Annotated in this window: 45 protein-coding genes and 2 pseudogenes (2 of these 47 cut by a window edge); 24 read left to right on the top strand and 23 right to left on the bottom strand. The window is 59.5% G+C overall.

The window, feature by feature from the left end; all coding sequences use genetic code 11:
- Nucleotides 1-209, bottom strand: the beginning of a protein-coding gene (locus SB719_RS03875; RefSeq protein ID WP_293005798.1) for a GT-D fold domain-containing glycosyltransferase. The gene continues 760 nt to the left of window position 1, outside the view; the window shows 209 of its 969 coding nt (coding positions 1-209); its start codon is at nt 207-209; its stop codon lies beyond the left edge, outside the window.
- A gap of 615 nt (nt 210-824) precedes the next feature.
- Here SB719_RS03875 and SB719_RS03870 point away from each other — a divergent pair.
- Nucleotides 825-3,179 (top strand): membrane-bound PQQ-dependent dehydrogenase, glucose/quinate/shikimate family, encoded by a 2,355-nt coding sequence (locus tag SB719_RS03870; RefSeq protein ID WP_304231956.1) that lies wholly within the window; start codon nt 825-827, stop codon nt 3,177-3,179.
- 64 nt (nt 3,180-3,243) lie between these two features.
- On the opposite strand, the gene SB719_RS03865 is transcribed toward SB719_RS03870, so the two are convergent.
- Both SB719_RS03865 and SB719_RS03860 read right to left on the bottom strand, forming a co-directional pair.
- Entirely contained in the window at nt 3,244-4,710 is a 1,467-nt protein-coding gene (locus SB719_RS03865) for a catalase (protein ID WP_065649392.1), read from the bottom strand.
- 139 nt (nt 4,711-4,849) lie between these two features.
- Nucleotides 4,850-5,305 (bottom strand): RpiB/LacA/LacB family sugar-phosphate isomerase, encoded by a 456-nt coding sequence (locus SB719_RS03860; RefSeq protein WP_065649391.1) that lies wholly within the window; start codon nt 5,303-5,305, stop codon nt 4,850-4,852.
- 282 nt (nt 5,306-5,587) lie between these two features.
- Between SB719_RS03860 and SB719_RS03855 the strand changes: the two genes are divergently transcribed.
- Both SB719_RS03855 and SB719_RS03850 read left to right on the top strand, forming a co-directional pair.
- Nucleotides 5,588-6,355: a triose-phosphate isomerase family protein gene (locus tag SB719_RS03855; RefSeq protein WP_293005802.1), complete on the top strand. Its 768-nt coding sequence runs from the start codon at nt 5,588-5,590 to the stop codon at nt 6,353-6,355.
- A 74-nt stretch (nt 6,356-6,429) separates the two neighbouring features.
- On the top strand, nt 6,430-7,401 hold the full coding sequence (locus SB719_RS03850; RefSeq protein WP_039384324.1) for a sugar-binding transcriptional regulator: 972 nt from the start codon (nt 6,430-6,432) through the stop codon (nt 7,399-7,401).
- An 8-nt stretch (nt 7,402-7,409) separates the two neighbouring features.
- On the opposite strand, the gene SB719_RS03845 is transcribed toward SB719_RS03850, so the two are convergent.
- Nucleotides 7,410-8,135 carry an HPP family protein gene (locus tag SB719_RS03845; RefSeq protein WP_292971520.1) on the bottom strand — a complete coding sequence of 242 codons (726 nt, stop codon included), beginning with the start codon at nt 8,133-8,135 and terminating at the stop codon, nt 7,410-7,412.
- 165 nt (nt 8,136-8,300) lie between these two features.
- On the opposite strand from SB719_RS03845, the gene rluF reads away from it, so the two are divergent.
- Nucleotides 8,301-9,182, top strand: a complete 882-nt coding sequence (gene rluF / locus SB719_RS03840) for a 23S rRNA pseudouridine(2604) synthase RluF (RefSeq protein ID WP_292971517.1) — start codon at nt 8,301-8,303, stop codon at nt 9,180-9,182.
- A 40-nt stretch (nt 9,183-9,222) separates the two neighbouring features.
- Here the strand turns inward: rluF and SB719_RS03835 are convergent, their stop codons facing one another.
- Entirely contained in the window at nt 9,223-9,963 is a 741-nt protein-coding gene (locus SB719_RS03835) for a nitroreductase family protein (RefSeq protein WP_304231946.1), read from the bottom strand.
- A gap of 126 nt (nt 9,964-10,089) precedes the next feature.
- A complete protein-coding gene (locus SB719_RS03830) occupies nt 10,090-11,115 on the bottom strand; it encodes an NADP-dependent oxidoreductase (protein WP_314687929.1) in 1,026 nt (341 codons plus the stop codon).
- A gap of 201 nt (nt 11,116-11,316) precedes the next feature.
- On the opposite strand from SB719_RS03830, the gene SB719_RS03825 reads away from it, so the two are divergent.
- Both SB719_RS03825 and SB719_RS03820 read left to right on the top strand, forming a co-directional pair.
- Nucleotides 11,317-12,429, top strand: a complete 1,113-nt coding sequence (locus SB719_RS03825; RefSeq protein WP_412158904.1) for a lactonase family protein — start codon at nt 11,317-11,319, stop codon at nt 12,427-12,429.
- A gap of 302 nt (nt 12,430-12,731) precedes the next feature.
- Nucleotides 12,732-14,843 carry an FUSC family protein gene (locus SB719_RS03820; RefSeq protein ID WP_314687940.1) on the top strand — a complete coding sequence of 704 codons (2,112 nt, stop codon included), beginning with the start codon at nt 12,732-12,734 and terminating at the stop codon, nt 14,841-14,843.
- On the opposite strand, the gene SB719_RS03815 is transcribed toward SB719_RS03820, so the two are convergent.
- On the bottom strand, nt 14,825-19,213 hold the full coding sequence (locus SB719_RS03815) for an ATP-dependent helicase (RefSeq protein ID WP_412158903.1): 4,389 nt from the start codon (nt 19,211-19,213) through the stop codon (nt 14,825-14,827). The two genes, SB719_RS03820 and SB719_RS03815, sit on opposite strands and share 19 nt — an antisense overlap.
- 106 nt (nt 19,214-19,319) lie before the next feature.
- Here SB719_RS03815 and SB719_RS03810 point away from each other — a divergent pair, with 106 nt between their 5' ends.
- Entirely contained in the window at nt 19,320-19,871 is a 552-nt protein-coding gene (locus SB719_RS03810; protein ID WP_065649382.1) for a YbhB/YbcL family Raf kinase inhibitor-like protein, read from the top strand.
- A 33-nt stretch (nt 19,872-19,904) separates the two neighbouring features.
- Here the strand turns inward: SB719_RS03810 and SB719_RS03805 are convergent, their stop codons facing one another.
- The 6 genes and pseudogenes from SB719_RS03805 to SB719_RS03780 form a co-directional block, all read right to left on the bottom strand.
- On the bottom strand, nt 19,905-22,109 hold the full coding sequence (locus tag SB719_RS03805; protein WP_412158902.1) for a glycosyl hydrolase 2 galactose-binding domain-containing protein: 2,205 nt from the start codon (nt 22,107-22,109) through the stop codon (nt 19,905-19,907).
- A complete protein-coding gene (locus SB719_RS03800; protein WP_412158901.1) occupies nt 22,109-24,805 on the bottom strand; it encodes a response regulator in 2,697 nt (898 codons plus the stop codon). The genes SB719_RS03805 and SB719_RS03800 overlap by 1 nt, the downstream gene beginning before the upstream one ends.
- 10 nt (nt 24,806-24,815) lie before the next feature.
- A complete protein-coding gene (locus SB719_RS03795; protein ID WP_313065970.1) occupies nt 24,816-26,213 on the bottom strand; it encodes a DUF3131 domain-containing protein in 1,398 nt (465 codons plus the stop codon).
- Nucleotides 26,198-27,685 carry a DUF3131 domain-containing protein gene (locus SB719_RS03790; protein ID WP_292972438.1) on the bottom strand — a complete coding sequence of 496 codons (1,488 nt, stop codon included), beginning with the start codon at nt 27,683-27,685 and terminating at the stop codon, nt 26,198-26,200. The genes SB719_RS03795 and SB719_RS03790 overlap by 16 nt, the downstream gene beginning before the upstream one ends.
- A 59-nt stretch (nt 27,686-27,744) precedes the next feature.
- Nucleotides 27,745-29,088: pseudogene (locus SB719_RS03785) on the bottom strand (DUF3131 domain-containing protein).
- The gene (locus tag SB719_RS03780) at nt 29,078-30,901 is read right to left on the bottom strand and encodes a glycosyltransferase (protein ID WP_304231924.1); all 1,824 of its coding nucleotides are present in this window, start codon (nt 30,899-30,901) and stop codon (nt 29,078-29,080) included. Before SB719_RS03780 ends, SB719_RS03785 begins: the two are co-directional and overlap by 11 nt.
- A gap of 313 nt (nt 30,902-31,214) precedes the next feature.
- Between SB719_RS03780 and opgC the strand changes: the two genes are divergently transcribed.
- Genes opgC through SB719_RS03755 form a run of 5 tightly spaced genes read left to right on the top strand, consistent with a single transcriptional unit; the run spans nt 31,215 to nt 35,373 of the window.
- On the top strand, nt 31,215-32,429 hold the full coding sequence (gene opgC / locus SB719_RS03775) for an OpgC domain-containing protein (protein WP_314688876.1): 1,215 nt from the start codon (nt 31,215-31,217) through the stop codon (nt 32,427-32,429).
- A gap of 55 nt (nt 32,430-32,484) precedes the next feature.
- Nucleotides 32,485-33,357 (top strand): hypothetical protein, encoded by an 873-nt coding sequence (locus SB719_RS03770; RefSeq protein ID WP_065649374.1) that lies wholly within the window; start codon nt 32,485-32,487, stop codon nt 33,355-33,357.
- A gap of 10 nt (nt 33,358-33,367) precedes the next feature.
- Nucleotides 33,368-34,606, top strand: a complete 1,239-nt coding sequence (locus SB719_RS03765; RefSeq protein ID WP_065649373.1) for a PP2C family protein-serine/threonine phosphatase — start codon at nt 33,368-33,370, stop codon at nt 34,604-34,606.
- The gene (locus tag SB719_RS03760) at nt 34,596-34,928 is read left to right on the top strand and encodes an STAS domain-containing protein (protein WP_304231917.1); all 333 of its coding nucleotides are present in this window, start codon (nt 34,596-34,598) and stop codon (nt 34,926-34,928) included. The genes SB719_RS03765 and SB719_RS03760 overlap by 11 nt, the downstream gene beginning before the upstream one ends.
- A 10-nt stretch (nt 34,929-34,938) precedes the next feature.
- A complete protein-coding gene (locus SB719_RS03755) occupies nt 34,939-35,373 on the top strand; it encodes an ATP-binding protein (protein WP_412158900.1) in 435 nt (144 codons plus the stop codon).
- Here SB719_RS03755 and SB719_RS03750 read toward each other — a convergent pair.
- Nucleotides 35,359-36,537, bottom strand: a complete 1,179-nt coding sequence (locus SB719_RS03750) for an alpha/beta hydrolase (protein ID WP_314688877.1) — start codon at nt 36,535-36,537, stop codon at nt 35,359-35,361. The genes SB719_RS03755 and SB719_RS03750 overlap by 15 nt on opposite strands.
- A 275-nt stretch (nt 36,538-36,812) precedes the next feature.
- On the opposite strand from SB719_RS03750, the gene SB719_RS03745 reads away from it, so the two are divergent.
- From SB719_RS03745 to SB719_RS03720, 6 genes are all read left to right on the top strand, one after another.
- Nucleotides 36,813-37,259 carry a hypothetical protein gene (locus SB719_RS03745; protein WP_412158899.1) on the top strand — a complete coding sequence of 149 codons (447 nt, stop codon included), beginning with the start codon at nt 36,813-36,815 and terminating at the stop codon, nt 37,257-37,259.
- Nucleotides 37,260-37,334: 75 nt separating this feature from the next.
- Nucleotides 37,335-37,490 carry a hypothetical protein gene (locus SB719_RS03740; RefSeq protein ID WP_167350677.1) on the top strand — a complete coding sequence of 52 codons (156 nt, stop codon included), beginning with the start codon at nt 37,335-37,337 and terminating at the stop codon, nt 37,488-37,490.
- 47 nt (nt 37,491-37,537) lie between these two features.
- On the top strand, nt 37,538-38,503 hold the full coding sequence (locus tag SB719_RS03735) for a hypothetical protein (RefSeq protein WP_292971485.1): 966 nt from the start codon (nt 37,538-37,540) through the stop codon (nt 38,501-38,503).
- 208 nt (nt 38,504-38,711) lie between these two features.
- Complete coding sequence (locus SB719_RS03730; RefSeq protein WP_304231910.1) at nt 38,712-39,785, top strand: acyltransferase family protein; 1,074 nt, start codon at nt 38,712-38,714, stop codon at nt 39,783-39,785.
- Nucleotides 39,786-39,885: 100 nt separating this feature from the next.
- Nucleotides 39,886-40,566, top strand: coding sequence for a DUF2384 domain-containing protein (locus SB719_RS03725; RefSeq protein ID WP_304231908.1), 681 nt, complete (start codon nt 39,886-39,888; stop codon nt 40,564-40,566).
- A complete protein-coding gene (locus SB719_RS03720) occupies nt 40,559-41,209 on the top strand; it encodes an RES family NAD+ phosphorylase (protein WP_065649365.1) in 651 nt (216 codons plus the stop codon). Before SB719_RS03725 ends, SB719_RS03720 begins: the two co-directional genes overlap by 8 nt.
- An 11-nt stretch (nt 41,210-41,220) precedes the next feature.
- On the opposite strand, the gene SB719_RS03715 is transcribed toward SB719_RS03720, so the two are convergent.
- The 5 genes from SB719_RS03715 to SB719_RS03695 form a co-directional block, all read right to left on the bottom strand.
- On the bottom strand, nt 41,221-42,081 hold the full coding sequence (locus tag SB719_RS03715) for a DeoR/GlpR family DNA-binding transcription regulator (protein WP_314688695.1): 861 nt from the start codon (nt 42,079-42,081) through the stop codon (nt 41,221-41,223).
- A gap of 120 nt (nt 42,082-42,201) precedes the next feature.
- A complete protein-coding gene (locus SB719_RS03710) occupies nt 42,202-43,146 on the bottom strand; it encodes a D-ribose ABC transporter substrate-binding protein (protein WP_065649363.1) in 945 nt (314 codons plus the stop codon).
- 69 nt (nt 43,147-43,215) lie between these two features.
- The gene (locus SB719_RS03705; RefSeq protein ID WP_304231903.1) at nt 43,216-44,271 is read right to left on the bottom strand and encodes an ABC transporter permease; all 1,056 of its coding nucleotides are present in this window, start codon (nt 44,269-44,271) and stop codon (nt 43,216-43,218) included.
- Nucleotides 44,272-44,293: 22 nt separating this feature from the next.
- Complete coding sequence (locus SB719_RS03700; protein ID WP_412158898.1) at nt 44,294-45,832, bottom strand: sugar ABC transporter ATP-binding protein; 1,539 nt, start codon at nt 45,830-45,832, stop codon at nt 44,294-44,296.
- Complete coding sequence (locus SB719_RS03695) at nt 45,829-46,479, bottom strand: DUF2291 family protein (RefSeq protein WP_065649361.1); 651 nt, start codon at nt 46,477-46,479, stop codon at nt 45,829-45,831. The genes SB719_RS03700 and SB719_RS03695 overlap by 4 nt, the downstream gene beginning before the upstream one ends.
- A gap of 421 nt (nt 46,480-46,900) precedes the next feature.
- Between SB719_RS03695 and SB719_RS03690 the strand changes: the two genes are divergently transcribed.
- Genes SB719_RS03690 through SB719_RS03675 form a run of 4 tightly spaced genes read left to right on the top strand, consistent with a single transcriptional unit; the run spans nt 46,901 to nt 51,964 of the window.
- Entirely contained in the window at nt 46,901-48,469 is a 1,569-nt protein-coding gene (locus SB719_RS03690) for an FGGY-family carbohydrate kinase (RefSeq protein WP_304231895.1), read from the top strand.
- On the top strand, nt 48,462-50,000 hold the full coding sequence (locus tag SB719_RS03685) for a glycerol-3-phosphate dehydrogenase (protein WP_292971465.1): 1,539 nt from the start codon (nt 48,462-48,464) through the stop codon (nt 49,998-50,000). The genes SB719_RS03690 and SB719_RS03685 overlap by 8 nt, the downstream gene beginning before the upstream one ends.
- A 1-nt stretch (nt 50,001) precedes the next feature.
- Nucleotides 50,002-50,964, top strand: a complete 963-nt coding sequence (locus tag SB719_RS03680) for a sugar phosphate isomerase/epimerase family protein (RefSeq protein WP_065649358.1) — start codon at nt 50,002-50,004, stop codon at nt 50,962-50,964.
- 49 nt (nt 50,965-51,013) lie between these two features.
- Nucleotides 51,014-51,964: a sugar-binding transcriptional regulator gene (locus SB719_RS03675; RefSeq protein WP_065650473.1), complete on the top strand. Its 951-nt coding sequence runs from the start codon at nt 51,014-51,016 to the stop codon at nt 51,962-51,964.
- A 40-nt stretch (nt 51,965-52,004) separates the two neighbouring features.
- On the opposite strand, the gene SB719_RS03670 is transcribed toward SB719_RS03675, so the two are convergent.
- Both SB719_RS03670 and SB719_RS03665 read right to left on the bottom strand, forming a co-directional pair.
- On the bottom strand, nt 52,005-52,745 hold the full coding sequence (locus SB719_RS03670) for a DNA-binding transcriptional regulator YciT (protein ID WP_304231886.1): 741 nt from the start codon (nt 52,743-52,745) through the stop codon (nt 52,005-52,007).
- Nucleotides 52,746-52,769: 24 nt separating this feature from the next.
- A pseudogene (locus SB719_RS03665) lies at nt 52,770-52,999 on the bottom strand (Tn3 family transposase); the annotation flags it as partial.
- Nucleotides 53,000-53,228: 229 nt separating this feature from the next.
- Here SB719_RS03665 and SB719_RS03660 point away from each other — a divergent pair.
- A complete protein-coding gene (locus SB719_RS03660; protein ID WP_412158897.1) occupies nt 53,229-55,088 on the top strand; it encodes a phospholipase effector Tle1 domain-containing protein in 1,860 nt (619 codons plus the stop codon).
- Nucleotides 55,085-55,759: a DUF2931 family protein gene (locus SB719_RS03655; protein WP_412158896.1), complete on the top strand. Its 675-nt coding sequence runs from the start codon at nt 55,085-55,087 to the stop codon at nt 55,757-55,759. The genes SB719_RS03660 and SB719_RS03655 overlap by 4 nt, the downstream gene beginning before the upstream one ends.
- 552 nt (nt 55,760-56,311) lie before the next feature.
- On the opposite strand, the gene SB719_RS03650 is transcribed toward SB719_RS03655, so the two are convergent.
- Nucleotides 56,312-56,755: an N-acetyltransferase family protein gene (locus SB719_RS03650; protein WP_412158895.1), complete on the bottom strand. Its 444-nt coding sequence runs from the start codon at nt 56,753-56,755 to the stop codon at nt 56,312-56,314.
- A gap of 9 nt (nt 56,756-56,764) precedes the next feature.
- Nucleotides 56,765-57,671, bottom strand: partial view of a class C beta-lactamase gene (ampC, locus tag SB719_RS03645; protein WP_412158894.1) — the 3' portion only. It continues 209 nt past the right edge of the window; only the last 907 of its 1,116 coding nucleotides appear in the window; the start codon falls outside the window, past its right edge — the gene reads right to left on this strand; it ends in the stop codon at nt 56,765-56,767.

Raw genomic sequence — 57,671 nt, 5'->3', positions numbered from 1 at the left:
ATATTTTTAAACAGTGTCATTTCCAGTTCTCCATCCCCATACCGGCATACGGATAACCTGTCGTTACTGAGCAGTAAATCGATTGTCTGTTCAGGCGACATAACCTGATATTGCCGTGCATGTGCATGGGCAATCGGGAATTTTAATGCTGCGTGAGTAAATTTAAACGGAAACCGTATTTTCCGATAAAGGGAATCTGCGCTGATCATAATAACCTTCTTTTTATCTGCGGATCTGCTACAGAGCAGTCAGGTGATTTATATCACTCTTCCTGAAAAAACAGAGGCTGAGGAAATTCCCAAACTGAAATTACGCTGCGATATTTAATCATTAAACTGCAGCTCAACATAAAGATTATGGCCGGAATTGTCAGGCGTAGCGGCAAATTAAATGACTCCGGACGCTTTGCACCAGGATAATTCTCACACAGGCTATGCTGACCCGTTAATCTATTTCATCAAAGCGTGGGACGGGCACTGATGCACGTTATTTTCGCCATGCGATGTACCTGACAGTAATCTTTTTTATGACGCTGAATCGGCTGCCGCACGAGCGTTCGCGCCATCTGTTACGCCAGTGACTTAGCAAAAGGTGCGCAATCGCTGTGGCAATGATTAATTAAATCCATCAAAATTAAACGTGATTTCAGTCACATGATGAGCCTGAGGCTGGGGGAGAGTCTTAAGCTGCGCTTGATTCATTAGCGGATCTGACAACACATAAACTCACGGGTTTTTACATAGCGCTTACATAAGTTAATATTTTGTTGGAATTGCTGCAATGTCGTAACGGCATAAATTAATGAACAAAACTGAGGGATTGGCATGATAACAAAACTCACCAGTATCGTGATGGCGATTCTGGCGATAGCGCTGCTCTATATGGGTGGTCAGCTGTTACTCAATGGCGGCAGCGCATTTTACGCCGCAATGGGCGCGGGATTGCTGCTGACGGCTGTTTTACTGTTCCGCAAACAGCGCAGTGCGCTGACGCTCTATGCGGTACTGATGTGGATCACGCTGGCGTGGATCATTTGGGAAGCAGGACTGGATAAGTGGCAGTGGATCCCGCGGGGCGATCTGTTTGGCGTGATTGGCCTGTGGCTGGCGATGCCGTGGATTGTCAAACCACTTAGCCGCGGCGAACGCCGTTTTCATCCGCTGCTGGGCGGCACCGTGATTATTATGGTGCTGATGGTGATTGGCCTCTGCTTTTACGATCCGCTGCCGCAGGCAGGCACCATCACTAACTCGCGCGAGCCGGTGAGCCAGCCAGGTGCAGAAAACGACTGGGTCGCCTATGGCGGTACGCCAGCGGGCCAGCGCTTCTCAGCGCTGAAGCAAATCAGCAACGCGAACGTCAGTAACCTTGAAGTCGCCTGGGAGTATCATACCGGCGATATGCGTCAGGATAGCGATGCCACCGAGTATACGTTTGAGGCGACGCCGCTGAAAGCCAACGATATGCTCTATCTCTGCACGCCGCACAATGAGGTACACGCGCTCGATCCTGAAAGCGGGGCGGTGAAATGGAAATATACCCCGGAGAAAAACCGCTCTTATCTTCAGCAGCATCAGACCTGCCGCGGCGTCAGCTACTATGCCGCACCGGCTGCGCCAGCCAGCAGCGATGCGCCTGCGCTTTGCCGTAAGCGTATCTTCAACGCTACCACTGACGCGCGTCTGATCGCGCTGGATGCCGACACCGGCAAACGCTGCCCTGATTTTGGCCGGGATGGCGTGGTGGATCTGCACGCAAACATGGGTGAGGTTCGCCCGCACGCGCTGATGCAGACCTCTGCTCCGCTGGTGGCCGGTAATCTGGTGATCGTGGGCGGATCGGTCATGGATAATGGTTTTGAGAAAGGCAATCCTTCCGGCGTCATCCGTGCTTATGACGCGCAGAGCGGCCGTCTGGTGTGGAATTTCGACCCGGCCACGCCGGATGCGACCACGCCGATTGCCGCCGATAAGCGCTATCCGCAGGATACGCCGGTCGCCTGGGCCACGCTGAGTGCCGATGTTAAAAATGGTCTGGTCTACGTACCGTTTGGCAACGCGTCACCTGATGAAGTGGGAATTGAACGCGACGCTAACAGCAACACTGAGAAGTTCCGCGACACGCTGGTGGCGCTGGATCTGCAGACCGGTGCGTTTAAGTGGCGCTATCAGAGTTCGCATCACGACCTGTGGGATCGCGATAACCCGTCACAGCCTTCGCTGCTGGATATCGATTATCAGGGCCAGAAGCAGCCGGTGGTGATCCTGCCGACCAAAACCGGCAACCTGTTTGTGCTGAATCGTCTGACCGGCCAGCCGGTTTACCCGGTTAACGAGGTGAAGGTCTCTACTGAAGGCGGCGTTCCCGGCGAAAAATTTGCCGCCACGCAGCCCGTCTCCAGCCTGAACTTTATTCCGCAGGCGCTGACGGAAAAGTCGATGTGGGGCATTACGCCGTTTGACCAGATTGCCTGCCGGATCGATTTCCATCGTCTGCGCTATGATGGTAATCCGTGGACGCCGGCCACCGAGGCGGGCACGCTGGTGTTCCCGGGCAATATTGGCGTCTTTAACTGGGGCTCAGTCGCTGTTGATCCGGAGCGTCAGATGCTGATCGCCGCGCCGGTACGCCTGGCGTATAAATATAATCTGATCAAGCGCACGCCGCAGACGGCAACCGAACGTCTGTTCACCAAAGATGGCCAGCCTTACTGGAATGAAAACTTTCACGGTGACTATGCTATCCACATCCAGCAGCTTGCGTCCGGTCTGGGCATTCCCTGCATTGCGCCGCCGTGGGGCCGCCTGGTGGGGGTTGATCTGAAAACCGGAAAAACGCAATGGCTGCGCCGCATCGGCACCACGAAGAACCTGAAAACCACTTTCCTGCCAGGCCGTTTCCCGCTGGGATTCCCGATGGGAATGGTGGCACACGGCGGGCCGCTGCTGACCGCAGGCGATCTGGTGTTCCACGGTGCGACGGCAGACAACTTTTTCCGCGCCTACGACAGCACTACCGGTGAGCTGTTATGGCAGACCGAACTCAGCGCTGGCGCACAGGCTACGCCGTCAACCTATATGGGCAAAGATGGCAAACAGTATGTCGTCATTGCGGCGGGGGGGCACGGATCGCTCGGCACCAAAGCGGGTGACAGCGTGGTGGCGTTCCGTCTGAAGTAAAGAGAGGCTTATTACAACATAGTTCAGCAGCGTCCCGCCGCCCGGCGGGACGCTGCATCAGGCATTACGCTTTCGCGCGTTCGCTCTGCACTTTCTGTGCAATACGGTCGCCGATAGTTTTGTCGATATTACGCCAGTAGGTGAAAGCACGAGAGAGCACCGGCTCTTCCACACCGTTAAGCAGGTGACCGGCCACGTTGTTTACCAGGCGATCGCGTGCAGCATCATCCATCACTTTATTGATCAGCTGATTCGCCTGACCGAAATCGTCATCATCTTTGCGCAGCGTATAAGGTGAACGCACCATATCGCCCTGCGACTGCCAGGTGGAATCAGTAGGATAGCGCTCGCCATCTGCCACCGGACCCCCTTTGGAGTTAGGTGCATAGACCGGATCGGAAACCGGATTCATACGCATTGCACCATCTTTACTGTAGCTGTTGACCGGCGCCTGCGGAGCGTTTACCGGGATCTGCTTGTAGTTAACGCCAAGGCGCGCACGGTGCGCATCCGCATAGGCGAAAATACGGCCCATCAGCATCTTATCCGGGCTCAGACCGATACCGGGGACCAGGTTATTCGGCTCAAATGCCGCCTGTTCAATCTGGGCATGGTTATCGGTAGGGTTGCGATCCAGCGTCAGCTTTCCGACTTTAATCAGCGGATAGTCGTCGTGCGGCCAGACTTTGGTCAGATCAAACGGGTTGTAGCGATAGCTGTCCGCTTCGGCGAACGGCATGATCTGCATATAGAGCGTCCAGCTCGGAAAATGGCCTTCTTTAATCGCGTTAAACAGATCGCGCGTGTGGTAGTCGCCATCCTGACCGGCCAGCGTGTCGGCGTTTTCCTGTGTCAGAAACTCAATGCCCTGATCGGTTTTAAAGTGATATTTCACCCAGAATTTTTCACCGTCGGCGTTGACCCACATATAGGTATGGCTGGAGTAGCCATTCATGTGGCGCCAGCTCCTGGGAATACCGCGATCGCCCATCAGCCAGGTGACCTGGTGCGCCGATTCCGGTGACAGCGTCCAGAAATCCCACTGCATATCATTATCGCGCAGGTTATTATCCGCACGACGCTTCTGCGAGCGAATAAAGTGCTGGAATTTCATCGGGTCGCGGATAAAAAACACCGGCGTGTTATTGCCCACCATGTCGTAGTTGCCTTCGGTGGTATAAAACTTGATGGAGAAGCCGCGCGGATCGCGCCAGGTGTCCGGGCTGCCGCGCTCGCCGGCGACGGTTGAGAAGCGCATCACCACATCAGTACGGGTACCGGGCTGGAAAACAGCGGCTTTGGTATAGCGGCTGACATCTTCTGTCACTTCAAAATGGCCAAACGCGCCGCTGCCTTTTGCATGCGGCTGGCGCTCCGGAATACGCTCGCGGTTAAAGTTGGCCATCTGTTCAATCAGATAGTGATCGTGCAGCACCAGCGGACCATCAGGCCCGACTGACAGGGAGTGTTCATCGCTGGCTACCGGAATGCCCGCATCCGTGGTGGTCGGTTTGCGATTGTCACTGCTCATAATATCTCCAGATTTTGTAAGGATAATCTCAGCCTTTAAGCGTAGCAGCACGCGCTGCGCTTGCCTGATTAGTTACACAATCTGTGGCGATCCGCTGCCAGCCTCTCCGGAGCAGCTGCCTGCCGGGCAGAAGGGGCGATCAGCGCTGTGCCGCATGCTCGTAAAAATCTATCTTTTCAACTTTTGCCAGAGAACCGCCACCCTCAAACTCCGCTGCCAGCCAGGCGTTAACGATATTTTTAGCCAGCTCCGGGCCCACCACGCGCGCGCCCAGCGTCATGATCTGGGCGTTATTGCTTTTACGCGCCCGCTCAGCAGAAAAGGTGTCGTGGCACTGCGCTGCCCGCACGCCGGGTACTTTATTCGCCACAATAGCCACGCCAATACCGGTTCCGCATAGCAGAATGCCGCGTTCGAATTCCTGACGCTGAATGGCGGTGGCCAGCGCCCAGGCGACATCCGGATACATAGGGCGGGCGTTACCGGCATCATTGGTAAAATCTGTCACGGCATAGCCCTGCGTTTCCAGCAGCGTTTTGATGATATTTTTCAGATCAACAGCCGCATCATCAGCACCGATTGCAATCGTTTTCATAAAGGTTCTCCGGTAAAGAAAAAGGGCCTGCACACAGGCGTGAGACACAGCGTGCCATAACGACAAACATTTGTTCAATGCATGTTCATTTGTAATGTGGTGATTATGTGAGCGGGATCGCTATGAACAGCTAAAATAACCTGTTTTTCTGCGAAACAGGGTGTTGCGCTGCGTCACAGATTTATCAGTGGCGCATTGAAACAGGTGCATTAATTCATTTACTGTTCATATGAACAAGCGACCATTACGGTCAGAGCGCGGTATAACCCCGGGAGCTGCATTATGTCTCAGCCACAACGCTGGCTTGGTGTCAGTCTGAAAATGTACTTTGGCTATCAGCAAACGCTGGCGTGGTGTCGCGAGGTGGCCAGACTGGCCGATCATCCGGCTATCAGAAGCGGCAGCGTCGGCCTGTTTATCCTGCCAGCCTATCCGGCGATCCCCGCGGTGACGGAGATCTTCGCGGGAACGCCGGTACGCGTTGGCGCGCAGGATGTTTGCCAGGCGGAAAACGGTGCCTGGACCGGTGAGGTCAGCGCCAGCATGCTGCAGGAGCTGGGCTGTTCGCTGGCAGAAATCGGTCATGCGGAGCGGCGGCGTCACTTTCATGAGGATGCGGCGCAGATTGCCGCCAAAGTGGCGATGGCGCTACAGCATGAACTGACACCGGTGCTCTGTATTGGCGAGTCGGAGCAGAGCACGCCAGAGGCGGCGATTGCGCTCTGTGCCGCACAGCTTAACGACGCGCTGGCGCAGGCGGCGGCACGGGGCCTGCGGGGCGAGATTCTGTTTGCCTATGAACCACAATGGGCAATCGGTGCACCGCAGCCGGCCCCTGACCGCTATATTCGTGCCGTCTGCGCCGGGCTGCGGACGCTGACGCTGCCCGCCGGTATTACGCTGAAAGTCATTTATGGCGGCAGCGCCGGGCCGGGTCTGATCCAGCGGCTGGATCGGGATGTGGATGGCCTGTTTCTTGGCCGCTTTGCTCACGACCCGCAGGCGCTGGCGCAGATTATTGAAGAAGCCAGCGCGCTTGCCGGCCGCTGATCATAGCGGGGCGGGCGCGTTCAGTGCTATAACTTGCAGCTGCTTACGACCGCGTTACACAGGACAGATAACAGATGGAGAATACCACGCCGGGTCAGGATGCTGAGCTGCTGACCGAGATTGCCGTCGCCTACTATCAGGATGCCATCACGCAGGAGGAGATCGCCCGTAAATTTGGTATCTCGCGTATCAAAGTCGGGCGGCTGCTCAAACGCGCGCGTGAAGAGGGCATTGTTGAAATCAGCGTGCGCTACCATCCGGTTTTCAGTACCCGGCTGGAACAGCAGCTGCAGCGCTCTTTCCCGCGTCTGCAGCGGGCTCTGATTGCGCTTGATTCAGCTGACAGTGATGAACAACGCCGCCAGGTGGCCGCGCTGGTGTCTGCCCATCTGGCGCAGACGCTGAAAGATAACGCCATCGTCGCGGTCGGGCAGGGACGGAACGTGGCGGCAGTGGCCGACCATCCGGGTCAGGTGCCCGATCGAAACTGCCTGTTTATCAGCGGTATTGGCGGCACGCACCGCCCGGGAGACGCCATCAACGCCGATCACATCAGCCGCCGGCTGGCAAAAAAGTTTGGCGGCAGCAGCGAAACGCTCTATGCCCCCGCCTACGTGGAAAACCGCGCGCTGCGCGACAGCTTTATGCAGAACGGCACGGTAAAAGAGACGCTGGATCGTGCGCGTAAAGCGGATGTGGCGCTGGTGGGGATCGGGGATATGAATGAGAACAGCTACATGGTAAAGCTGGGCTGGTTCACCCCGCGTGAAATTATCGATGCCAGCGTTAATCAGGGCGTGACCGGTGATATTGCCGGCTATGACTTTTTCAACGCCCGCGGCGAAGCGGTGGAAACGGTCATGAATGAGCGCGTGATCGGGCTGAGCATTGATGAGCTGCGCCGGATCCCGTGCGTAATAGCGATCGCCGCAGAGAACACCAAAGCGATGGCGATACTCGGGGCGCTGCGCACCGGGGCCATCGATATCATCGCGACCTCGGCGCAGAATATCCGCACGGTGCTGAGCCTGGTGCAGGCGCGCTGAGGCGCGCTTCAGCGCGCCTGACCGGTGCGCCGGATCGCAATCTCTTCGGCGCGCTGCAGCAGCAGCTGCAGATCATCCTCATCAATATCCAGCAGGGGTCCGCTCTCCAGCGCCTGATGCAGATCGTCGCGCGTGAGCGGAACCGGCATCGCCACCGGCTGTGGTTTCGCCTCGGCGGCGGCCAGCGGATGAGGATAGCGGCGGCCGGCGAGGTTATTAAACACGATCGCCAGCAGTGCGAGACAGACAGAGTTAAGCATCACTGGCGTCAGCACAAAGTGGTAGCCGAGCTGCGCCACGCTGCCGCCGCCGAGAATCGCCGTCAGCGCCACTGCACCGCTGGGCGGATGCAGACAGCGCAGCTGAAACATCACCGCAATGGCGAGACAGGCGGCCACCCCGCATGCCAGTGCCGGCTGCGGGATCAGCAGCGCCGTGGTCACGCCAATCACCCCGGCGACGAGGTTACCGCCAATAATCGACCACGGCTGCGCCAGCGGGCTATTAGGCAGGCCAAACAGCAGTACCGCAGACGCGCCCATCGGCGCCACAAACCACAGGTTTACCGCCCCCAGCATCCAGTGGCTGATCAGGCTGGTCAGCATCAGACCCAGCCCGGCTCCGAGGCTGGCCAGCAGGCGCTGTCTGCGCGCGACGGGCAGGGGATGTGGCCAGAAGCGGGCCAGAAACAGGCGCAGCGAGGCCAGTCGGCTCGCCGGTTGTGGTTGCGTCATAAAAAATCCGTGAAAAGCCAGAAACAGTGGCTGCGGATTGTCGCCTGGCGTCTGATGCTAAACAACCCGACAGTCTGCAGGGGATTAGAAGCGGCACGCTGACGCGGCGACAGCCTTACGCAACGGCGGCAGTTAAGGTATAGTCCGTTTTTTTTCGGAGGAACCATGCTGCCTGACTTATCTACCCGCCTGAACAAATACATCAGCGAGAGCGGAATCTGCTCGCGCCGCGATGCCGATCGCTATATCGAACAGGGCAACGTGTTTATTAACGGTAAACGCGCTGCCGTCGGGGCCCAGGTTTATGCCGGGGATGAGGTCAGGGTGAATGGTCAGCTGATTGAGCCGCGTGACGCCGACGATCTGGTTCTGATTGCGCTTAACAAGCCCACCGGCATTGTCACCACCATGGAAGAGGGTGAGCGCGACAATATTGGCGACTTTGTTAACCACAGCAAGCGCGTGTTTCCTATCGGCCGGCTGGACAAGGATTCACAGGGGCTGATTTTTCTCACCAACCACGGTGACCTGGTTAACAAAATTCTGCGCGCCGGTAATAACCACGAAAAAGAGTATGTGGTAACGGTTGATAAACCGATCACCGATGAATTTATCGCGGGCATGGCGGGCGGCGTGCCGATGCTGGGCACGGTAACGAAGAAGTGCAAAGTTAAAAAAGAGTCAACGTTTGTATTCCGCATTATTCTGGTACAGGGACTCAATCGCCAGATCCGCCGCATGACCAAACACTTTGGCTATGAGGTGACGAAGCTGGAGCGTACGCGCATCATGAACGTCAGCCTGAAGGGTATTCCGCTCGGCGAGTGGCGCGATCTGACGGATGATGAACTGATCGACCTGTTTAAGCTGATTGAGGATTCGTCCTCAGAAGATAACAAAACCCGGCAGGCGCAGGCGAAGAAAAAAACGGCGTCACCGGCGAAAAAAGCGCCGGCTGCGGGAGCAAAGCAGGGTGATAAAGCGGGGGGTCAGGGCGCGAACCGCAAACGCTTTACCCAGCCTGGCCGCAAAAAAAAGGGGCGTTAAGCCCCTGTATTATCTGCCCGGCGCGCAGGCGGATTGGGACCTATTTATCGGTACCAAATCCCTGTTTGTTCAGCGCCGCCAGCACATGCGGGAAGTAGATGTGCTGGTAGTAGCCGCTGACGCTGTCACTCCAGCTTTCGCCATCGCTGCGACCGGTGTTCTGCCAGTGCTGTACCAGCTGTGCGTTGTAAGCAGCAATATGCTGCGGCAGATCCGCCTGCTGATAACGCTCTTCATGGCGGAAAGTCGGCAGCGGCAGACGCGGCTTCTGGTGCGCAGGCTGATCGACATGGCCGATAACCACGCCCGCGACCGGGAAGGTATAGTCAGGCAGATCCAGCAGGGCGATCATCGCTTCCGGATCGCGGCGGATCCCGCCAATCGGCACAATACCCAGTCCCTCAGCCCGTGCGGCGGCCATTACTGAGCCGAGCGCAATGCCCACATCGGTAGCGCCGGATACCACGCTTTCAATGCTCTGCTGCGCAATCTGCTCACGACCGCTGGCTTCGATCGCCAGCCGCGACTTATGCATATCCAGCACAAAAGTCAGGAATACGGGCGCTTTCGCGATCCACGGCTGGCCGCCGGCGATGGTGGCAATCTGCTGGCGCTGCGCGGCGTCGCGGGTGACGACGACAGATACCTGCTGGGAGTTTACCGAGGTAGGCGCGTAGTACGCGGCCGAAATAATTCGCTCAAGTACCGCATCCTCTACGGGCTGATCGGTATAGCTGCGCTCACTTTTATGCTGAGCGAAAAGATCGATAATGGAACTCATGCTGCCTCCTGTTATGGGAGAGAGAGCGTAGCAGGCAGATGACCGGCACGTTTTACCGTTATTGCCGTGAGGCAGAGGAAAATGGAAGTAAAACCGGGTGCCGTGGCGGCACCCGGACGGGGCTTATCAGCTGACTTTCACCACGGTTTTACCGAAGTTTTTACCGTTCAGCATATCGAAGAATGCCTGCGGCGCATTCTCCAGTCCCTCGATCACATGCTCGCGGTAGTGCACTTTCTCCTGCTCGACCAGCGGCGTCATGGCTTTCAGAAACTCAGGATAGCGGTCGCCGTAATCCTGGAAAATAATAAAGCCCTGCATGCGGATGCGGCGTTTCAGGATCCCCGCCATGATCAGCGGCGTGCGGTCGGGCCCCGGCGGCAGGTCGCGGCTGCTGTAGCCAGAGACAAGGCCGCAGACCGGAACGCGGGCAGCGGTATTCAGCAGCGGGAACACCGCATCAAACACTTTACCGCCTACGTTCTCGTAATAGATATCGATACCGTCCGGGCAGGCGGCAGCCAGCTGGTCGGCAAAGTCATCACTGTGGTGGTTAATGCAGGCAGAGAAACCGAGCTTTTCAATCGCGTAGCGACACTTCTCTTCACCCCCGGCGACGCCCACGACGCGGCAGCCTTTGAGCTTGCCTAACTGGCCAACGGTCGCACCGACCGGCCCGGTTGCCGCCGCCACGACCAGCGTCTCGCCCGCTTTAGGCTGACCAATATCCATCAGCCCCATATAGGCGGTAAAACCGGGCATACCGAGAATACCCAGTGCCCAGGAGGGGTGAGCCAGCTCGCCGAGCTTTGCCACGCCTTCGCCATCAGAAACCGCATAGGTCTGCCAGCCGCTCTGGGCCAGCACCCAGTCGCCTGCTTTAAAATCGCTGTGCTTTGATGCTTCAACCTGACACACCGTGCCGCCGACCATCGGCTGATCGAGTTCCGCCGGAGGAGCATAAGACTTACCGTCATCCATGCGGCCACGCATATAGGGATCCAGTGACAGCCACACCGTGCGCAGCAGCATCTCACCCTCTTTGATCTCCGGCACCGGTTGTTCCACCAGCCGGAAGTTCTCTTTTACCGGTTCGCCCTCAGGACGGGACGCCAGCAGCCAGGCCTGGTTTGATACAGCATGTTGCGACATAGTTACCTCTCTTATGACAAACGGGTGAGGCAAGTGTAGCTGAGGATAAGAGAGGCGCTGTTAACGGATATTGCGTTAACGGCCTGCTGCAACATTTTGTCAGTGATCCGCTGAAGGGTGTTATATAACAGTCACTCATCGTCAGAATTAACCCTGGCCGCGCGGCTCCGCATGCGCCGCTTCCTGACCCCGGAGATCGTTATGATAAACCCGTTACGCGCCGCGCTGCTGCTGGCAACGCTGACAGGCAGCACGCCGCTGCTGGCGCAGACCTACGTCTATGTTTCAGAAGCCGGCGACGGCACCATTGCGCGCTACAGTCTGGATCAGCACGGTGCACTGCATCTGCTGGGGCACACCCCGGCGGACGGCAAAGTGATGCCGCTGGCGCTCAGCACAGATAAAACCCATCTTTATGCGGCGATCCGCAGCAAGCCGCTGCAGCTGGCGAGCTGGGTCATTGACCGCCACAGCGGCGACCTGACGCAGAAGCAGCAGGTGCCCGCCGCCGCCAGCTATCCCTGGATCGTCGCCGAGCCGCAGGGGCGTTTTCTGCTGGCAGCCTCCTATGATGGCAATGTGGTTGACGTATACCGGCTGACAGCGGGAGGGAAGCTGAGTGCACCGCCGGTGAGCCGTTACGCCACCGGACCTGCCGCCCATTCGGCGATTGCGGATCCTGCCGGCAAAACGGTGTATGTCGGCAATCTCGGCACCGATCGCGTGCTGCAGCTGACGCTGAGCGACAGCGGCGCTCTGGCCGCGCTCGGCAGCGGTTATGTCGCTACCGCAAACAACAATGGCCCGCGCCACTCGGTGATGTCCGCTGACGGACGGTTTCTGTATAACATCGGCGAAATGGGCGGGATCATCACGCAGTTCCGGCGTGAAGCGAACGGGGCGCTGGTAAAGGTTGCTGAGTTCCCCAGCGCCGTTGCCGCCTCCTGGCATCTGGCAGAGGGGCGCGAGCGGCCGCCGGGATACAGCGATCCCACACCGCGTATCTGGGCCGCCGATATCCATCTCACGCCGGATGGCCACTTTCTTTACGTCAGCGAACGCACCAGCAGCACGCTGAGCGGCTACCGGGTAGACGCAGAGAGCGGGGCGCTGACGTTAGCGGGCAGCTGGCCGGTGGAGAAGCAGCCGCGCGGGTTTGCCATTACCCCGGACGGACGCGGGCTGGTGGTCAGCGGCGAGAAGAGCGCGGTGATTGGCAGTTACCGGATCGATCCGCAAAGCGGGGCGCTGACGCGCACCGGTGAAGCGCCGGTGGGCAGCGATGCCAACTGGGTGACGATCGTGCACTACTGACGGCTGTGCAGGCGGCGTTCTGCACAAAATAATTTTATGGAGCCGCCGCACAGCTGAGAAATGTGACCGCCGACACATTTTATCTGTTAACCGGACGATTCCCTCCGGTGCCGTGCAGCCACTACGCTGGCCGCTGCGGCACCGGCAGCTTCGATAAGCGGCGTTAACGGATAACCGCACACGCGGGGCGTATCATCCAGCATAAATTTTGATGACGAAACAATTTGTCGTAGTTATCTGCGTGAGCGCAGGCAGCAATCTGGCAGGATACGCCGCACTTAGTGCCTTCTGGTCCCTGTGACATGCCGTGGCTTACCCGACCCGCTCTGTTCTTTGCCGTAAAAACCACGCTCGCTGCGTTTCTGGCGCTCTGGCTGGCGCTGGAGATTAACCTGGATCGCCCCGCCTGGGCGCTGACGACGGTGTTTGTCGCTTCGCAGCTCTACTCCGCCTCGACCATCTCTAAATCGCTGTTTCGTCTGCTCGGCACGCTGCTGGGCGGCCTGTTTATCTTTCTGATTTTTCCGCTGACGGTGGCGCATCCGCTGCTGTTCAGCCTGGTGATTTCACTCTGGGTCAGCGGCTGTCTCTGGCTCTCACTGCATGACCGGACGCCCAAAAGCTATGTGTTTATGCTGGCGGGCTACAGCGCGGCGATTATGGGGTTTCCGGAAGTTTACACGCCGTGGGGCATTACCAGTACGGTGCTGTCGCGTATTGAAGAGATCACCTTAGGCATTGTCTGCAGCAGCCTGATACACGGTCTGCTGTTCCCGGTCTCTATGCGCAGCCTGCTGGAGCAGAGCGTAACGCAGTGGTATCTCACCGGCCGCCGGCTCTGTCACGATCTGCTCTCCGGGCCGGTTACCGCCGTCTCGCCCGAGCGCGAAGCGATTCTGACGCAGATGGCCACCGCACCGCAGCAGGTGGAAATTCTGATCACCCACTGTGTCTATGAGGGGGATGCTGCCCGCCGGCTGATCCGCCTGGTCAGCGCACAGTATCAGCACCTCTCCTATCTTATCCCGACGCTGACCGCGATTGAGCTGCGCCTGCAGCGTCTGGCCGCGCGCAATATCCTGCTGCCTGACTACGTGGCGCAGGGATTTCAGCAGTTTCTGCAGTGGCTCAGCGACGGTGAGGCCCCGGGCGATGTGATCGGCATCCAGCTGGAGCTGACTCATCGTCAGGCGCAGGTCAACGCGGCGTGGCGCGCCGGCGATCTGCCGACTGAACACTGCCTGCTGCTGAGCGGGTTACTGGAACGCATGATTGACTTTGTGCGCATTGCCGGGGCGTATCAGAGCGTCAGCGGCATGGTCAGCGATCTGTCCGGTGACACCGCACTGGCGCGCGGCAGACGCACCCACCGCTTCTTTGATCGCGGGCTTATCCGTCTTTCGGCGCTGACCGCTTTCTGCGCCACCTTTGGCAGCTGCCTGCTGTGGATGGCAAGCGGGTGGCGCGACGGCGCCTCTGCCCCGGTTATGGCGGCGATCCTGAGCTCTTTTTTCGCCAGCCTCGATACGCCGCTCACCTCGATGAAGCTGTTTGTGCGCGGCGTGCTGATCGCCATTGGCATCAGCCTGGTGTATGTCGCGCTGCTGCTGCCGCAGGCGACCTCGTTTGAGGCGCTGATGATCTGCATGGCACCGGGTCTTGTGGCGCTGGCGCTGACGATCGCCCGGCCGGCAACCAACCTGACTGGCCTGAGCGTGGCGATTCAGATCCCGGGATTTATTGGCTTCGGTCACCATCTGAAGCCGGATCTGGTGCTGCTGGTCAATAACGCGATCGCCTCGGTCACGGGCGTGCTGTTTGCAGTGATTGCCACGGCCATTATGCGTAACAAGCGCCCCTCCTGGAGCGCCCGGCGCGCGGTACGACGCGGCCTGCGTGAGCTGCTGCGCTTTATTAAGGAGATAGAGCGCAACGGATCGTCGCTGCCGGCCCGGCAGCGCTTTATCAGCCTGATGCTGGATAAGGTCAACATGGTGTTGCCGCGCCTGCGTCTCGATCCGCAGTCAGATATGAGCAGCGCCGGTATGCTGCTTAACGAGGTGTGGCTTGGCGTAAACAGCTTTGATTACTACGCGCGGCATCGGGTGCTGCTGGGTAATTACCTGCTCGACAGCGGGACATTTTTCTTTGAGCTGGGACGGTTTCTGAAACAGCGGCTGAGATCGCTGCAGAGCGTTCCGCACGCTGAGCTGCAGCAGGCGCTCGATCTGCTGCTGCTGCAGCTGGAAGCGCTGGCGCTGGACGATGAGCGTTTATTTACACCGCTGTTTCATCTGTTCAGCGTCCGGCTCTATCTGTTCCCGCAGCTGGCGTGGCCGGAGGCGACGGCGGGCCAGCGCGCCGCCCTGCAGCAGCACGCTCTGCGCCTGCGCGCTCAGCCATCCCAGCTGTAGCCACCCGGCGCGCGCGCAAAGCCTGCCGGCTTCAGCAGGGCGGTAAGCGGCGACTGGCTGGCCGGACAGCCATCAATCTGTTCCAGCGTAAAGCGCAGGCGCGGCTCGCACCGGAGGGCGGTGGCCAGCGCGCCCAGCGCCTGCTGCAGGGTGTCCGGTGACGCACCGGCCGTAAACGTATGCAGCTGTTTGCCGCCGGGCGGCAGCCAGAGTAGCGGCCAGCCCTGGAACAGCACCACCCAGCTGCCGCTGCGGCGCAGCGGTTTCGTCCCGGATGTGGTCAGCGGCCACGGCAGCAGCGTGCCGAACGGGTTAGCCGGATCCAGCGTGGCCAGCGCCAGCGGTACGGCAGACGGCGCGCGCTGCAGCTGGCGGATACGCTCAATCATTGCCGGTTCAGCGAACTGCGCGGCACCCATGCCGCTGACAAACCGCCCGCGCAGCAGGCGTCCCGTATCCTCCATCGCGCGCAGCACCGGCTGCAGTGCCGGAAAACCACCGGGCACGGCGCTGCTCCGGGCAGCGCCGTGCGTCACCACGCCGGTCCGGTCCAGCAGGGCACGGGTCAGCGCCAGCGCGCGTACCGTATCAGCTGCCGGTCTGATGTTCAGCAGCTGGGCGCTGGCAGCCAGTGCCGGACGCCCGGCACCGCCGGGTGCCATGCCAGCATACCGGCCGGCCAGGCGACGGCGTGCCGGACGCGGTTTGCTGCGCAGCGGCGGCATCCGCAGCGGCTGCCAGCTGCCGGACGTCACCCATCCGCGCCACACCAGATCCCACAGCGCCGTGGCGGTATCCTGCGACGTGCTGTCGTCTGCGTCGCTTTCTGTTGCCTGCTGCAGCTGCCTGAACGTTGCGCTGCTGTGCTGCTGCAGGAACGCCACGATCCGTTGCTGTACAGGTGACAACGTCACGATTTGCGCGTCAGCAGGGGGTGTCAGGAGTGCGGCAGCGGCGTCAGCCGGGCAAAATTCAACCCGCTCCTGGCGCGTGCCGGGCGCGCGGCTGCCGCGCCAGAGCACGTCGCCACGCGTCAGCAGCCCGTCCAGCAGCGCAGGATGATAATCCGCGACACGCGCCGGAAAAATCTGGCTCTCCCACAGTCCGGCAGGCAGGGCAACCCCGGCCAGCTGCGCGATCACCCGGCGCAGACCCTCTGCGCCGCTGAGCGGCGCGGTGAGACCATGATGATCCATCAGCGCCTGCACCCAGGCCGCCGGCTCGGCGGGCCGGGTCGCCTCACGCGCCGCCTGCAGCGATGCCAGCCGCAGGCGGCGGAATACCGGCGCGGCGATCCACTGCACCACGCCGGAGGCCGCTTCGCTTCTGATAATACCCGGCGTTTCCGCCAGCAGCTTCCCGGCAATGCCGGCGTCAAGGTCAAAGCGCCGGGCAACCTCATCGGCTGTCACCAGCGTATGCGTGCGCAGATAGCGGCCAATCAGCGCCTGCAGCGGACGAGCCGCGCTCTCCGGGACTGCGCTGCCGCCACCGGAGAGCGCCTGCAGGCGGGCGGCATCTTCCGCCACCGCAAAACAGGCCTGCGCACCGGACGTAACCGGTATGATGCGGCCTGCCTGCTGCAGGGTTTCCAGCACCCCGGTCAGCGGCGGGGTTCCCCGGTAGCGTTCTGCTATCTCTCCGGCGCTGAGCGGCCCCAGTTCGCGCAGCAGATCCGCTACCGCTTCCTGGCTATCAGCCTGACGGTCAGGCGTCAGGCGCTGCAGCAGCTGTTCCGTCTGCGCAATGACGTTCGCGTCCAGCAGTTGCGCTGCCGGCAGTGGCCCAAGCAGCTCGCTGAGCAGCGATGTATCCAGCGTCAGCAGTGCGGCCCGCTGCTCGGCCTGCGGCACCGTCCGGCGATCGGCGTCAGCCAGATGGCCGGTCAGCAGCGCGGCGGCGAAGGGCGAGGGGACGTCAGTTGTTACCTCGCGCAGCTGCACCTCACCGCGGCGGATCTGCGCCATCAGCTGCTGCAGCGCGGGCAGATCGTATACATCCTGCAGGCATTCACGCGCGGTTTCCCGCAGCAGCGGAAAGTCCGGAAACGGACGCACGGCGTCAAGCAGCTCTGCGGCACGCAGCCGCTGCTGCCAGAGGGGCGCGCGCTGTCCGGCACGCTGGCCCGGCAGCAGCAGGGCGCGGGCGGCACATTCGCGAAAGCGCGCGGTAAACAGCGGCGATCCGCTGACGGCACGGCTTACCCGCTGCTGTAAGTCATCTGCCGCAAACTGCAGCCAGTCAGCGGGTGTAAAGGTAAGCGGCGATGGCAGCCGCGTCATAATACCGTCGTCACTGGCGACCACATCGGCCGTAATGCCGTACTGTTCAGCGAGCCGATCGGCCAGCGCCAGCGCCCACGGCGCGTGTACGCGTCTGCCCCACGGCGAGTGCAGGATCAGGCGCCAGTCGCCGTTTTCATCCGCACAGCGCTCAATCAGCAGCGTGCGGTCATCCGGCAGCTGCCCGGTCGCCGCCTGCTGCTCGCGCAGCAGCGCCTGAAGATTATTCCGTGCGCCGGCGTCCAGCGCCGGATCGTTTACCGTGCCGGTCGCGGCGTCACGCAGATAGCGACCGCGTGCTGCGCCAGACGCTGCGGCACGTCCGGGCGTATCTGCCTGCCAGAAGGGCAGCCGTGCGGTGCGTCCCGGCGCCGGTGTGACAATCACCCGGTCGCGCGTAATCTGCTGAATACGCCAGGTGGTGGCCCCCAGCGTCACGATGTCATTGACGCGTGAGCCGTAAACCATCTCCTCATCCAGCTCTCCCACGCGGCGGGCGCCGGCCTGCGCCTCACCTTCCGGCAGCATGACGCTGACGCTGCCGCGATCGGGAATGGCACCGGCGTGCATAACCGCCAGCAGCTTTGCGCCGGGCCGGGCCGTGATGCTATCCGTCTGCAGGTCATGGATCAGCCGCGGGCGCAGCAGGGCGAACGCGTCAGTGTGGTCACGTCCCGTCAGCATCGCCAGCACCGCATCGTAATCGTGCCGTGACAGCGTCAGAAAGGGCGCGCTGCGCGTGACCTGCTCAAACCAGCCGCCGGCGTCCAGCGGCGCCATGGCGGCGGCGGCGATGGTCTGCTGGGCGAGAATATCCAGCGGGTTTTCCGGCACAATCAGCGGCTCCGTCTCTCCCGTCTGCATGGCCGTGACGATCACCGCCGTCTGCAGCAGTTCGCTGCGCGAACGGGGCCAGAACTCGCCCTGCGGCGTACTGCCCGGCCGGTGTCCGGCGCGTCCGGTGCGCTGCAGGGCGCTGGCAACAGACGGCGGCGTACCGACCTGAATCACCTGTCCGACGCTGCCCATATCGATCCCCAGCTCCAGGCTGGAGGTGGCCACCACGCAGCGCAGCGCACCGCTTTTCAGCGCGCTCTCGATCAGCAGGCGCTGCTCCCGGGCAACGGAGCCGTGGTGCGCCCGAGCAATCTCTGCGGAGGCGTCGCGCTGCTGCTGCTGCCAGCGGGCGTTAAGGCGCGCCGTCAGCTTTTCTGCCAGCGCGCGCGAATTGGTAAACACCAGCGTGGTGTGATGGCGCAGCACCGCAGCCAGTATTCCTGCCTCCAGATGCGGCCAGAGCGCGCCGGCTTCGCTTTCGCTTCCCGGCAGCGGCGGGGGAGCCGTCAGATCCGGTACCGGGACCGTCACGCGGAGCTGCAGCGGGCGCGGCATAGGCGGATTAACGATAGTGACCTGCCGGCGACCGGCCAGAAACCGCGCCACGGTCTCCGGCGGGTTGACCGTCGCAGATAATGCGATACGCTGCGCCGGCCGGGCCAGCAGCGCATCAAGCCGCTCCAGCGACAGCGCCAGATGCGCGCCGCGTTTGTTACCCGCCAGCGCGTGAATTTCATCAACGATGACGCTGGTGACCCCGCGCAGCGTGTCGCGTCCCTGCGAGGTCAGCAGCAGATAGAGCGACTCCGGCGTCGTGATTAAAATATCGGGCGGATGGCGTCGCAGCGCTGCACGCTCGCGCGCCGGCGTATCGCCGCTGCGGATCCCGCAGCGGAGCGCGATGGCCGGTTCGCCCTGCTGCTGACGACAGGCGCTGACGCCCGCCAGCGGCAGCTGCAGGTTGCGCGCCACGTCGGCGGCCAGCGCTTTAACCGGCGAAATATAGAGCACGCGCGTGGTTTCACCGGGCGCGACGGTGGCCTCCCGACTGCGCTCGCGAAACAGCGCATCAATGGCGTGCAGAAACGCCGCCAGCGTTTTGCCGGAGCCGGTCGGCGCCACCACCAGCGTATGGCTGCCGCGGGCGATGGCGTCCCAGGCGGCCTGCTGAACCGGCGTCGCCTGATCGAACGTCTGCGCAAACCATCTGCGCGTGGCGGGTAAAAAATGCGACAGCGGGGGGACGGACATCCCGGACTCCTTGCGGGTAAAAGGGCGCGATTAGCAGTGTAGTCGTCCGCGCGCGGCTGAACAGGTTATATACTTGATGCTCAGCGATTTATTACGGGAGCTTTTGATGAACAGCGTAAAAATGGCGTTACTGGCGCTGGCGTTGCCGGTCAGCGCGCTGGCCGCACCGGTATTCACCCTGCAGTCGCCTGATTTTCAGGATGGAGGTATGCTGCAGAAAGCGTTTGCCGGCAATAAACCAGGCAATCCGGCATGCAGCGGCGAGAACCTGTCGCCCGCGTTCAGCTGGCATGATGCACCGCCGGGCACGCGCAGCTTTGCGCTGCTGATGACCGATCCGGTGGGGGCAAAAGGGCTCGGCGTGGTGCATATGGTGGCGTATAACATTCCGGCCGGACGGCAGCAGTTTGCGCGCGGCGAACTGAGCAGAGGGGCCGGTTATACCGGCGGCACCAACAGCCCCGGCACGGCGCGCTACTATGGACCCTGTCCGCCTGCAGGCAGCGGCATGCATCACTACAATTTTGTGATTATCGCCACCGATCTGCCGGCAGACGCGCTGCCTGCCGGGCTGACGCATGATGCGCTGATCGCTCAGCTTAAAGGCCATGCGCTGGCTGGTGCCACCCGCGTCGGCCGTTTTACCAACGACGAGTAAACCACCACGCCCGCGACCTTGCCGGGCGGGTCGTTACCTGGCATCCGCGGGCGCCACCTCCAGCTCCAGCTGGTTTTCTGCCAGCGTTTTTCCCTGTGCGTCGATAAGCCAGGTCTGCACCCGCAGCGGGGCGGCGCTGATGGGGGTGAGCGGGACATCGAGCACCTTACGGCCGGTGTCAGCGGCTGCCGTGACCTGCCGTTCGCCGCTGGCGAGCAGGTGACCCTGCTGGCCGGCCCGCCAGCGCAGCGTCAGCGCCGGAAACGTCTGCGGCAGGTCGTTGATGACCCAGAGCGACAGCGCGCCGGGCCGGGCAGCCTGCCAGTTCATCGTATGGGGATCGATAGAGGGCAGCAGCGGCTGATAGGCGCGCTGCAGCGCGTAATAGCCCGCTTTCGGCTGACGCCGATAATCCACCACGCCCCAGTTGATTGAAGGCCAGGTCTCAACAAACATAAACTGAAACAGCGCGGTCACCGGCTGAAAGCGCTGACGCCGGTAGCTTTCAGCGGCAACGGCGACCAGTTGCGCCTGATAGCGCTGGGTATTTTTGATGAAGTCCTGAATGTTCTTGCCCCGGCTGATGCCTGCATTTTTAAACGTCTGGATCGGCTGGAAATTATGATACTTCCAGCGGGTCCAGAGCGGATCGCCAGGTTCGGTTGAGGCAGGCCACCATTCGCGGCGCGGAATGATCGTTTTCAGCGTCGCCAGGTCTGGCAGCGCCTGTGCACCAAACTCCGTGACGGTGGCCGTTTTTGCCGGTTCAAGCAGATTATTCAGCGTGCCAAAATACCAGCCCGCCCAGTAGTGCTCCTCCACAGCCGAATAAGGATGCACGATGCGGCTGCGATCTTCCGCCAGCGCGTCGGCTACCCGCCGGGTCAGAGTACGATTGAGATCTTTATGCCAGTCGGGAAAGCGCTTTTCCATCCACGGTGAGTTAAACGGCGGCTCGTTCTGGCCGCCCCAGACCACGATAGCCGGTGAGTTGCCAAACTGCCCGATCATCGCGCGGGTCTGCGCCACCGCGTTATCCGCAAATCCGGCAGAGTCGTTATAGCCCCACTGCAGCGGCACATCCTGCCAGATCAGCAGGCCGCGCTCGTCAGCCGCCTCATAAAGCGCCCGGCCCGCAACGTGGCCATGCACGCGGATAGCGTTGGCGTTCATCTTCTCCACCAGCGCAAAATCGCGCAGATAGCGCGCTTTGTTCATGCTGCTGAGCCACGGTGAGCCGATGTAATTCGTACCGCGAACAAAGATGCGCCGATCGTTAATGCGCCAGCCCTGATTATTTTCCAGCGCCTCCACCTTGCGCAGACCGGTGCGGCTGCTGCGCCGGTCCATGACGCCGCGATCGTCACGGAGCGTGGCGCTGACCTGATAAAGATGCGGTTTGCCGTAATCCACCGGCCACCACAGACGCGCCGCGGGCATCGGCAGCGTCACCCGCAGGCGCGCCGGCGCGTCGCCGGTGGCCGCCAGCCGGACGCGCTGCTGCAGCTGAAACGCGGTGCCGGAGAAGTTATCCGGCGCGGCGCGCAGGGTCAGCGTGGCATCAGCCGCGACCGGGGCGCGATAGCGCAGTTCGGCAGAGAGCTGCGGCTGCGCCAGCCCCTGAGACCAGTCAGGACGCAGGATCAGCTGATCGATCGTTGCGCCGCGGCTGATACGCAGCCGCACCGGCGCCCAGATGCCGCCGGAGTTCGCCTCCTGACCGCGATCGCTCCAGGCGCCGCCGGGGCGCGTATCATGCTGGTTCAGGATCCCTTTCATCAGGTTCTTATGCAGCGGCCAGGTGCCTGGTGTCGCTTCGCGCGGGCTGTCGACCCGCACGGCCAGCCGGTTGTAGCGGCGCAGGCTGTCGGTGAGATCCACGGCAAAGCGCTGGAAATATCCTTCATGCTGCGCCAGCTGGTGGCCGTTGAGCCAGACGTCAGCCAGGTAATCAACGCCGTCAAACTCCAGCGTCGCCCGCTGATCCGCCTGCAGCGGCGGCAGCGAGAACTCATGGCGGTACCAGAGCGCGCCCTGATGATCGCGTCCGGCGGTATACCAGTTGGCGGGGACGCGCAGCGTCGGCCATTCTCTGTCCGTGCCGCGCCAGCCGTCAAAGCCGGGCGTATTGGCGTCATGCACGCGCCATTGTCCGGCCAGCGACCAGCTGACCGGTACCTCACTGACCGCCGCAGCGGGCAGGCTGACGATCAGCAGCAGGGGCAGTAACGTTCGCATCAGTTCTCCTCCAGCAGCGTGCGCAGCTGCTGGCGCACCCGGGTACTCTGTTGTGTCAGATCTTCGCGCAGCTGCGCTGCGTCAAGGACATCACCCTGGCGGATGTGTGTTTCAGCGGTTTGCAGCGTATGGGTTAACGCCGTAAACCCGAAAATAGCGGCTTCGCCCCGCAGCTTGTGACAGTGGCGTGACACGCTCGTCCAGTCGCTCTCATTCAGCGCGGTCATCAGCTGCGACTCGATCTCCGTCAGGGATTCGGCAAACAGCAGCAGCAGTTCACGCAGCAGCGACTCGTCCAGCCCGAGCTGCTGTGCCAGCGCGGCGACGTCGCCGGGTGGGGCTGGCATTTCGTCTGCGGCCGGATCGGGCAGCGCCATAACGCGGCCGATCTCCTGGTGCAGCATCTCCTGGCTCACCGGCTTGGCCACGTAGCCATCAAAGCCGTTCTGCAGACAGTACTCCTCGTCGCCTTTCATCGCGTGCGCCGTCATGGCGATGATGCGCTGATGGCGGGGCGGCGACGCGGCGGCTTCGCGTTCGCGGATCAGACGCGTCGCTTTTTCACCGTCCAGCTCCGGCATCTGCAGATCCATCAGCACCAGGTCCCAGCTATCCTGCGCCAGCAGCCTCAGCGCCTCCAGGCCGTTACCGGCGATGGCAAAGTGATGCCCGAGCCGGGTCAGAAAGTGGGCAGCAAGCTTCTGATTCACCAGATTATCTTCGGCGAGCAGAATGCGCAGCGCCTGCGTGGCGGGGTCGGTCACGGGGCTGGCCGGCGCGCTTTCCGGACCGCTGGCGTGCTGCCGCTGGCCGGATGCGGCCGCCAGCGCATCATAGAGCTCACGCTGATCGATCGGTTTTGCCAGAAACTTATCCACGCCAAGCTGCTGCAGCTGTTCCGCGTCCATCGCCCGGCTCATTGAGCTGAGCATAATAATCTGACTGGCTGCCAGCTGCGGGTTGGCACGGATCTCCCGCGCCAGGTCGAGGCCATCCCGATCGGGCATCTGCGCATCCAGCAGGATCAGCGGAAAGTCGGGCTGCGCCTGCAGCAGCGCCAGCGCATCGGCGGCGCTGGCCGCCAGGCTGGGCTGCAGACCCATATTGCGCAGCATATTGCCCAGCAGATGGCGGTTGGTGGCGTTGTCATCCACAACCAGCACCGGTACCGGCGTCAGGCGCAGTGAGTGCCGCACCGGATCGCTGTCGTGCTGCGCCGGCAACGGCAGAGAAAAGGTAAAAGTACTGCCGCGCCCCGGTTCACTCTGTACGGTGAGCGAACCGCCCAGCCGCTCCACCAGCCGGGCAGAGATGGTCAGCCCGAGCCCGGTGCCGCCATATTTGCGGGTGGTAGAGGTGTCTGCCTGGCTGAAGGATTCAAATATCAGCTGCTGCTTCTCCGGTGGAATACCGATGCCGGTGTCGCGCACCTGAAAGCGCAGCCGGTTGTGCGTGGCATCGCGCGTCACGGCCAGTTCAACCTCGCCCTGATGGGTAAATTTCAGCGCGTTGCTGATGAGGTTGGTCAGGATCTGGCGCAGGCGTACAGTGTCAGCGAGAAAGGTAGCGGGGACATCCGGGGTGACGTTAATCAGCAGCTCCAGCGCTTTTTCGCTGGCGGCCGGCATCAGCGGCCTCGCCACGGCGTGCAGAAACGGGCGGATCTCAAACTGCTCTTCATCCAGCTCAATTTTTCCCGCCTCTATTTTGGAGTAGTCGAGAATATCGTTAATGATACGCAGCAGGGTGTGGGCTGAGTGATAGACCAGCGTCATGTACTCACGCTGTTCTGCGGTCAGCCGGGTATCAAGACAGAGCTGCGTCATACCCAGAATACCGTTCATCGGCGTGCGGATCTCATGGCTCATGTTTGCCAGAAACGCGCTTTTGGCTTCGTTGGCCGCGTGTGCAGCGGCAATGGCCTGCAGTGAGAGCTGCTCTGCCTCTTTACGCTTGGTAATATCCTGCAGCGTGCCAATGACGCGTTCCGTTTCGCCGCTGACCGTAACGCTGGCCACCTGACCGGAAAGCAGCATCCAGCGGTAGTTGCCGCTGCGGTGCAGCAGGCGAATTTCACGTTCAAACACCGGCAGCTGTTTATTGCTGGCGGAGGCAAACAGCTGCTGCAGCGGTTCGCGATCGTCCGGGTGCAGCAGGGTATCGAGAAAGGTGGCGCTGTAGTGCCAGGTTTCACGCGGATAGCCCAGCATATTGAGCAGCGCATCATTGACCTGCAGCAGATCGTTCTGCTGCTGCCAGTCCCAGATGCCAATCTGGGTCGATTCTGCTGCCAGCACAAAGTCAGCGTGCAGCTGCCGCCGCGACGCGTCAATCAGCGTATAACCTGAGACGTCAATATGCAGACTGACTATCCCGCCTTCAGGCGTGCGGTTATGCTGGACAAACACCTGCCGGTTAGCAATGCGCCGCATCTCACTGTGGTTGTCGAGCCGGCAGCGGCTCACGAGGTTATCGATCATCGCCTGACGGCTGCGGTCATCCTCTGTCATGTAGGCGGAAGCGATAAAATCCTGCGCCAGCTCGGTCAGCGTCATGCCGACGCGGATACGCTGCTCCATCCCGGGATAGAAACAGACCACCTGCTGGTTATACGCCACCAGCCGCTCCTGCGCGTCATACATCAGCACCGCGGCACGCAGGGAGTCCAGCGCTTTGGGTAACAGGCTTTCCGGCATCAGTTTCTCCTTATTCTTCGGCCAGCGGGGCGGTGAACGGCAGGCAGCGCTGCGGCACACGGAACGGATCGGCCAGCTGCTGACGGAAGAACTGGCGGCTCCCGGGGTTTTCGCTGTCGATCAGCGGTTTCATGCGGGTTTTAAACAGCAGCGCTTCCAGCACCATCGCGTTAGTGGAGAGGGTGATAGCGCGGTTATAGTCCCCGGTCGCCTCCGTGCGCCCCTCATACCAGCCGCGCGCCGGATCATACTGCAGCCGGGTGGTGCGCATCAGCGCATCGGTAAACGGAGTGTCCCAGAGCGCCCAGAGGCCAAATACCGCACGGGTAGAGACCTGCGCCAGCGTCGGCACCCATTTGTTGTCGTCAGTCAGCGTATTCCAGGCGTAGCCGTTAGCAAAAATGGTGTCGTTGACGTGCCACGGCGCGACGGTGAGGGCAAAATCGCTGCGGGCCGTTAAGATCCCCTGACGCTGCCAGCGCCGCTCCTGCACCTGATAAACCAGACTGGCACGCTGGCGCAGCTGACGGATTTGGGCGCGGTCGGCCCCCGGCAGCTGCCAGCCATACTCCAGCCCGCTCAGCACCCAGGGCAGCGTGGTAATGGCAGCGGGCGTCCAGGTGGTGCGGGGATCGCGGCTGTCGATATCCAGCGCCAGCCCGTCGATAATGACATGCTGCGCCGGAGGCTGCAGCGACTGCTGGTTAGCAAAACCCCACAGCCCGAAGCCGGCGGCGCTGTATTCACTGTCGCCCAGCCGTCCCTCCGGCTGTATGCGCATCTGCTTCTGCTGCCACATACCGGCACTGAGCTGGCCCTGTTTATCCACCACCGGACAGAAGTTCCAGCGCAGGATGATGCGCTGCAGGTATTCACCATACTGCGGGTGAAACGTTGCCACGACCTGCAGCGCCATCATCAGGCGCGCCATATCGCGTGAGGACCAGCCGATCACCTGTGGCGTATTGCTGTAGCCCACCATCGCCAGCGTCCGGCTGTTATAGAGCAGATTGGGCACGCCGCTTTGGGTGAGCGGGAGGCGATTAAGGCTGCCAAGCAGCTGACTGAGCTGGTGGTCAAAACGGCGATCGTCGATAAGCTGCAGCTCACGCGCCGCGGTCAGCGCAATCAGGGTATCGCCCATCTGCCACAGGCTGACAACCGGCCGCCGGTCGCTGCCGCTGACCAGGCCGCTGCCCGGCTCGCTGTTGTTCTCAAAATAGCGCCAGGCCACCGCGGCCCAGCGCTGCTCCTCAGACGTCAGCGCGCCGGTGCGGGCGGTGGTGTGCCAGCCGCCGTTTGCCAGCCAGCGCCAGCCCGCCCCCTCATGACGCAGCAGCAGCCAGGCTCCGAGCGCCAGCAGCAGAGCCACGACCAGCCCGGTGATACGCACTAGGGTTTTAGGCATGAGGTCGCTACCGGCGGAAGTTTAACGGGCGCACTGCTGTCGCAGCGGGCGCATTTGCAGGCGCTGCACTTCGGTGCGCTGCGCACGGCGGTTCCGCTCTGATCGCACCAGGTTTTTATGCCGGGCGTCACCTCCAGGAAAGGCCGGTTGCGACGCGTGTTGTTCTCTTCAAACAGATCCACCAGGCGCTTTTCCCACAGGGAGGGCGCATAGCTGCGGCTGCGCGCATCGTCAGTGTTAAAACGCAGCAGCTTGCCCTGCTTTTTGAACAGCAGCGCTTCCAGCATGATACCGTTGTTGTTGGCGGTGAACTCCTTGATCGGACCATCGCCATTCTCATAGAGGCCTTCGTAGTAGCCTTTGTCTTTCTCGTCGGCGTTTTCGATCGCGTCAAACAGGCGATCGGTATAAGGGGAGTTCCACAGCACCCACATGCCGAGCGCGGCCTTCAGCGAGACAGCCGCCACATTGGGCACATACTGACCCTTGTCAGTAATGGTGTTCCAGTTAAAGCCGTCGCTGAAGACGGTGTCATAGACAAAGTAGGGAGATTTATCGAGCTGGTGTTCGGAGCGCGCCGTCAGGGTGCCGGTGATCATGTAGCGGTTTTCCTGCGCCTGATAGACCCGATCGGCGAAGTTCTTCATCCACGGATGAGAGTGGTTATTGGGGCGCGCTTCACGATCGTCGCTGTTGTCCCAGCCCATCTCCAGGCCGTGCAGCAGGTAGGATTCGGTCACCACATAGTTATGCTGATTGGTCAGCCGCGGATCGCGGGAGTCGTAGGGCACCAGCACACAGTAAATATCCGCCAGCGCATAGGGCTCAGGCCGGCTCGCCTGACAGGTGGTGAATCCCCACAGCTGATAGCCCGCCGCCGCATACTCCTCATAGCCAAGCCGCCCCTCCTGCACATACTGAGGCTGCTTCTGCTTATCGAGGTAGGCGCCATAGAGCGTGCCGCACTCATCCACTACGTGGGTAAAGTCCCAGCCCAGCACAACATTATCAATGCTGTTGCCATGCTCCGGATAGCGCTCTTTGATAATCTTCAGCCAGAGCAGCATGCGGCCAATATCGATAGCGGAGAAGCCAATCTCGCCCGGTTTGTTCAGGTAGTCCACCTTCTGGCCGGTAATGGTGTTGTAGGCTTTGTTGGGTACCTGGTTCTGAAACAGCACCAGCTTGTTCAGCGTGGCGATAAACTGCAGAAAGCGGCGATCAAACTCCGCCTTGTCAATGATCCCCAGCTCGCGTGCTGCGGTCAGCGCGGCCAGGTAAGAGCCGCTGTCCCACATGGTGGTGGAGGGATATTTATTCACCGCGTTCACCAGACCGGTGGTGGGCTGGTAGTTAGCGACAAAATAGGACCAGGCGTTGCGCGCCACCTGCATCTCCCGCGGCGTCAGGTCACCGTGGCGGCTTTTATAGTCAGAAGCGGGCAGGCTGACAGCCGCCTGCAGCGGCAGCATCCACAGGGCCAGCAGCAGCGTCAGCCCCGCCAGGCCAGCGTGTCGTAGCGATAGCACTCTCATTGTTCTTGCTCCTTGTTGCGTGCGGTTGCGGGGGGCTGAGACAGGCAGCCCAGGCAGAGCAGCTGTCCGTGGGCGATATAGGAGAGACTCTCCAGCACCATCGCATTGGTATCGGCATTCAGGGCAGCGTTCACGCTGCCGTCAGGGTTAAAGCCCGCCTGCCAGCCTTTGCCCGGCACCAGCAGCGGCAGCATCTGCTGGCGCAGTGCCTCGCTCCAGCTGTTACGGAACAGGGCATACCAGGCAAAGGCGGTGCGGACCGAGAGCAGCGCCTGATTGGGCAGCGGGGCAACGGTATGCTACGGCGCGCCGCGCTGCGGCTGACGGCCCGGCAGCGCCGCGTTGAAATCCGGCGCCTGTTCGGCATAGTCGGCGCTGATGTCACCGCGCGAATCGGGTTTGCCGGTGCGCTGCTGGAGGATTTGCATAATGCGCCAGCTGATCTCGCCGCTGCGCGCATCAAAGCCCTGCTCCAGCCCGGTCAGCAGGTAGGGCGAGCTGATAAGCGACGGCTGCTTGCCCCACGGCGTGCGGATCCCTTCATCAGGCACCGCGTGCCCCTCAATTTCAATCATCTTCAGTCCGTCCGGCGGCTGGCTGACCGCCAGTCCCGCCGTGCTGTTGATGAGCCGCAGCACGCTGCCCGCATAGAGACGGTAGCCGTAGCTGCCGCGCGGGTCGTCGCTGCGGATCACCCAGCGATTGACCGGCAGGCTGGCGCCCTGCGGACCGCTGCTCTGCAGCAGCGCATTCAGCTGCCAGCCCGCCAGCAGCTGCTGTACGGCGACGGCGTGCTGCGGATAGCGCCACAGCAGGATCTGCAGCGGCATCAGCAGACGGCCCATATCGATAGCGGAGCCGGGGCGCGCCGTCTCCTGATCAAGCGGCGTCAGGGTGTCCGCCTGATAGAAGGCGGCGGGGAGGTTATCCGGCTGCAGCGGCAGCCGGCCCAGCGCCTCAAGCGCGGAGCTGATGCGATCGTCAAACTCAGCGGCGTCAATCACCTCCAGCTGGCGGGCGGCAATGGTTGCCAGCAGATAGCTGCCGCTGCTCCACAGGCTCAGCCAGGGATTATCCGCTTCCGCGTTCGCCAGCCCGTTGGGCTGGGTGTTGTTGACAAAGTATTGCCACGCCACGCGTGCCCATACCGCTTCTTCGAACGTCAGCTCACGCGTTTCCGGCAGTGCGGGGAAGCGTTCGCTCAGGATAATTCCGTCCGTGGTTTCCGTGCGGGTGGGCATCTGATGCTCGACCCACAGCACAATGGCAAAGCCGATCAGAAAGCCGAACAGAATGGTGAGATAGCTGCGTGCGCTGTAGAGTCCCGCTTTAAGGCTCATGATCTGCCGTCTCCTGTGCCGGCGGCGTCCAGAGCGCAGCCATAATCATGGGCAGCATCGCCGCGATATTGACGGCCCCCCAGAAAATGTTGATGACGTAACCAGAAGGGTCGTCCACGTTGCCGCGCGCGACCTGTATGCCGCCCCAGATAAGCCCGAGTAGCGTCAGCGCGACAATGGCCAGCTGCGGCTTCACCAGGTAGAGAAAACGCCCGCTCTGCCGCTCCTTTGGCGTGACGTGAAACTTGATTTTTTCCCCGCGCAGCACCGTACCCAATGCCCGCAGGTTGACAGAGAAGAACGCCAGATAGGAGGCGCGACCGTCCCAGGCGGAGATCCCCCAGGTGCCAAACATAAAGGCGAGCTCGGAGACGATAAAGAACGGCAGAAAATGCAGGTAGAAGGGCGTTGAGTAAGCGGCCACCGGCGGAATACCGGTAAACAGGTAGATCAGCGGCGAGATAAGAAACACCGTGTTCCAGATGCAGGCCAGATAGGACCAGAACGTCGTGCCGTACATCAGCGTTTGGGCGGCGCTGAGTTTAAAGCGGCGGCGGCTGAAAATTTTGTCATGAAACAGAATATCCAGCGAACCCGCAGCGTACTTAAAGCGCTGGATCATCCAGGTCAGCAGATCCTGCGGCGAGAGCATTTTAGATTCAATGCCCGGATGCATCACCGAACGCCAGCGGCGACCGGCGTCACCGTGCAGCACAATGGAGGTATAGATATCTTCAGAGACATGAAACTTGTAAGGCGTGAGTTCGGTGTCAGCGATAACGTGCGGACGCATCGCCTGCGACAGCGCCTGGCGCGTCTCCTCATCGCGGATATCCTGCGTAAAGCGCGCAATCTCTTCCTCTACGTTAAAGGCGTAGCTGCGCAGGGCGGCCTGCATAACGGCTTCGCGCCGGTGGACAGAGGCGGCACCGCAGCAGAACGCCGCGTTAGCCGCATTGCGGCGGCGCAGGATCACGTCGTAGAACATACGCGGATCGTTAAAGAAGGGATCGCTGCCGATGGTAAGCGGGCCGAACAGTTTTTCACTCACGCTGCCGATCAGCCAGCCAGGCCAGCCGGTCCGGCGGCGCAGCCATGCCGGCAGGCGCTCACCTTCAGGCAGGTCATAAAACCACTGCGGCGTCTGCACCCAGGCGACGTCGGGATCGCGGAAATAGCCCAGCGTGTGCACCAGCAGCGTCGGGAAAACACGGGTATCCGCATCGCAGATCACCAGAAAATCGCCGTCAGTGTGCTCCATGCCGTTGCGGATATTGCCCGCCTTGAACCCGGTGTTGTTGTCGCGGGTTATGTAATTGACCCCCTCCTGCTCACACACCGCGCGCATCTCCGGGCGACGACCATCATCCAGCACGTGCACCTTGTAATCGATAGCGGCGGGATAGTGCACTTTACAGGCATCCTGAATCGACAGCCTGACCAGCTCCGGATCTTCTGAGTAGGTTGCAATAAACAGGTCAACCCGGATAGGACGCGGCGCGGCCTGATCTGCCGGCAGCAGGCACTGGTTAATCTCCTCCGGCGCAGGCGGACAGGGCGGATCTTTCTCCTGCCAGATATTGATGGTGAACAGCAGCGTGCCAAACCAGGCGCAGGTTTCTGCCAGCGCCAGCGGCACCGCATACCAGAGCGCATCGGGGTTCAGCGAGGACATCCAGCGCCAGCGAATGTAGTTTGCGCCCAGAATCAGTCCGGCAACGGCCAGCACCTGCCAGCAGATAACGATCCAGCGCGGTGTCTGCAGCGCCGCAGGGGGGCGACGCTGTTCAAAACGGGAAAAGTAATGGTCCATGGCATCCTGTCTCACATCCTGCAAAAAGGGCATCTGACCTGGTGAACGCTTTAAGAACAGCTGAATGAATGAATTATTTTAAAACAGATCACTAAAATTTATTATTTGCGTCTGGCTTTCTGTTGCTAACGTTTACAGAGCATGACGATACAAGAAAAGATATAGCTGGCAAATTGCGGTTTTAACAGCTTATTTAGCGCTATATTTGCTAAAAGGTGATTTATTACACAGTGGGGCTACACTTTTCCTTACATCTGAAATATATATTATATTAATGTTTTTACTCATCCTTTATCAGCATGACTAATGCGTTATGAGCGAATCTGCCGTCGCGGCTGCGCCGTCTGTCACCGTGCCGCACACATGGCGTTATGCTGTGCCTGGCCGGCGCGATCTGCGCATTGATATGCTGCGCGGGATTGCGCTGGTGATGATGGTCGTGGCCCATACTGAACTGCTCTCCGTGATCAATATCTTTACCTGGGAGCGATTTGGCCTGACGACAGGGGCTGAAGGGTTTGTCATCCTTTCCGGCTTTATGCTCGGTATGCTCAACCGGCAGCGGCTGCAAAAAGAGGTGCTGCTGACAATTGGCTGGACGCTATGGCGGCGGGCAGGGAAGATCTATCTGGTGAATATCGTCATCGTGCTGCTGTTTTTGCTGTTCTCCGCGCTGCCATTTATCAACACTTTTGAGGTCACGCACTTTGTCGATCGCTACTCCGGTACTGTCTGGGCGTTGTTTCCCGCCACGCCACAGATTAAAGAGACCTGGTTTAACATTGTGCTTTACCTGCAGATCGGTCCGCATCAGACGCAGATCCTCGGCCTCTATATCTGCCTGCTGCTGATCAGCCCGCTGTTTCTCTGGCTGCTGCAGTCGCGGCGCGCAGGCTGGCTGATCGCCGCGTCGCTGCTGGGCTATCTCGCTTACCAGCGCTGGCCGCTGCGGCTTACCGTCTCCGAATTTGAATTCGCCTTTCCCTTACTGGCGTGGCAGCTGATCTACGTGCTTGGCATGTGCTGTGGCTGGTTCAAAGATGAGCTGACCTCGCTGGCGCGCACCCCGGCGGGCTATGCGGCGATTGCGCTTATGGTGATTTATGCATTAGTGATGATGTTCGTTGCACAGAACCATACCAATCCGTTTATGCCGCCGGCGCTGCTGCTGCACATCATTCCGCCCGCTGATTTCAACTGGTTCTATCATCACCTTGCCGCCAAAAATGCGCTGGGCCCGTGCCGGGTAATCAACGACTTCTGCCTGATTTTACTGGTCTATCTGATCCTCACCCGCTGCTGGTGGCCCATTAACAGGGTGGCGGGCTGGTTTCTGATCCCGCTCGGTCAGCATTCGCTTTACACCTTTATCCTGCACGTATTTGTGGTGCTGGGCGTCAGCCAGTTCGTCACCTTTGATTTGTGGCAGCAGGCGTGGCTGCGCAACACCGCTATCCACCTGGGCGCACTGGGTCTGCTGTGGTGGATGGCTAAGAAAGAGATTGGCGGACGTTTTATTCCTAATTGATCGGAGACATCAGATGGAATACGGGCAGCGGGCAGGGATAACGTGCGGTGTGGTGATGCTGGTGGCAGGTACGCTTAACGCCTCAGCGGCAGAGATCCGCTCCGATCAGGGGGCCGCGGCAGAGAGCAGTGAACCGATTCAGGCGGGCGTATTTACCAGCCGCTGGGGACGGCTCTTTTCCGGTAATAAAGATACTTTTTCCGGCGCGCTGAGTTTTTCAAGCGGGCTGAAAGAGCAGTGGCTGACCATCCCGAACGGCTCTGAATCTGCGCAGCAAAAGAAGAAGATTAATCAGCTGCTGAACCTGAGCATGCAGTATTCACCTTATAGCTACTGGTTTGCCAACGTTACCCTGCGCGCGCCAGTCAGCGATTTTGACCGGTATACGACTGATTTTCGCTACAGCTTTGGCTATGACGACTGGCATGCCAACACCTTCAGCCTGGTCTACAGCAACTATGGCGATAACCATCTGTTTCCCTCCGGTAATAAGCGCTTTACCTACTTTGAGCAGGGCGCGTTTACCTTCGCCTATAAATTTTCACTGCCAAAACCGCTTGAGCGTCATCTGCTGATTAATGACGGAGATGCGCTGACCTGCCAGCTCGGCTACAGCTGGGTGCCACGCTACTATTCGCTGGCGGATAACGATCTGCGCGCCAACAAGCAGGTCATGCTGGGCGGCTGCGGTTACACCTTTAAACAGCACTTCTTTGTCCGCGCCACCGCATTCTGGTATCCGCACGCCAGCCAGCAGCAGCCGTGGAACGGAGATTACAGTTACAGCTTTGGCTATGCCGGTTATACGCCTGGCTCTTTCTCATTGCAGTACAGCAACTATAGCGGTACCCGCTTTCCTGGCAGGAGCAGTGCGAACGCAAAGTTTCGTGAGGGGACGGTATCACTGATTTGGTTTTTGCCGTTTTAGGAAGGTATGTATGCAGCCTGTTTCCGCACAATCCGTACTGATTGTTGATGATGCGCTTACCTGGCGTAAGCTGCTGGCCGGACTGCTGCGGCAGTGGGGCTATCACGTGCTGGAGGCAGAAGAGGGTGAGCAGGCGCTGGCGCTGCTGCAGCAGCATCCGGTCAATCTGCTGATCAGCGACTGGGAGATGCCGGTTATGGACGGGCTGACCCTGTGCCGTCAGGTACGTGAGCAGTTCCGGCAGCGTTATATCTATGTGATCCTGCTGACGGTGCGCGAAAGCACCGACGATTTACGCGCCGGCTTCGCCGCCGGGGCGGATGATTTTCTGCGTAAGCCGGTAAACCGGGTTGAACTGCAGGCGCGGCTGCATGCCGGAGAGCGCATTCTGCAGCTGGAGGCGACGCTGGAGAGCCGCAACCAGAGTCTGCAGCAGGCGCTGCAGCAGATTGAAACCGATCTGCAGGCTGCCGCTGCGTTGCAGCGCAGTATATTGCCGCCGCACGCCATTCATCACGCCGGCTGGTTTGCTGACTGGCTGTTTATACCTTCTGCCTGGGTCTCCGGCGATATCTTTCATTTTTTCCCGCTGGACGGGCAGGCGCTCGGTTTCTATAGCGTCGATGTCTCCGGGCACGGCGTATCGGCGGCGATGATGTCGGTAGCGGTAGCGCGTCAGTTCCTCCACGGCCGTACGGTAGAGCGGTTTCTTTACAGCGGCGAGGCGATTACGCCGCCCGCCGCGGTGGTGGCGATACTGAATGAACGCTTTGTGGCGCAAAGCAGCGATGTCACCAGCTACTTCACTATGGTGTATGGCGTCATCGATCGTCAGAGCGGTGCCGGACGGCTCTGTCAGGCTGGCCATCCTCCGCCGCTGATTGTGGCGCGCGATGGCGCAATCCGGATCGCCGGTGAGGGGGGTGCGCCGGTAGGACTGCTCGACGATCTGAGCTGGGAAGAGGTGAGCTTTACGCTGGCGCCTGGTGAACGGCTCTGCCTCTACAGCGATGGCATTACCGAATGTGAAAATCCCCGGCAGGAGATGTTTGGCATGGCGCGGCTGCAGGCGCTGCTGGCCGGGCAGGCTTGCCAGCCGGCAGAGAGTCTGCTGCAGACGCTGCACCAGCAGCTTAACCGCTGGCGCGAACTGCCCGCAGACAGTACCGCACCGGCAGGTGATGACATTTCACTGCTGGTTATTGAACGCCTCAACCCGGACGAACAGGAGTCTGCACATGAAGTTTGAATCTGACACAGTGGATAACACCCGCATTCTGACACCGGTGGTACGACGACTGGACGCCGCCGTTGCGCTGCCCTTTAAGCAGCAGGTGCTGGAGGAGATCCGGCAGGGCACGCGCGCGCTCATCCTCGACTTTTCACGCGTGGATTTTATCGACAGCAGCTGTCTGGGCGCGCTGATTTCTATTCTGAAATCGCTCAATGGTGGCCAGCTGATCCTGTGCGCCCTGAACAGCAATATCAAAAGTATGTTCACCCTGACCCGGATGGATCGGGTCTTTACCCTGTGCGCCGATCGCGATGAGGCGCTGCGGACGCTGCAATAAGGAGGGGCCTATGCACCACGCAGTTGCCACAGAGACGCTGACGCTGCCCGCCACGCTAAATAGCCTGACCCGTCTTGGTAACGCGCTGCGCCGTTTTCTGCAGCCGCTTCAGCTGGCGGAGAGCTGGATCTATCCGCTCGATCTGGCGCTGTGCGAGGCGGCAAGCAATATTATCCGCCACGGTTATCAGGATGATGCGCAGCAGCACTATCGGGTTCATTTTGCCTGCGATAAGCAGGGCGTCACCGTCACGCTGTATGATAGCGGGCAGCCGGTGCCGGAGACGCTGCTGAAGAGCGCGCAGGGTGGTTTTGATGAGATCGGTCTGCTGGATGAGAGCGGCCGGGGCTGGCCGCTGATCTACGCCAGCGTGGATCGCGTCAGCTATCAGCGTCAGCCGGCTGAGAACCAGCTGACGCTGTGGCGGGCGCTACCGGGTGTCTGAAGGTTTAAACAGCTGCTGCACAAATGCGATATAGGCCGGACGCCAGACATCCATTTCATGCCCGAGGCCAGGGTAGCTGTGCCACTCATGCCGGATTTTCTGCTGCTCCAGCAGCGCCTGCAGCCCGGTCATATCGCGGCCGGTGATGATGTCGTCGCCGCCTGCCGCCAGTGAAAACAGGCGCAGCTGACGATTAATGGCGGCGGGCTTTTTCAGCTGTGCGGCAACGCGAAAGTCAGGCACGGTTTCTGTGGTGACACCGCTAAAGACGCCAAGCCAGGCAAACTGCTCCAGATGCCGCATGCCGCTCACCAGCGCCTGGTAACCGCCCTGAGAGAGCCCCGCCAGCGCCTGACTGCCGGCGTCGCGGCGCACGCGGTAGCGCTGAGCGATCCGCGGAATAATCTCCTGCGTTAATTCGCGGTCGGCCGCCTGTGCGTTACGCGGATAGAAGGTTTCACGCCGGGAAGCGGGCGCAAACGCCTCAGGTATGGCATCACTGATATCCGTCTCCGTGTCCGGGATCACTACCAGCATCGGGACAATTTTACCTTCCGCCAGCAGGTTATCCATGATCTGCGGGATGCGTCCCTGCGTCACCGCCGAGAGCGCGGTATCACCGAAGCCGTGATAGAAATAGAGCACGGGCAGGGGATCCGGCGTGTTCTCCGCGCCCGGCGGTACCCAGACTGCCAGCTGCCGTTCGCGCTTCAGCACATCGGAGTGCCAGGTCAGGGTATGAATTTCGCCATGCGGGACCTGACGCGTATCCAGCAGGCTGCCGGGCACCAGAATCAGGCTGGTATTCACCTGACGCTGTGGTTTGGGCAGTGGATTCCCGGTATCGATGCTGCGAAAGCCATCTACGTTAAAGAAATATTCATACAGGCTCGGGGTAAGCGGTTCACTGGTGAAGCGCCAGATACCCCGCTCATCCCTGGTCATGGGATGCGCGACATAGCGGTCAGGCGTGGCGCCGGTAACCACATCCACCGCTTTTGCAGCGGGCGCCCAGAGCCGCCAGGTTATACTGTTATCGGCATTCACCGCAGAGAGATACTGTTCAGGGATCAGCGTATCTGGCGGGCGCTGCGGCAGAGGCTGCGCGCAGGTTCCTGCGCTCCACAGTGCAGTGCAGACCAGGGCAATAAGTGAGTAACGCATCAGTTTTCCTTACCAATAGACGGTATTGCAAGTGTGGCACAGCGCGCCCGAAATAGAGAAAACTAACAGGAAAAGTGTGAAAGCCGCAGGGGATTTGCACCGGGCGTAGCGGGAACGGCGAACTGCGCTACCTTTAAGTGATCGCGCATTAATTAACATCATCAATAGGGAGACAGCGGTGAAAATAGCCTGTTTAGCCTGGGGGGTCGCTGATCTGGAAACCCGGCGAACTGCCGGTTGCCGGCGAGTGGCATGCGGATGGTCCGGCGCTGCCGGTGGAGTTTTGCCGCATTGGCGATGGAGGAGAGCTGGCCACGGCGCTCTGTATGAACGCGGCGCCGGTAAACGTTTACTGGGCCGGACTGGCAGACGTTTCGCTGCCGGAAGCCATAGCGGCACTGCGCCTCCGTGAAGCGATTCCCGATGAGCGCGAAGATGGTGTGGGCATACTGCTTCATCCGCAGAGTACGCCAGGGATGCTCAGCGCCTGGGCGCAGGATCGTCGCCTTGATGCGGTGATCTGGACCGCGCTGCCGCCACGCTATCAGCATCAGGAGGGCTTGATCCCCAGCTGCGACGAGGCGCTTGCGCATCTCGCCAGCCTGAAGGGTGAAGCGGCTGAACACGCTTTTGATTATATCCGGCGCGTGCCGGCGCAGTTTGACACCGCTTATCGCCAGCGCCTTCAGGCGTTGATCGACACGTCAGCAGAAGTCGCTTAGAACCGCGTAAAAAAGTGGCAGCCTGCGGCGGGATCGCGTAAATTTACGGCTTAACCCGGAAAAAGGTCCTATACCATGTCGCCAGCACAGCTGAAAAAAGCGCAACACAAGCAGTATGACGCTCAGGCCCTGGCGGTGTTACGCGGAGAGGCGGGCTATCAGCCAGCGGTCAAATCGCCGCAGAGCAAATCGTGTAAACTGCAGCCAAAACATCACGTAAGCTTTACCTGATTCGCTATGGTGATGCAAAATAAGCCCTCGCTGATGAGGGTTTTTTTATGTCTGACTATCCGGTTATTCCGCCTTATGAACAGGCTTATCTGCTGAACAAACAGCTGATTGCCCGGGCGCATCTGTTCAGGGATCCGGTGATCACCATTGGCGGTCAGGCGGTGCAGTACTGGGTCTCTTATTATTATCAGCTGTACCGTAATGCGTTGCCCGATGCGCGTCTGATTACCTCAGTGGACGTGGATTATGCCGCCCGGCGACATGATATTACGGCCATTGCCCGCGCATTAGGCGTTGACGCAAACCTGAACGATGCCGGTCAGCCGCCATCACTGGCGCGCTTTCTCCTGATTGATGAGGCGACCCGCACGATAAAAGCGGTAAAAGGACGATTTTTTGCCGACCCGGCGCAGCCGGCACATGCCAATACGGTGGACGTCATCGATTTTCCTTCCGGTTTTACTTGGCAGGACTTCGCCGGTGAGAATCTGCTGCTCAATACCGAACCTTTTTATGTCAGTCAGGAACATCCGGATGAGCCTGAGTATCACGAGCAGGTCAGGGTGATTAATCCGCTGGCCTGTCTGCGCTCCAGGTTCAGCAATCTGCAGACGCTGCGACGCGATCCGCTGATTGAGGTGGCCCGTATTAACGCCATGATGCTGCCGTGCGTCTATTTTCTGCTGGAGAAGTTTGATGCGGTTAGCGCGCCTGATGAGGTGACCGCCGCGCAGCCCGTGAGCTTCAGAGCGATGAAGCGTTATGCTGATGCGCTGTATGCGTTTGCCATGCAGGAAGATGTGGTACGTGCACAGGTCAGTCATGATATTGCGCTGTACCGCATCTTTGAACAGCTGATCGCGATATTTGCCGCAGAGCCGGAGAGTTATTATGTGCCGGCAGCATTCTGGCAGAAAGAGTTACCGGTTAAAGCAGCGGACATGAAAAAGTATGTGGAGCGTATCCGGCAGGATAAGCAGCGGCGACTGCAGCAGAAAAAGTCGTCACGCTGAGACGGCAGGAGGATAACAGGCTGAACGGAAGAGGTGAGGCGGGTGACAGAGAAAACGGGCTGACAAATGCCTGAGGCCTGAGCGCCATCGTGAATGTGTTCTCTTATTTAACATAATATACATTATGTGCACTTAGATAGCCGCCGATAATCGTGGTACTCTCTGACAAAGTACGTCCGGATATTCAGGTCAGCCACAAGGAAATTCAATGAAGATTCTTTCTGTTCAGTATCTGCGTGGACTTGCCGCGCTGCTGGTTGTTGTTGCGCATAACGCCTTGCTGCTGCCGGATGGTATGACGGCGCATATTCCGGGCGCGCTGGGCGTTGATATCTTTTTTATCATCAGCGGCTTTATCATGACGTTTATCACGGCCCAATCCGCTGAACGGCCGCTGCCTTTTCTGATTAAGCGTTTCTTTCGCATCTGGCCGGTGTTTTTTCTTGTCTGGCTGGCGGCGTGGACGCTGGTGTATAACGAACGCGGATTCCAGCAGATGGGCTGCGTGCTCTACTTTTGCCTGCAGGATTACAGCAGCACCGGACCGGTATTTGGTTATAGCGCGCTGGGACCACCGTGGACGCTGACCTATGAAGTGCTGTTCTATACGCTGTTCACGCTGGCGATGTGTATCAGCTATCGTCAGCGCAGTCTGGTTTGCAGCCTGATGTTTATCGTTGCCTCCGTCGGTTTTCAGCTGGCTTACAATGGCACCGTTACCCTCTCCTCACAGGCGTCTCCGGACCTGGTGGTAAATGCCTGGTGGCAGGCGTGGATCAAACTTATCAGTAATACCATTGTGTTTGAGTTCATTACCGGCATGCTGCTGGCCGAACTGGTTGTCAGCGGCAACATGCCGGCGCTGCGCACCTGCGGACGCCGCGTTGTCTGGCTGATACTCGCTGCCGCTGCAGGTGTCGCGTTGCTGACAGGCCCGCAGCCATTTGGCCTGCATGGTGGCTACTGGCTGGCTGCCATTATCATGACCTGCGTTATTCTGCTCAGCGACGGGCGGCAATCAGCGCCGCAGCCGGTGCTGAATTTCCTCGGTAATATCTCTTATTCCCTTTATCTGGTGCACTATCCGCTGCGCCGCGTGCTGCTCAACCAGCTGCCGGCTGACGCCAGCGCCGGCACAAAGCTGCTGGTTTTTGCGCTGTCGGTAAGCGGCAGTATTGCGCTGGCCGCACTGCTGTTCCGGTATGTCGAGCGTTACGCAATCCGCGCGGGTAAAAAGCTGGCTGATAGCTGTTATAGCTGGTTTTCTGTACAGAAAAGCTAACAGAATAGCCGCAGGGTAACGTGATATGCATGATATTAGTGATATGTGGTATAATTATGAACAGAAAATGTTCTGACATTAACCAGTAACCGGAGAGACTATGAAAATGCGTCGCGCTTCCCGTCAGGATCATCGGCGTTTTACCCTGTTCTCCGTGGATGAGGTAATGAACACCCTGCCCGCTACAGCGATTGCGCTTGAGGATATCCCGTGCGATGAAGCGAGTGAATATCTGGTGGTTCGCCTGCCGCGCAATAGCGTGTTACCTGAACTGCTGATTGCCGTAGAGAGCGCCGTCGCGACGCTGGCCGGTCTGAAAGCGCGTACAGCCCCGGCGTTGCCCGATTCCGCAGCGGACCACACCGCTTTTGCGGCGCGCAATATCGCGCGGCGTGAACAGCTGCGCCAGACCCTTTTTTCCGGCGGAGAATGGCTGACCGCCCGCGAAATCAGCGCCTTACGCAGGGCTAACGCGGCAACGCGCAATCCTGCTGCGCAGGCTAACCGCTGGAAAAAAGCGGGTAAAATCTTTGCGATTACCGAAGCGGGCCGCGACTATTTCCCTGCCTGGGCGCTGGATGCAGGCGGCGAGCCGCTGCCGGTGATGAAAACACTCCTTGAACGCTTTGCCGATACAAAATCGCCGTGGACGCTGGCGTTCTGGTTTCAGGCGCCCAATAGCTGGCTGGATGATAAACGACCGTGCGACCTGCTGGCGTCTCGCCCGGCAGCCGTGCTGAAAGCGGCTGAGGCGGAAACAGAAGGCGCAATAAATGGCTGAGGAGCCCTTCCCGCCTGATGCTATTCCTTTTGCTATCCCTGCGGGCGCGCTGCGTCTGACGTCGTGGCCCGTTGCTCAGCCGCTGGATCGTATTCATGCTGCAGTATTTGGCGCTGCGCAGTTTAATCCCGGCGTGGGTCAGGCCCGCTTTAGTCCGCTGTTTAACGTTGATGGCACTGCCGTGCCGACGCTATATGCAGGAGAGAGTGTTGCCGTTGCGCTGATGGAGACACTGTTACGCGATCTGCCGTTGCGCTGTGCCGGCTATCCGGTTGATTGCACGCGACTGGAACCGCTAATGCATAGCCGTCTGCTGCCGCATACCCCGCTGGCACTTATCGATCTCAATCCGCGCCTGTTAAAACGGCTGGGCACCACACCAGCAGAGTTGCTTCATTGCGGTGCCAGCGCTTATCCGCTGACGCAGCGCTGGGCGGGCCAGCTCTACCACGCCTGCCCGCAGGCACAGGGGATTTGCTGGGCCTCGCGCCAGCACGGTGGCCTGGCTGTCATGCTGTTCGGCGACCGTTTACCCGCAGGCGCGCTGGAGCCCGCAGCACTTTCCTGTCCGGCCTCCCGCTCCGCTGAGCTGATAATGGCGCTGGAGGCGCTGGCAGACGAGATGGCTTTAGTGTTATGTTAAATGAGCCAGCGTTATTCCGGGCTGCCAGCGGTGCGCTTGACCGGGGCGACCACCACGTTAACACCGTTATCCTGCATGCGGCGCAGCAGCGGCAGCGGCGTGCCCTGATTCACGATCACCACGTCAAACTCGCGCAGATCGGCAAAGCGATGCAGCGCGCGCCGGCCAAACTTGGTGTGATCCATCAGCAAAATACGCTTCTGCGCCGATTCAAACATAGCGCGCTTGGTCTCTACCGTCTCTGCCGACTGATGAAACACCGCGTCATCGACAATCGCTGACATGCTGACAAAAAAGATATCCGCGCGCAGTGACGCAATCTCTTCGCGCGTCATGCGTCCCATAAAAGCATTACACCAGGGGTGATATTGCCCGCCCAGCCCCATCAGGGTGATATCCCGTCCGTTACGCAGCTCGTTCATTAAGGTCAGGGAGTTAGTGATCACCGTCAGCGGCGCTTTCGCGTAAAGCTGCCGCACCAGCTGAAATACCGTGGTGGAATCATCCATAAAAAGCGCCTGCCCCGGCTCCAGGTAGCTGGCCGCAACTTCTGCAATCGCCTGTTTCTCTTCCAGCTGACGCGTGGCGCGATAGATGTCGCTTGATTCCACGAGGCTGGTTGACGTAGCTGACACCACCCCGCGCGACTTATGCAGCAGGCCGCGCTCGACCATCTCATCAATATCACGGTGTGCGGTCATCAGGCTGATACCAAACCGCGCGGTCAGGTCTTCGATGCGTACAGCGCCCTCGGCCATGACCGCTTCTGCGATCAGCTGGCGGCGCGCCTGCTGGCGTGCCTGGCGGCTGTCGCCGGGCAGCGTGTCAGCCGTGAAAACACCGGGCAGCGTGTCGTGTGGGTTATGCGCCATATAGATTCCGGAGAGGAGTAAAATGCAGGATTAGTTGTAATTACAGCGCGTTAAACCCGTTAATGCAAATAACTAACGTCGTGTGCCCCGGCCATCTGCTGCTGACCGGGGCGTCTGCGATTACTGTTTAAGCACAAACGGTGAAATAAAGTTACCGGCGTTCTCTTTGGTGATCAGCACACAGTCAAACAGCTGTTTTTCAGCCGGCGCGCCGGTTTTACCGGTTTTCAGGAAGGTATCTGCCTGCTCAATCGCCTTCTGTGCAAACAGCGCTACCGGCTGCATAACGGTATAAGCCAGCGTGCCGGCCTTCACCGCATCGACCGCGTCCGGCGTGCCGTCAAAGCCCCCGACTTTGATCTGACCCAGTTTTCCGGCTTGCTTCAGTGCCGCAATGGCCCCCAGCGCCATCTCATCGTTGCCGCTGATCACGCCTTTGATATCCGGATTAGCCTGCAGCAGCGACTGCATTTTATTAAAGCCCTGGGTGCGATCCCAGTTCGCCACTTCCTGCCCCGCCTTTTTCAGATCGGGATATTGCGACAGTACGGTATCAAACCCGTTGGCGCGGGTTGCCGCATTGTTATCAGAGGGTGGCCCTACCAGCTCAACATAGTTACCGCTGTCACCCACCTGCTTCACCCACTCCATGGCACCGGTGGCGGCGCCCTGCGCATTGTTCGAGACCAGCTGCGCTTTAGCCAGCCCGCTCTGATTCAGCTCTGCGTTGATCACAAACACCGGAATATTGGCAGCAATCGCCTTTTTCACTGAGCCAATTGACCCATCGGCGTTGGCCGGATCGAGAATGATTGCTTTTGACTTATTAGTAATAGCGGTATCAATCAGCTGGCTTTCCGTATTGGTATCGCCTTTGTGGGCGCTGACTTTGGCGCTGTAGCCGAGTTTTTCAGCCGCCTTCTGTGCGACCTGGCCTTCAGTCAGCCAGTAAGGGTTAGAGGGATCATTGACGATGATGGTCATCAGGCCCTTATCGGCCCAGCCTGGTGCAGCGAAGGTGCTGATGGCGACGGTAGCGGCAATAATAAGACGTTTGGTAAACATAGTGACTCCGTTATTATCAGGGTACAGGTTTTTTTACGGATAAACGCGCACCGCAGCGGCGCACGCGATTCAGCGACTGCGTCGCCCGTACTGCAGCGTATTAAGTAATACGGCCAGTACAATTACGGCCCCGGTAAACACCGTCTGCCAGTAAGCAGAAACGCCGATAATCACCAGTCCATCAGAGAGAAAACCGATTACAAATGCTCCCAGCAGCGTACCGCGCACGTTACCGCGTCCGCCGGTCAGGGCCGCTCCCCCAATCACCACGGCTGCAATCGCCGTCAGCTCATAGGTGGTGCCTGCCGTCGGCCCGGCAGAGGTCAGCTGCGAAGAGAGCACCAGCCCCGCCATCGCAGCACAGATGCCTGACAGCACGTACACGCTGATTTTCACGCGTTTGACCGGCACGCCGGAGAGATCGGCCGCCCGTTCATTGCCGCCTGACGCATAAAGCCAGCGGCCAAATGCAGTACGGCTCAGCAGAAAGCCACACGCCAGCGCCACCGCGCCGAGCACCAGCACGCCAACCGGAATGTTGAACAGCCGGTTAAACCCCAGCCAGTCAAAGCCGGTATTGCCCAGGGTTTCACTTCCGGAAAGCTTGTTATACGTCAGACCGTTGGTCATCAGCAGCGCAATGCCGCGCGCCACATACATGGTGCCAAGCGTGGCGACAAAGGCGGGTACGCGGCAGACAGCAATCAGCACACCATTCACCAGACCTACCAGTGCGCCCACTACCAGCGTGAGGAGCGCCACGGCCCACACCGGCAGATAGAGCACCACGCCGAGCGCCTCAAGGCTGATGCCTTGCATCATAAAGCCTGCCATCACGCCGGCCAGCCCCAGCGTAGAGCCTACAGAGAGATCGATGCCGCCATTCAGGATCACCAGCAGCATGCCGATGGCGGGCAGTCCGAAGATCGCAACGTGTGAGGCCATTGTCAGGAAATTCGCCCCGCTGAAATAATTGGGCGACAGAAACGAAAACGTCGCGATAATCACCAGCAGCGCAATAAAGGCGCGTCCTTCCAGCAGCAGACGTGCCAGGTTCAGGTGTTTTGTACTGCGGGCGGCATTCGTCGCGGGCGATGTGGCCAGCGTTTGCGTTTGATCGGTCATACTTTTCACTCCGTTTTTCATGTTATGCCACCAGTGCTTCACCTGACGCCGCCATAATGCGCTCTTTACTCACGCTGGCGTCGAAAATGGCGGAGATACGTCCTTTGCTCATCACCACAATACGGTGAGCAATACTGAGACATTCACCGACCTCGGAGGTGGTATAAACCACCGCCAGCCCCTGCTTCGCACTCTCTGCCAGCAGGCGAAACACTTCTGCTTTGGCACCAATATCGATGCCGCGGCTTGGCTCATCCAGCAGCAGCACGTTGGGCCGCGTTGCCAGCATTTTGCCAATCACCACTTTCTGCTGATTACCGCCAGAGAGCGACCCAATCGCTGCATCACCGCCTGCGGTTTTCACCGTGACGTTGCGGATGGTGTCACTGACCAGCTGCTTCTCGCGGCGGCCTGAGAGCATCAGCCCGCGGACAAACTCACCGATGCTTGCGAGCGACAGGTTCTCCCCTACGCTCATGGTCTGTACCAGTCCGTCACGCTGCCGATCTTCCGGCACCAGCGCCAGCCCGATAGCGATACGCTGCGCCAGAGACAGGCGGCTGACCTCCGTCTCCTGCAGGCGTATTCCGCCGCTGCTCTGCGCGATGCGTCCGGCAACGCACTCCAGCAGTTCCGTGCGCCCTGCTCCCATCAGGCCATAGATACAGACGATTTCGCCTGCCTTTACGGTCAGTGAAAGGTTATCCACCAGACGGATGCCGGTTTTACTCTTCACCGTCAGGTTCTCAACCGTCAGCGCAGGCGGGCCAAAGTCGTAACCCTGCGGCGGAGAGCCGAGATCGAAATGTTCACCCACCATGTTGCGCACAATCCATTCGAGGTCGATATCGCTGCGCTCTGCCCAGGCAGTCATCACGCCGTCACGCAGCACGACAGCGCGGTCGGTGATCTCCAGCGCTTCTTCCAGATGGTGTGAGATATAGACGATGGCAACGCCCTGGCTGGTGAGATCGCGGATCACCTGAAACAGCACGCTGACTTCGGCGGCGCTCAGCGCTGAGGTAGGTTCATCCATGATCAGGATCTGCGAGTTGACCGACAGCGCCCGGGCAATTTCCACAATCTGCTGCTGACCGAGTCGCAGGTTCTCTACCGGCGTCAGCGGATCGATATCCTCTTCCAGCGCGGCCATCAGATGCCGGGTCAGCCGCGCCTCTTCGTCGTAGTCGACGCCGGTAGCACCCATGATTTCGCGGCCCATAAAGATGTTGTCACGGACATTCATGTTGGGCGCGAGGTTCAGCTCCTGATGAATAATCGAGATCCCGCAGCTGCGCGCTTCGGTGGCGGAGTGAAACAGTTTACTTTCGCCGTTAAGCAGAATTTCCCCGGATGTTGGCGTAATCACGCCGGATAAAATTTTCATTAAGGTCGATTTGCCGGCGCCGTTTTCACCAAACAGCGTGGTGACTTCGCCACGGCGTATCTCAAAGTTCACGCCCTTCAGCGCATGCGTGGAGCCATATACCTTGCTGACGTTACGCGCCTGCAGCACCACTTCCCCTTTTAACAGCGCCGGATTAACAGGAAAGGCTTTCATTTAACCTCCAGGCTTACCGGTGTGATCAGCCAGTTACCGGCATTAAGCAGGCGAAACACGCCGGTGACCTGGACGGTCTTACCCGGCAGCGTGTCGCGGTCAAGTTTCTCCAGGACGCTGTTTTTCATGGCGCGGTTCAGCGCCGCACCGGCGTTCTGATACTCAATCTGGTTAGTGAAGTCCCCGAACTGAATGGTGCCGCTGGCGTCGCGCAGATCGGTTCCGCTCAGGGCTGGACCGGTCTGGAGCCGCACTTTCAGGCTCTGCGGCACGCCGGCGATCTGCAGCGGAAAAATACCTTTCTCTCCAGGCAGCACCACGCCCTGCAGCCTGACCGGGATCACCGGCAGCGGCGAACCCACACCATACTGCGCGGCAGCAGCCTGCTGATTTGCCTGCAGCGCTGCTGCCAGCGTTTGTGCATCAACGGCACGACGCTCCACGCTCTGCTTCACCTCAGGAAAGTGCTGCTCAGCCCAGCTGTCTGGTGAAAAGCCCTGCTGCGCGCTCCCGGCAGCATCTGTTCTGACAACGTGGGTATCCAGGGCAATCGCTGCCACGACGGCGCAGCTCAGCACGGCGGTCAGCAGCAGACGACGCCTGCGCTGCCGGTCAAGCTGGTGTGCGAGCACAGAAACATCAGACATAACGACACCTCATCGGGTTAACGGCCCGGAATTAACGCGGGCTGTGTTATATATGTGATAACTAATGTGATGAGAATTGTGCTGTTGTGACTAAAATGTCAACAGCCAGGCGGCGATTTTTTCAGGAGAGCGATCTGGATCGCTGTTTGGATAGCAGCCACTACAAAGGTTTAAAATCCCTTATGTTAGCGGATTTTCAGCCTGCGCGCGGCCTGACGGTTGCGCAGAGACAGGCTGATTTCGTGATCCTGCTCGCTAAGTCGGTTGAAATATTTTACTTAAACTGAAATTTAATACGAAAGATATGTTATCTAAGTGAGAAAAGAAGTATCACTAACAGCAGCATAATAATCACACGCCGTTAACACGGCATACGGCGGGATAGCAGGCAGCCCGCAGCACACACTATGTGGAGGTGTCGGTGGAGAGTGGCGATATCATTGTGGGCCTGGATTCAGGCACCTCGGTGGTCAAGGCTGTGGCCTTTGATTTGACCGGCAAACAGCTGGCATGCGCGTCGGTGCGTAACCGTTATTATCGCGCAGCAGGCGGCGCGGCGCAGCAGTCGATGTCACAAACCTGGCAGGATGCGGCCAGCGCCCTGCGTCAGCTCAGCGATCGTATCGACAATCTGCCAGCCCGCGTGGCGGCGTTAGCGGTAACGGCACAGGGTGACGGCAGCTGGCTGGTGGACGCGGAGGATCGGCCAGTAGGTGACGCCTGGATCTGGCTCGACGCCCGCGCCGCTTCAACTGTGGCAACGCTGAATCAGCATCCGCTGGCGCAGGCACGGTTTAGCGCCACCGGTACCGGACTGAATACCTGCCAGCAGGGCGCGCAGCTGGCACACATGGACAGACACTTTCCTGACCTGCTGGCAAAAGCCGACGTCGCGCTGCACTGCAAAGACTGGCTCTATCTCAACCTGACCGGCGTGCGCGCCACCGACCCGTCTGAAGCGAGTTTTACCTTTGGCAACTTTCGTCACGCCGGCTATGACGACACCGTAATTGACGCGCTGGGGCTGATGCACCGGCGGCATCTGCTGCCGGAGATCGTTGAGGGCACAGAGATCACCCACCCCCTGACGCGCGAGGCGGCAACGCTGACAGGTCTGCGTGCCGGTACGCCGGTAGTGCTGGGCTATGTGGATATGGCGATGACGGCGCTGGGCGCTGGCGTACATACCGGCGAGGCCAATACGGCCTGTTCGATTGTAGGCTCAACCGGCGTCCATCTGCGCAGCGTTGCTGTTGATGATGTCTGGCTCAATCCGGCGCAGACCGGCTACGTGATCCCCCTGCCGTGGCCCGGTTATGTTACGCAGGTTCAGACCAATATGGCCTCCACGCTGAATCTTGACTGGCTGCTGAATGTCGCCAGCGAGCTGTTGCAGAGTTTTGGCTGCGAAACCGACCACGCCCGGCTGGTGGCACAGATTGACGCCTGGCTGACGCGCACCACACCCGGCACGCTGCTGTTTCATCCCTATATTTCACTGGCGGGCGAACGCGGTCCTTTCGTGAACGCCAGCGCGCGTGCCGGTTTTACCGGTCTGCATTATCAGCACACCTTTGCCGACATGGTGCGCGGCGTGGTTGAAGGCATTGGTATGGCGGCGCGCGATTGCTACCAGGCGATGGGACAGGATCGACCCGGTGAAATCCGTCTGACCGGCGGCGCGGTGCGTTCAGCGCCGCTGCGGCAGATCCTCGCGGCGGCTATCGGTGCCCCGGTGCGTATCAGCCAGCGTGAAGAAGCGGGTGCGGCCGGCGCGGCAATGATGGCTGCGGTGGCGGTGGGCGCGTTCTCTTCTATGGCCGCCTGTGCCGAAACCTGGGTCCGCCCGCTGCTTGGCGCACCGGAAACGCCGGATCCCGATCTGATGCAGCGCTATGACGCGCTGTTCCCTCACTATCAGCAGATCCGCAGCGATCTGCCGGCCTGCTGGCAGGCGCTGAATACCTGTAACGGAGTTAATCATGAGTGACACTATGCTGGATCTGTTTGTTATTGGCGGTGGCATTAACGGCGCCGGCATCGCGCGTGACGCCGCGGGCCGGGGCCTGTCGGTGGCGATGTGTGAAAAAGACGATCTGGCGCAGGGCACCTCCTCCCGCTCCGGCAAGCTGGTGCACGGCGGCCTGCGCTACCTGGAGTATTATGAGTTCCGGCTGGTGCGCGAGGCGCTGATCGAGCGTGAAGTGCTGCTGAACGCCGCGCCGCATATTATCTGGCCGATGCGCTTTGTGCTGCCGCACAGCCCCTCCGATCGCCCTGCCTGGCTGGTACGGCTTGGCCTGTTCTTTTATGACCATCTGGGCGGACGGAAGAAGTTGCCCGGTACCCGCACACTGGATCTGATGCGCGATCCCGAGGGCGCTCCGCTGCTCGACAGCTATAAAAAAGGGTTTGAGTACTCCGACTGCTGGGTGGATGACGCCCGGCTGGTGGTGCTGAATGCGCTTGATGCCGCTGAACGCGGCGCAACCATTCTGCCGCGCACGCGCTGCGTTGCCGCACAGCGCCTGGCCGGCAAATGGCAAATCACCCTTGAAGATATCAGCAGCGGTGAGCGCCGAACGCTGTTTGCCCGGGCAATCGTCAACGCGGCGGGACCCTGGGTGCTGGATATTGTCAGCGATGTGACGCAGAGCCACAGCCAGCGCCGGGTGCGGCTGGTAAAAGGTTCACACCTTATTGTGCCAAAATTCTGGGAGGGTCAGCAGGCGTATCTGGTGCAAAACACCGATAAACGTGTGATTTTCATCAATCCGTATGAAGGCGATAAAGCGCTGATTGGCACAACAGATATCCCGTGGGAAGGCAAAGCGGAAGCGGTGACCGCCGATGATAATGAACAGCAGTATCTGCTGGATGTGGTCAACCGCTACTTCAAAGTGAAGCTGCGCCCGGCTGACGTCATTACGCGTTTCTCCGGCGTGCGCCCGCTGTTTGACGACGGCAAAGGCAACCCCTCTGCGGTGACGCGCGACTATGTGTTTGACCTCGATAACCAGCAGGATGCGCCGCTGCTGCACGTCTTCGGCGGGAAAATCACCACGTTCCGCAAGCTGGCAGAGCACGCCCTGCAGAAGCTCGCCCCCTTCTTTCCGCAAATGGGCCCTGACTGGACGCGCGCGGCCACGCTGCCGGGGGGCGATATGGCTGACGCCGACTTTGAAACCTTTCTTGAGCAGTGCAAAGCGCGCTGGCCGTGGCTGCCGCAGCCGCTGCGTAAACACTACGCCCGCCTGTATGGGACGCGCATCGCGCAGCTGCTGGCAGACGCAACGGCGCTGAGCGATTTGGGGCGTCATTTTGGCGGGCTGCTGTATGAGGCCGAAGCACGCTATCTGGCTGACCACGAGTGGGCGCAGCAGGCAGAGGATATTCTGTGGCGGCGCACCAAGCATCAGCTGCACCTTACCCCGGCGCAGCGCGACGCGTTCATCACCTGGTTTGAAGCGGCTTCCGCGCGCGTGATCCCGCTGCGCGCCCGTGCCGGACAGGAGAACTGATATGGCCCTTACCCTTTCGCTTAATACGAATCCGCTGGTCAACCGCTTTGCCGATCCGCACGATTTAATTACCACGGTGGCGGAGCAAATCCGCATTCGTGACCTGCAGCTGACGCATGAGTTTATTAATCCGGGCTGGCCTGCCGCCACGATAACCGCAATGACGCGTCGCATGCAGCAGGCGCTGCGTACCACCGGCGTACGCGTTACCTCCGGTATGACCGGTCCCTACGGACGACTGAACCACTTTGGTCATCCCGATGCCGCGGTGCGCCGCTACTATATTGACTGGTTTAAAACCTTTGCGGATATCACTGCTGAACTTGGCGGTGTTGCCATAGGGTCGCAGTTTGCCATTTTTACGCAGCAGGATTTCCGGGACGCAGAGCGCCGTGAAACGCTTATCGATATCGCCACTGACTGCTGGCAGGAGGTCGCTGAACATGCGCGCGCGGCGGGACTGACATATCTTTTCTGGGAACCGATGAGCGTGGCGCGCGAGTTTGGCGAAACCATCCCTGCCGCGCTGGCCCTGCAGCAACGCCTGAGCCAGCGCGATTTTGCCCTGCCGATGTGGATGATGGCGGATATCGATCACGGTGATGTGACCTCTGCCGACCCGCGTGACTACGATCCTTACGCCTGGGCGGAAGCGGTGCCGCGCTGTTCACCGATCATTCATATCAAACAGAGCATGATGGATAAAGGCGGGCATCGTCCATTTACAATGCAGTACAATAGCGGCGGCCGTATTCAGCCGCAGCCGCTGCTGGACGCGCTGGCGCGTGGCGGCGCACAGGATAATGAAATCTGCCTGGAGCTGAGTTTCAAAGAGCGCGAACCCACCGACAGCCGCGCTGTGGCGGAGATTGCAGAAAGCGTGGCGTTCTGGGCCAGCCATATTGAGACCGGCGTAGCGGACCTGCACCTGGCGACGCACCGTCCTGCCGGACAGCACCGCTAAACGCGCGGGCCGGAACCCGCGTCGTCTTCTACTCTGAATGGAAAAAGACATGAAATCCGCACCTGCTTCTGCCGACCGCGATGACTCTCTGGCGCTGCGTGCGGCCTGGCTGCACTACGTAGGCGGTCTGACTCAGGCTGAGGTCGCCAAACGACTGGGGCTGCCCTCGGTAAAAACGCACCGCCTGATTGCGCGCATGGTGGCGGAAGGCGCCGTAAAAATCACTATTGATGGCGATATTCTCGACTGCGTGGCGCTGGAGGATAAGCTGCGTCAGCACTTTGGTCTGCGGTTTTGTCAGGTCGCGCCTGACCTGGGCGAAACAGGATTGCCGGTGCGGGCGCTGGGAATGGCTGGCGCAAATTATCTGCGCCAGCTTCTGCTTAACGCGCCCTCTATTACGCTCGGGCTGGGGCATGGTCGTACCCTGTCAGCGGCGATCCATCAGCTGGCGCGCCTTGAGGCGCCACAGGCGCGTTTTGTGTCGCTGCTGGGCTGCCTGACGCGTAACTATGCGCTGAACCCGCATGATGTCATGCACCGAATCGCCGCTAAAACCGGCGCGCAGGCTTATATGATGCCGGTGCCGTTTTTTGCGAATACTGAAGAGGATCGCGATGTGCTGCTGGCGCAGCGCGGCGTCAGCGAGATTTTTGATATGGCCGCGCGCAGTGAGGTAAAGCTGGTCGGTATCGGCACGGTAGAGCCGGCGGCCCAGCTGGTTGAAGCGGGTATGCTCGAAGAAGCGGAGATCAACGCCCTCTCTGCAGCCGGTGCCGTGGGCGAGCTGCTGGGCCACTTCTTTGCCGCTGACGGCACGCTGATCCACAATTCGCTGACGGCCCGTACGCTTTCCGTGCCGCTCAGCCAGAATAGCAGTGAAATTGTGGCGCTGACCGGCGGCCTGAGTAAAGTAGCTGCCCTTCGGGCCGTACTGAGCAGCGGCCAGCTCTCCGGGCTGATTACCGATGAGATAACGGCACAGGCACTGCTGACATAAAGGGCGACCGGTCAGCAAAATAGCACTCTGCACTGCCGGACTAAATGCGTGTGACCTCCGTTCCCTGAGCCGCCAGCAGCGCCTGCGCGGCCGGATCAAGTTCGCTGTCGGTTATCAGCTGCCTGAATGGCTGGTGCGGTGCCAGCGCATAAGGGTGGATCTGACCAAATTTAGAGGAGTCGGTCAGTGCAATGGTATGCGTGGGCTTTTCCAGCAGCGCGTGGACGACATCGCAGCGCAGCATGTTGCGTCCGGTAAAGCCGGTAGCGCGATCCCAGCCATCAATGCCGATAAAAACTTTGTGAAAGTTGAGCTGCTGAATGCAGAGACGGGTCAGCGGACCGACCACGGATTCGCTGCTTTTCTGAAACAGGCCACCAAGAATGATCACGTCGCCGCCCTTTTCTCGCAGCAGGCCGGCAATATAGTGACTTACTGTGACAAGCGTGACGTCATGACGCTCGCTCAGCGCCTGTGCCAGCAGCGCATTGGTACTGCCGCCCTCTATAAACACCGTTTCGCCTTCATTCACCAGGGAGGCTGCATAATCAGCCAGCCTTTTTTTTACGGCAAAGCGGGTTTGCATCCGGACGCCCACGTCGTCACCGCCGGCAGCAACGGCGGAGCCATGCACCCGGCGCAGCAGCCCCTCTTTTTCCAGCTGGTTGAGATCCTGGCGCATCGTGACTTCAGAGACGCCGGTGGTCAGCGCCAGTTCGCTGACGCTGACGCTGCCGCGCTCACTGAGCAGCTCAATAATTGACTGATGGCGTGCGTTCATAATGTCCTGCGGTTAATCAGTAAGGCCCGGCATATTGATATGTCCGTGCATCAGTGGGGTAACCAGGTGATATTCTCTTACCCGGTTTCTTCTCCATTATTGCGCATCCAGCTAAGTGCTTCCTGCATATAAAGCGTGTTCCACAGCATTAATGCGTCAGTGCCTGAGCCCGGTGCACCCGGTTAATTTTATTGCCCTTCACGATAGCGCTTTCTGGTCTCACCTCGCTGCCCATAGCAAATTGCTCGCACCACCGTTTATAAAATTATTGAGGACAAAAAGGCAATTCGGCCGTTCTGACACCGACATTAAATTTTGGTTAAGAGCTACCGTCTGATTACTATAGACACTTAACCCACAGGAAAAAGAGGGATTTGACATGGAACAGCAATATATCAACGAACTAACTCCGGAATTAGCCGTCTCACTGGCGCGTTCGCCTGGCACCACCGCCCGGATAGTCACCGGCAGAGGACTGAGTTGATGATCCGAAGAGGCTGTATCATTCACGGTAAAAACGTCGGGCTGCACGGGGACAGGACTTCCACGGGAGCTCACTGTATCGCGGCCCGTTCAGGTATGTCGGTCATGGGGCTGCTGAAGCTCTATATTGGCGACAAAACCACGCCCTGCCCCAAGTGCGGGGAAGTGGGAGTTATTGTGGACGGCGATTACCGGCACTCAAATAGCGCGGCTGTCGCGGTGGATGGCTCGGCGATCCTTTGCAGGTGCCCACAGGGGACCCATTTTCTGATTGCCCCGGGTACGATTCCGCAGCTTTCAGCGGCAAAAGCCGGGATGACCCCGTCATTCGCTCCTGAACCGGAAAAACATGCGCAGACGGGGAAGAAAAAGAAACGGGAGATCACGCTAACGATAGGCGTGTTCTTCGACGGCACTGGCAACAATGCTGTTAATACGCAGAATATGATGAAAGCGTATACCGCAGGACATTACAATCTGGATGACCCGGAAGCTGAGTCCATTCTGGCAAAATGCGCCCGTGACAATTTTGGTGTGTCGGGCAGCGGTGCAACCAGCTATACCGGGTACTACACCAATATACACTGGCTGAGTACGCTCTACAGCCGTCGCTTTGCTGAAGACAATCCCAATATTCAGCGAGCTGTTTATATCGACGGTATCGGCACCGACGCGGGAAAACCTGACAGCACGCTGGGCCAGGGGTTTGGTATCTCTGATACCGGGGTTATTGCCAAAACGAACAAAGCGGTTTCCATGCTGGCTGACAGTATCCAGAAGGCACTGGACGCGGTCAGTAATCAACAGGCTGACAACAAGCTTATCGTCAGGGTCCTGCAGTTCGATATTTTTGGCTTCAGCCGCGGTGCTACAGCGGCCCGCCATTTTGCCAACCGCATCCAGTCTGAAGACCCGGCCATTATCAGCGCCATCCGGCAGGGGGTAGCCGGCACGGACTTCAATGGTTCTCCTGCCGGTAAAACCCGCTTCATCGGTATTTTCGATACCGTTGCCGCCATCGGCACACCGGTTAATGGCCTGAACCCGCACAGCGCGGATACCGGTGACGTGAACCTCCTTCTGCGCCCCGGCGTGGCAGAGAAGGTTTTTCATATCACCGCCGCGAACGAGTGCCGCTTTAACTTTGCGCTGAACAGCGTAAAACCGACCTGGCCGGAACTGGCGCTGCCCGGCGTGCATTCTGATATTGGCGGCGGTTATCTGCCCGTCACAAAGGAACATCTTTTTCTGACGCGGCCGGCAACGGAAACCGTACCCTACAGTCAGCCCGGTGAAAAGACTCAGGCTTACCGGCAGGCAGTGGCCCAGCTGCAAACGCTGGATAAATCGCCCTGTCTGGCTCCACTGCTGCGGACAAATGAAATATCGGCAGAAACCTGGCATGACGACAGGCTTCCTCCGGATCGGTATGGCCAGATGCAGAAGCGCAGCTTTGCGGCACTAACCCTGCGTGAGCGTACCGTCAGAAACGATTGGCCCCGCGTCGCGTTGAGGGTGATGCTTGAGGCTGCGCAGGAAGCCGGGGTGATGTTTGACTCTATTCTGAGTAAAGACAAAGAACTCACTATTCCGGATGAGCTTGCGTCCCTCCGGGATAAAGCGCTGGCGATGGGGAAAGCTGTCCGTAATGGCCAGACGCCATCAACTTTCAGCCAGGATGAGCTGGACGTGATTGCAGAGAAGTATATTCACTGCTCGGCGAACTGGAATGCCATCGTGGTCAATACGGACGGCCTTATTCACGGGGGCGCATCGCCCTCAGAGCTGATTGGCTTTATCAACCGGCCGGATGAGCAGTGGCAACGCACTGTATACAGCATGGACGGGAAAAAGATATGAAGCTGAAAACACTTTTTCCCCTGCTGATGCTGGTCATGGTCAGCGGCTGCCAGACAGGCGAAGCGCAGACGCCGGAAGACACCGGTAAAATGCCTTATGGTGAGGTTGGTTTTGCTTTTATCACCCCGAGGGCATTACCGGCGGTCGTGACCAAAGCGCTGATTATTGATAACGAAAAGGTGATATCCACCTTCCGTACACTGGACAGTACGCAGAGTGATCCCGATGTAGTCGACACCTGGAACAGCAGAATGGATGACGGGGGCATCCAGTTCAACAAGGTCCGGCATCCACCCTCGCTGATGCTGTTCTGCTGGGATTCGATCATTGATAAAAAGACCTACGAGACGCGCCTCACCTTCTCATCTGCCCTGCGGGAAAAAATGTCGATACCAACCGGCAAAGATCGGAGAGGAAATACCGCCTGGTATAAAACCTTGCTGTTTGGGTTGGCGCCAGAGGGTAAAGTCCGTATCTGGCTTCTGAACAGCGCGGGAGGCGACAACCTGCCGGTTGAGCCCGTAAAAATAACCACGTTGTCCGGAGATAAACTGGATGCCTGTAGAGGCGTACCTTCGCGGATTGACTTTAACTACAGCATTCCGGATGGTTATGATCCTGACATAAAAGATTTTATAAAAGGAAAATACTATCCGTACGGCAGCTGGTAGGGTGTTGGCAGCGGTTGAAAGGATCCTGCGTGGATCCTTTTTTTGATTGCATCATCAGGAACCAACAGTTTAAGTTTTTATTTTGCCAGGTTATGGCTATCTAAAAATGACTATTAACAATGAATTAGCTTCTTATCGTACATCTTCATTTCATGAGTCTTCGAACCCCTCTCCCTCTTCCGTGCATAGAGCGCCTCCACATCTCCGATCTGTTGGCGCAACTGCTGCTTCATCTGACGAATGCTTTTTCTGAAATCGTCGGGCTGCTGCGCTGAAGACAATAAAGTGGTCACAGAAATCACCTCTCGCTCTGGTTTCAAATGAAAGTTAACTGCATTTCATTCATAACATGCAGCTGGCGTATAGCAAGTCAGCCGTGGCGGAAATCCGGACGCAATCACAGCTGGCAGAAGGTTTCATTTGAAAGTGTGCAGTAACAGAGCGCTCAGCTCCTGCGGGCTGCCCTGCCCGCTGCTTATATTTTCTGTCAGACAATTTTTTGCAGAGGAGTCTAACCCTTTCTATTATGGAAAAATTTGTCTGTTGTAACTATTATAGTGCTACCAGATAGCGATACTGAATAAATTCCGTTTTTGTTGCCAGCCGATCGTATAGTGCCCGTGCCGTGGTGTTACCCTCCTGCGTGTTCCAGTAAACACGTGAACAGCCGCGCTGCCTGGCCTGCTCATAGACGGCCAGTACCAGTGCCTTACCCGCTCCGCTGCCGCGTGCCGTTTCTGCCACAAACAGATCCTGAAGATAACAGTAGTCACCGCGCGTCCAGGTGGAACGATGCGTGAGAAAATGCACCAGCCCCACCATGATGCCCCCCTGCTCCAGCACCAGACAATACATCGGTTCTGCGCGGGAGAGCATGCGCCGGAACGTTTCACCGGTCGTTGCCTCGTCAATCTCTGTCTGATAAAACTGCTGGTAGCCCTGCCATAACCGTAGCCAGGCAACATAATCCTCAGCCCGCAATGCCCGAATACTCATCGTCTCTCCTTACTCCTCCAGCGCACGGATAATCTGCTCCGCGGCAATAATACGATCGTCATTGGGTATCCACTTGTTGGCCAGCATAATCAGCGCCAGCTTCCGGGAAGGAATAAATACTGCATAGGCTGAAAAGCCGTTGGTTGAACCGGTTTTATTGTACCAGGCACGCAGCGGCACGGGTGCAGAGGGTGAAACCGGCGCAGCGCGCATGCCGTTGAGGATGATTTTACTGCTGTTCCCCGCCACCAGCTGCTGCTGCGTGACCGGCAGCGGGTAGTATTCCCACATCATTGCCTGCGTGAATGCTGCCGTGCGGAAGTAGCCCTGATGGGTGGCAGCCACCGCCTGTCGCCAGGCCGGTACCACGTTAACCTCTCCCATCTGAATGCCGAGCCAGCGGATCAGATCTTCTGATGTTGATTTTAGCCCATACGCTTCCGCATCCAGCGGCCCGGGCGTCACGCGTAGCGGACGGTTCTGTTTATCATATCCCTGTGCATAATCCGGCATGGCGCGCGGCGGCACCTGAAGAAAAGTATGATGCATCCCCATCGCCGGCAGGAGCATCGACTCCATAGCGCGCATAAATGACATATTCAGGCTCTTCGCCGCGATCATGCCCAGCAGGCCGATACCCAGGTTTGAATAGACACGCTGTGTTCCCGGTTCAGCCTCAGGCTGCCACGATTTGTACCACTGCATGAGCTGTGCGTTATCCGTCACCTCCTCCGGCACAAACAGCGGCATGCCGCTGGTGTGCGTTGCCAGGTTCAGCAGCGTCACGCGATCGAGCGCGCTGCCCTGCAGAGCAGGCAGCCACTGACTGGCGCTATCGCGCAGCTGCATTTTGTTTTGCTGTACGGCATAGCTGGCAAGCGTGGCGGTGAAGGTTTTGCTGAGCGAGCCAATCTCA

This window comes from Pantoea sp. SIMBA_079, from assembly GCF_046940275.1.
GTDB classification, from domain to species: domain Bacteria; phylum Pseudomonadota; class Gammaproteobacteria; order Enterobacterales; family Enterobacteriaceae; genus Pantoea; species Pantoea borealis.
Note: the sequence above shows the minus strand (reverse complement) of the source record. Positions and strands in the feature narration are given on the sequence as shown.

What these genes read in the sequence shown, in the direction of transcription:
- SB719_RS03870 (WP_304231956.1), top strand. Translation starts at nt 825, where the DNA reads ATGATAACAAAACTCACCAGTATCGTGATGGCGATTCTGGCGATAGCG.
- SB719_RS03865 (WP_065649392.1), bottom strand. Translation starts at nt 4,710, where the DNA reads ATGAGCAGTGACAATCGCAAACCGACCACCACGGATGCGGGCATTCCG.
- SB719_RS03860 (WP_065649391.1), bottom strand. Translation starts at nt 5,305, where the DNA reads ATGAAAACGATTGCAATCGGTGCTGATGATGCGGCTGTTGATCTGAAA.
- SB719_RS03855 (WP_293005802.1), top strand. Translation starts at nt 5,588, where the DNA reads ATGTCTCAGCCACAACGCTGGCTTGGTGTCAGTCTGAAAATGTACTTT.
- SB719_RS03850 (WP_039384324.1), top strand. Translation starts at nt 6,430, where the DNA reads ATGGAGAATACCACGCCGGGTCAGGATGCTGAGCTGCTGACCGAGATT.
- SB719_RS03845 (WP_292971520.1), bottom strand. Translation starts at nt 8,135, where the DNA reads ATGACGCAACCACAACCGGCGAGCCGACTGGCCTCGCTGCGCCTGTTT.
- rluF (WP_292971517.1), top strand. Translation starts at nt 8,301, where the DNA reads ATGCTGCCTGACTTATCTACCCGCCTGAACAAATACATCAGCGAGAGC.
- SB719_RS03835 (WP_304231946.1), bottom strand. Translation starts at nt 9,963, where the DNA reads ATGAGTTCCATTATCGATCTTTTCGCTCAGCATAAAAGTGAGCGCAGC.
- SB719_RS03830 (WP_314687929.1), bottom strand. Translation starts at nt 11,115, where the DNA reads ATGTCGCAACATGCTGTATCAAACCAGGCCTGGCTGCTGGCGTCCCGT.
- SB719_RS03825 (WP_412158904.1), top strand. Translation starts at nt 11,317, where the DNA reads ATGATAAACCCGTTACGCGCCGCGCTGCTGCTGGCAACGCTGACAGGC.
- SB719_RS03820 (WP_314687940.1), top strand. Translation starts at nt 12,732, where the DNA reads ATGCCGTGGCTTACCCGACCCGCTCTGTTCTTTGCCGTAAAAACCACG.
- SB719_RS03815 (WP_412158903.1), bottom strand. Translation starts at nt 19,213, where the DNA reads ATGTCCGTCCCCCCGCTGTCGCATTTTTTACCCGCCACGCGCAGATGG.
- SB719_RS03810 (WP_065649382.1), top strand. Translation starts at nt 19,320, where the DNA reads ATGAACAGCGTAAAAATGGCGTTACTGGCGCTGGCGTTGCCGGTCAGC.
- SB719_RS03805 (WP_412158902.1), bottom strand. Translation starts at nt 22,109, where the DNA reads ATGCGAACGTTACTGCCCCTGCTGCTGATCGTCAGCCTGCCCGCTGCG.
- SB719_RS03800 (WP_412158901.1), bottom strand. Translation starts at nt 24,805, where the DNA reads ATGCCGGAAAGCCTGTTACCCAAAGCGCTGGACTCCCTGCGTGCCGCG.
- SB719_RS03795 (WP_313065970.1), bottom strand. Translation starts at nt 26,213, where the DNA reads ATGCCTAAAACCCTAGTGCGTATCACCGGGCTGGTCGTGGCTCTGCTG.
- SB719_RS03790 (WP_292972438.1), bottom strand. Translation starts at nt 27,685, where the DNA reads ATGCTGCCGCTGCAGGCGGCTGTCAGCCTGCCCGCTTCTGACTATAAA.
- SB719_RS03780 (WP_304231924.1), bottom strand. Translation starts at nt 30,901, where the DNA reads ATGGACCATTACTTTTCCCGTTTTGAACAGCGTCGCCCCCCTGCGGCG.
- opgC (WP_314688876.1), top strand. Translation starts at nt 31,215, where the DNA reads ATGAGCGAATCTGCCGTCGCGGCTGCGCCGTCTGTCACCGTGCCGCAC.
- SB719_RS03770 (WP_065649374.1), top strand. Translation starts at nt 32,485, where the DNA reads ATGCTGGTGGCAGGTACGCTTAACGCCTCAGCGGCAGAGATCCGCTCC.
- SB719_RS03765 (WP_065649373.1), top strand. Translation starts at nt 33,368, where the DNA reads ATGCAGCCTGTTTCCGCACAATCCGTACTGATTGTTGATGATGCGCTT.
- SB719_RS03760 (WP_304231917.1), top strand. Translation starts at nt 34,596, where the DNA reads ATGAAGTTTGAATCTGACACAGTGGATAACACCCGCATTCTGACACCG.
- SB719_RS03755 (WP_412158900.1), top strand. Translation starts at nt 34,939, where the DNA reads ATGCACCACGCAGTTGCCACAGAGACGCTGACGCTGCCCGCCACGCTA.
- SB719_RS03750 (WP_314688877.1), bottom strand. Translation starts at nt 36,537, where the DNA reads ATGCGTTACTCACTTATTGCCCTGGTCTGCACTGCACTGTGGAGCGCA.
- SB719_RS03740 (WP_167350677.1), top strand. Translation starts at nt 37,335, where the DNA reads ATGTCGCCAGCACAGCTGAAAAAAGCGCAACACAAGCAGTATGACGCT.
- SB719_RS03735 (WP_292971485.1), top strand. Translation starts at nt 37,538, where the DNA reads ATGTCTGACTATCCGGTTATTCCGCCTTATGAACAGGCTTATCTGCTG.
- SB719_RS03730 (WP_304231910.1), top strand. Translation starts at nt 38,712, where the DNA reads ATGAAGATTCTTTCTGTTCAGTATCTGCGTGGACTTGCCGCGCTGCTG.
- SB719_RS03725 (WP_304231908.1), top strand. Translation starts at nt 39,886, where the DNA reads ATGAAAATGCGTCGCGCTTCCCGTCAGGATCATCGGCGTTTTACCCTG.
- SB719_RS03720 (WP_065649365.1), top strand. Translation starts at nt 40,559, where the DNA reads ATGGCTGAGGAGCCCTTCCCGCCTGATGCTATTCCTTTTGCTATCCCT.
- SB719_RS03715 (WP_314688695.1), bottom strand. Translation starts at nt 42,081, where the DNA reads ATGGCGCATAACCCACACGACACGCTGCCCGGTGTTTTCACGGCTGAC.
- SB719_RS03710 (WP_065649363.1), bottom strand. Translation starts at nt 43,146, where the DNA reads ATGTTTACCAAACGTCTTATTATTGCCGCTACCGTCGCCATCAGCACC.
- SB719_RS03705 (WP_304231903.1), bottom strand. Translation starts at nt 44,271, where the DNA reads ATGACCGATCAAACGCAAACGCTGGCCACATCGCCCGCGACGAATGCC.
- SB719_RS03700 (WP_412158898.1), bottom strand. Translation starts at nt 45,832, where the DNA reads ATGAAAGCCTTTCCTGTTAATCCGGCGCTGTTAAAAGGGGAAGTGGTG.
- SB719_RS03695 (WP_065649361.1), bottom strand. Translation starts at nt 46,479, where the DNA reads ATGTCTGATGTTTCTGTGCTCGCACACCAGCTTGACCGGCAGCGCAGG.
- SB719_RS03685 (WP_292971465.1), top strand. Translation starts at nt 48,462, where the DNA reads ATGAGTGACACTATGCTGGATCTGTTTGTTATTGGCGGTGGCATTAAC.
- SB719_RS03680 (WP_065649358.1), top strand. Translation starts at nt 50,002, where the DNA reads ATGGCCCTTACCCTTTCGCTTAATACGAATCCGCTGGTCAACCGCTTT.
- SB719_RS03675 (WP_065650473.1), top strand. Translation starts at nt 51,014, where the DNA reads ATGAAATCCGCACCTGCTTCTGCCGACCGCGATGACTCTCTGGCGCTG.
- SB719_RS03670 (WP_304231886.1), bottom strand. Translation starts at nt 52,745, where the DNA reads ATGAACGCACGCCATCAGTCAATTATTGAGCTGCTCAGTGAGCGCGGC.
- SB719_RS03660 (WP_412158897.1), top strand. Translation starts at nt 53,229, where the DNA reads ATGATCCGAAGAGGCTGTATCATTCACGGTAAAAACGTCGGGCTGCAC.
- SB719_RS03655 (WP_412158896.1), top strand. Translation starts at nt 55,085, where the DNA reads ATGAAGCTGAAAACACTTTTTCCCCTGCTGATGCTGGTCATGGTCAGC.
- SB719_RS03650 (WP_412158895.1), bottom strand. Translation starts at nt 56,755, where the DNA reads ATGAGTATTCGGGCATTGCGGGCTGAGGATTATGTTGCCTGGCTACGG.